Here is a 44,384-nt window from a genome sequence, read left to right as displayed (position 1 = left end):
GACCCGGACGTCGCAGACCTCGTGACGGACGTCCTGCGCGCGGCCGGCGAGATCACCGGCGGCTCGGCCGCCGTGTCGGGGCCCCGATGGGGGAGTCTCGAGCCGACGTTCCAGGACGCCCTCACAGCGGGCCTGGCCCGGCTGTCGACGCGGCTCAGCGCGCTCGAGCCGATCTACGTCTCCCGCAGCGATCAGCACCGCTACGACACCGCCCGCCGCCACCTCGACGCGGCCTGCCATACCGACTACATGCTCCGAGCCATGAACGACCTGTTCTCCGGCCGGGGAGCGACGGGCGATACGTCGGTTCGCGACCACTACATGGCCGCGTCCGTACAGTGGCACCTCGCACGAGCGGGCGCCGGCGCACGAGTGGTGCTGGTGGCCCATAACAACCACATCCAGAAGACCCCGGTCACCTTCGGCGGCTACCTGGCCGCCCTGCCGATGGGCCACTACCTGGCCAGAGGCCTCGGCCGGCAGTACCGCGCCGTGGCGCTGACCCACACGGCCGGCCAGGTGCCGGAGATGAGCGTCACCGCCGAGGGCTCGCCGGTGGGGTTCACGGTCGACCTCGTCACCCTGGACGCTCCGCCTCCCGGAAGCGTGGAAAGGGCCCTCGCCGAAGCCGGGCTCGGCGGGGTGGTCACCCTCACCGATCTCCGTTCGCGCACGTCGCTCGATCGCATCCGATCGCAGAGCGCCTTCGTGAACACGCCGCTGCATCAGGCGTTCGACGCGGTCATGAGCGCGCCCACCGCGACGGCCGACCCCACCGTGAACTTCTAGCGGAGAAGCAGATCATGGACATCACAAGTGCCGTCGTCACCGGCGCCGCCGGTGGGATCGGCAGAGCCCTCGCCGCCCGTCTCCGCTCGACCGGCGCGCGGGTCGTACTCGCCGACGTCGACACCGCGGCCCTCGACGGAGCCGCGGCCGAGCTGCAAGCCGACGCCGTCCGGACCGACGTCTCCGACGCCGCGCAGACGGAGGCACTCGCCGCCGCCGTTCCGGACGTCGACCTGGTGTGTTTGAACGCGGGCATCGTCGGCCGGGACCTGGGCGCGCCGTGGGAGGTGAGCCCCGAGGACTGGGACCGGGTGTTCGCGGTGAACGTCGGCGGCGTCGTCAACGGGCTGCGCGCGTTCGTCCCACGCCTCCTCGCGGCCGGCCGGCCCGCGCACATCCTGATCACCGCGTCCCTGGCGGGGCTCGTCACGTTCCCTGCCGGCGGCGCGTACGCGGCCTCCAAGCACGCCGTCGTCGCCCTCGCAGAACAGGCCGCCCTCGCGCTGGCGGACACGCCGGTCGGCGTGACGATGCTCTGCCCGGCCCTGGTCCGCACCGGCATGTCACCCGAAGGCGAGGACCCCGCGGACATCGCCGAACAGGCTCTCGCGGCCGTGCGGGCGGGGACCTTCGCCGTGGTGCCGGACGGCTGGGCCGCCGGGATCACGCGGCGCGGCCAATGGCTGGCGACCGGGGCGCAGCCGGAGCTGCCGACCGTGGATCTGTGACGGCTTGCTCGGTTCTCCTCGAGGTCATCTCAGGGAGAACCGGGTGTGGGTGCCCTGCAGCGGGGTTCAGCGCTTGCGTGCCAGCGTGACGCCGTCGCGGACGGGCAGCATCACGCACTCCAGCCGGTCATCACGGGCGATCGCCTCGTTCACGTGGCGCATCGCCCTTTGGCTCTCCTCCTGGAAGGCCGGGTCGAGCACCGTGCCGCCGAGGAACACGTTGTCGAGGACGAGCAGGCCGCCGGAGTTGAGCCGCGGGACGACCTCCTCGTAGTAGGCGGGGTAGCTGACCTTGTCGGCGTCGATGAAGGCGAAGTCGTAGGCGGGCTCCGCGGGCAGCGCGCGCAGCGTTTCGAGCGCCGGGCCGATCCTGAGGTCGATGCGCTCGGCCACGCCCGCGCGCTCCCAGAAGGGCCGGGCGATGGCCGTCCATTCGGTGCTCACGTCGCAGGCGATCAGCTGGCCGTCGGCGGGCAGCGCGCGGGCGATGCACAGGGAGGAGTAGCCGGTGAACACGCCGATCTCGATCGCGCGGCGCGCGCCGGACAGGCGTACCAGCATGCTCAGCAGGGCGCCCTCGTCGGCCGAGACCTGCATCCCGGCGGCGTGGCCGGTTGCCTCCCGTGTCGTGGCGGCCAGTTCCCGCAGCAGCTCGTCGGCTGGGGTGCAGTGCGCGCGCAGGTAGTCGTCGATGTTCGGGTCGACGATCCGGAGGGCGTCTCCCGCGATGGGCTCCGTCCAGTCGATCCTGAGCTCCTCCTGGGTGGCGAAGCGCAGGAGGTGGCGGGTGACGACGTCCTGGACCCCGGCCACGGCGTCGGTGTCCGCTGCGGCGGCGATCAGGATCAGTTCGTCTCCCGCGGAGAGGAGCGTGCAGGTGCCGTGGCTGAAGGCGATGGTGCCCCTGCCGTCGTCGGTGAGCTCCGCGGCGGCCTTGTGGCCCATGTGTGAGATCAGCTGCTTGACGTAACGCTCAGGGCGAGAGGTTGCTACGTGTGCCGTGGAAAGGGGCATGCGGGATCCTCCTCATCAGTTAAGCGTCGAGAATCCTCGACACTTATGCGCTGAGTCAGTTTGCGACCGCCGGCTGGGATTTGTCAAAGCGTCGAAGAATCTAGACACTTAAGCCATGGGAGACGATCAGGAACCTCTGGTGTTGCACACGTCCGCGCACTTCAAGGCGTTGGGGCATCCCCTGCGCCACCGCATGGTGAACGTGCTGCGCCAGCGTCCTGCCACGATGAGCGAGCTGACGGCGACGCTCGAGTCGACCAAGGGCACGATCGGTTACCACCTGCGGGTCCTGCGCGAGGCCGGTCTCGTCCGCCTGGCCGGCACCCGGCACGTGCGCGGCGGCACCGAGCAGCGCTTCGAGCTCGTCAGCAAGAGCTTCAGGTTTGACGAGCAGACCGGCGCGGGAGCCGAGTTCCTGATCGGCGCCGCCCTGGCGGAGATGCTGCCCGACCGCCCCGGCCACCCCGAGCACACCATGCTGTGGCACTTCTGGCTCAACCCTGACGAGGCGCGCGCACTGGCCGGCCGGCTCGACACGTTCGCCCCCGACAAGCACACAGCTAGTGGGCCCGAGGCCGACGCCGAGCCGTACGGGCTGCTTCTCAGCTTCTATCGGGCCGACATCCCCGCCTTGCCCCCTGAGTGAACAGTCGTCACATCGGCTCACAGAGAGCTGTCCATCACCAGTCCCTTGTGCCACTGCAGTACGTACACTCGTACACATCATAGGTACACTCGTACATATGGTGCCTGATAGGGATGACCGCTCCATGCGTGAGCGGATGCTCGCCGGTGACCTCTACCTCGCCGTCGACCCGGAGCTGGGCGAGCTCATGCTGCGCGCGGCGGACCTGATGGAGGCGTACAACGCGACCTCGGCCCGTGACCCGCTGGAGCGGCGCCGGCTGCTCGCCGAACTCCTCGGCGCGATCGGCGAGGGCACCGAGATCCGGCCGCCGCTGCGGATCGACTACGGCAGCAACCTCCACATCGGCGCCCGCTCCTTCGCCAACTTCGGCCTCGTCGCTCTCGACGTCGCGCCGATCACCATCGGCGACGACGTGCAGATCGGCACGAACGTGCAGCTGCTGACGCCGACCCATCCGATCGATCCGGAGCTGCGCCGGGCCAAGTGGGAAGCCGCCAGGCCGATCACCGTCGGCGACAACGTCTGGCTGGGCAGCGGGGCGATCGTCCTGGCCGGGGTCACCATCGGGGAGAACACCGTCGTCGGCGCCGGCGCGGTGGTCACGCGCGACCTGCCGCCGAACGTGGTCGCGGTGGGCAACCCCGCGCGGGTGATCCGCACCATCGAGCCGGGTACGACATGAGCGACCCCACCCCGCCACGGCTCTCCGCTCCGAGGCGCCCACGCCCGCACAACCCGGGCACACGGCATGAGTAACCCCACCCCGCCACGGTCCTCCGCCCCGAGGCGGCCACGCCGGCATGACCCGGGCCGGCGGGACCGGCTGATCGACGCCGCCCTGACCGTGATCGCCGAGCGCGGCGTGGCCGCCACGACGCACCGGGAGATCGCCCGCGTCGCCGACGTACCGCTGGGCTCGATGACCTACCACTTCACCTCGCTGGAAGAGGTGCTCGCCGAGGCGTTCACCCGGCACGCCGACTCCGTGGCCCGCGTCTTCGACGAACGCCTGAGCGCCGCCCGCGACCGGGAGGAGGCGACCGAGGCCGTCATCGCGCTGGTGGCCGACGACCTGCTCGGCTCCCAGCATGACCTCGTCCTGTCCGTGGAACTGTACGTGGCCGCCGCGCGCAACCCGGCCCTGCGGGCCGTCACCCAAGCCTGGATGGCGCGTAGCCGGCAAGCGCTGGAGCGCCACTTCGACGCCACCACCGCCCGCGAGCTGGACGCGCTCCTCGAAGGGCTCGTGCTGCACAGCGCCCTGTCGACCGACCCGATGACCCCCGAGCAGATCCGCCACGCCATCCACCGGTTCCTGCGCTGACCTTGCATCCCGCCGCTCATCCACCCCTTCGTCACCCTGATCGGGAGAGCCGATGGCCGCCGCCGCCCCGCTCACCATGCCCACCCGCCAGGCGCGCCTGGCCCGCGCCGCCGTCGCCGCGCTGTTCCTCACCAACGGCGCCGTGTTCTTCAACATCGTCCCGCGCTACCCGCAGATCAAGGCCGAGCTCGGCGTGAACAACGCCGTCTTCGGCACCGCGCTGGCGGGCTGCTCGATCGGTGCGCTGCTGGCCGGGCTGCTCGCCGGCGCCGCCATCCGCCGCTTCGGCTCCGCCCGCGTGGCGGCGTTCGGCATCGTCGTGACCACCGTCGTGACCCTGGCCATCCCCTTCGTGCCGAACTGGATCGCCTTCGGCGGCGCGCTGTTCGTCGTGGGCGCGCTCGACGCGGTCGTCGACGTCGCGCAGAACGCCCACGGCCTGCGCGTCCAACGGCTCTACCGGCGCTCGATCCTCAACTCGCTGCACGGCGTGTGGAGCATCGGCGCCGTCCTGGGCGGCCTGATGGGCTCGGCCGCCGCCGGTCTCCACCTGTCTCTCGCGGTCCATCTCGGCATCTCCGCGACGCTGTTCAGCATCGTCGCCGTCGTCGCCTACCGGTTCCTGCTGCCCGGCCAGGAAGATGCCGAGCGCCCTGCGGAAGCGCAGGATCTGGCTGCCGCCGACGGCCACCCGGCGGCTCCGGCGGCTCCGGCGGCTCCGGCGGCCGCGGCCGTCTCGCCGGCCCCGCCTGCGCCGCTTGCAACCCCGCCTGCGCCGCTTGCCCCGCCCGCGGGCCGGCGCTCGTTCACCGGCCCGGCCGTGCGGATGCTCGCCGCGCTCGGCGTGCTGGCCGCCTGCGGCGCGCTGGTCGAGGACGCCAGCGAGTCCTGGGGCGCCCTCTACCTCAGCGGCCTGCACGCCGATGCGGCCACCGCCGGCCTGGCCGTCGTGGTCTTCCAGACCGCCATGACCGTCGGCCGCCTCACCGGCGACCGCGTCGTGGACCGCTTCGGCCAGCGCACGGTGGCCCGGGCGGGAGGCGTCCTGGCTGCCGCCGGCATGGGCGCCGCACTGGCGACGCCCTCCGTCGCGACCGCACTGGCCGGCTTCGCCCTGGCCGGGCTCGGCTTCGCCACCCTGGTCCCGGCCGCCATGCACACTGCCGACGAACTGCCCGGCCTGCCCTCCGGCACCGGCCTGACCATCGTCAGCTGGCTGCTGCGCGGCGGATTCCTGCTGTCCCCGCTCCTGGTCGGGTTCGTCGCCGACCTCAGCAGCCTGCGGGTGGGTCTGCTGTCCGTGGTCCTGGCGGGCGCCGTCACCATTTTCCTCGCCCGCGCCCTGGTCAACCGCACCCAGGTCGCCGTTTAGTCGCTGGTTGCCGGCAGGACGACGGCTGTTAGCTCGCATCTCCGCTGACGATCAGCTTCCAGAGACCAAGTACGCGGATCCGCGCCATGCCACGACCAGTCTCCATGACCGTCGGCCGGCCATTGTCGTTCCACTTCGTCCGCCGCTATGCACTGCTCGTACTCGACGTCACCATGGGTGATGAATTCTTTGATCCTTGGTCGGGTCCCTCGCGAGCCGTAGGGGCTCCACTCAAGGCTGGTCGTGCCCGGCGTGGTCATAGCTCGACGGGAGTGTGTCGAAGAGGGTTGGGGTACTTTGTCGGCCCATCGATTCTGCCCAGACTGCGGGACCACCGCGGGAGCTTCTTGATCGCCACATCGAACGCGACTACCTCGCCCCAACCAGCGAGCCCCTCGATCAACCACGTCCAGGCGAACATGAGGTCGGTCGTGAGGATCGCTCCGGAGACCTCTTCAGGCGTGATCGGGTTGATGTGAGCCTGCACGAGATACACGTTCGTCGCGTTCTTCGGAATGAAGATCAACATGCCGTTGATCTCGACCGCCACCTCGTCCGGGGCGGGTAGCTGACGGCTGGTCAAGGCGTCCATGCCAGGAAGGTACGGACACCGGTTTTCGAGGGTCCACGGTGTTGCTTGATGTTTCTCGTGGACCCTCGCAACATTCCCTTTTGATCAGATCTGTCCAGCCCATTCCTGCCGTGCTGATGCGAAGAGGGCGCGCGCTTCGTCGCCGTAGACGGCCGACTCGGACAGCGCCTGGAACGCCTTCTCGTACAGCGCAACGTCGCCGGGAGCCTTGACCCGGACCTGTCCGGGGACCGTGTCCACGCGCACCTGTTCGGTGTCGTAGATCCAGAAGTTCTCCGGCGGCCAGATACCGGTGTCGGGTTGCCAGATGACCACGCCGAGGCTGACGTTGGCGCGTCGTGTCAGTTCGGTGAGCTTGTCCATCTGCTCGGCCATGTCGGCAGGAGCGCAGTACGGCGTGCGAAGCGCCTGCTCGCCGATCAGGAACGCGAACCGACGCGCGCCGGTCGCCATGACCTCCTGCTGTTTCATGCGCGCCTCGACAGCGGTGTCCACGTCATCCGGGATCCCCCGGAAGCCGACGACCTTCGACAGGTGTCCGCGCGCGTAGGCGGTCGTCTGGACGAGTCCGGGGATCGCGCTGTGCTGGAAGACCCGGAATTGATTGGTCCGCTCGTACAGCGGGAGGAAGGATCGTTGTACCTGCCCGATGCCGGTCTCTTCGAGTCGCCGCCACTGGGTGTAGAAGGCGTTCACATTCCGGACGCTGGCGACGAGATCCGTCGTCTGGGGCTCGGCATCGCAGATCCGGCACCACTCCCGGACGTCGGTCTCGGTCGGAAGTTGCTTGTTGTTCTCCAGCTTCGAGACCTTGCTGAAGTGCCATCCAGCCTGTTGTGCCAGGTCACGGCCGGTTATTCCGGCTGCGCTCCGGATCTCGCGCAAGCGGGCTGCGAGGATTCCTCGTGCTTCGTCCAGGCGTTGCTGGGGGCTGGACATGCTGCGACCTCCGAGTTTTCCGTGTGGTCCAGGTCTTCAGCCACCATAGCCGCGATGTTGCGTCTTGTTCCTTGCCTTAGGGGAATGACTGCGTGTCGGTCGACGGCCGGCGTAGATGACAGTGATCAGCGCGGGGCGGCGGTATGGCCAAAGCTCAGGTGACTGCACTTGCTTCACCTGGTTGCTCATAACTCTCCACACCGTGATCAAGGAGTGTGAAGTGGACCTGTGTCGCCAGTTGATGAAGGCCGTGCGCAGGTCCCGAGCGTCGGCTCCGTCGCCAAGGCGGTGCGGATACACCTGCCGTTCGTCGTGGCGGCCATGGTCGGCTGGCTGCGCAGCGCCCCCAACCCCCAGCGGCGCCGCCGGACGACCGCGCATCCGTTGGGAAATCCGCGACGACATCCACGAAGCCTTCCTCAGCCTCGCCTGCGGCACCATCTGCTGGCGCCGACTCGTCAACCTCCCAAATAGCGATTCAGGCAGCTTCTGCTGACTGCCCTCGGTCGCCGGTTTGATTAGTGGTGTGGAATGCTGTCCGGCCCAAGGGAAGGGCGGATCATCGTGCACGGGATGGGCGAAACGAGTACGGCGGAGCGGTACCGGAAGTTCGGGGAGATGGAGGCCCGGGGTCACTCGCCCAGCTACGAGCGGTTGTGCATGGGCGTCGGCGCCGACGCCGAACTGCTGGCCCTGGTCGATACGCTGCCCGCGGCCAAACGACAACCCAACCTCCTGTTCGGCGCGGTCCGGCTCCTCGGGGGGCCAGTGCATGACTATGGGGCGTTTCGCATCTGGGTGCTCCAGCATTGGGCGGAGGTCAGCTCCGAGATGCTGGCCCGCAGCACCCAAACCAATGAGCCGGGCCGGTGTGCGACGCTGCTGCCGCTTCTGGCGCGCCTGCCGCAGCCACTCGCATTGATCGAGGTCGGCGCCTCGGCCGGACTGTGCCTGTTCCCGGACCGTTACACCTACCGCTTCGATGACCGACCCGCCCTGGGGCCAGTCAGCCCAGTCATGCTGACCTGCCGGACCAGCGGGCCGGTACCGATCCCGCAGCAAGTGCCGTCGGTGATATGGCGGGCCGGGATCGACCTGGACCCCCTCGACGTTGCTGATGCCGATCATCTGCGCTGGCTGGAGGCGCTGGTCTGGCCCGAGCAGCAAGATCGGCTGGTACGGCTACGCGCCGCGGCGCAGATCGCGCGTGCCGAACCGCCCCACCTCGTTCAGGGTGATCTGAATGCCGCCATCGCCGACCTGGCTGGACAGGCCCCGACGGACGCCACGCTGGTCGTGTTCCATAGCGCGGTTCTGGCCTACCTGCCGCAGGACGAACGCGATCGGTTTGTCGAAACGATGCGTGGCTTGCCCGCCCGGTGGATCTCCAACGAGGCGCCCACCGTATTACCTAGCGTGGCCGCTCGGCTGGCCCGTAGCCCATCGACCGACCGCAGCGTGTTCGTCCTGGCCCTGGACGAAGAGCCGGTTGCTCTTACCGGACCACACGGGCAGTTCCTGGACTGGCTGCCAGAATGAAACCGATTTGCTTCGCCGAGCAACGCGCGACGCGGCACAGGCGATCGCGCAGGTCGGCTTCTGATGCCGCTGGCGCAGGGCCTAACCGGAACCGCCGGCAGCTGTGAGACGTGTCATTCTCCGCGATTCCACCGGAGTCGATTGGCTCGAAGCTGGTGCCTATGAGCACGAGCGTCTTCGACGGTGAAGCCGGGTCATCGACTGGCGCCTATTAGAGCCCGATGTGGGATTGGCTAAACGGTCGACACGCATTGCCCGATCCAGGCGGCAGGGTGGGTGTCGGCAGGCCCACCACCCAGATGGGCAACGGGTTGGGGAGCCAGGTCCGCCTACACGGTGGCGTGGCCGCGGACCAGGCGGCCGACCTCGGCGCGCAGGTGTACGAAGTCCGGGTGCTCGCGGGTCGTGATCTGGTCGCGCGGCGCGGGCAGGTCCACCTTGAGGTCCCCGACCACGTGGGCAGGGGCCTTGGAGAGGACGACCACGCGGTCGCCCACGTAGACGCTCTCGTCGATGTCGTGCGTGATGAGGACGATCGTCATCTGGTGGTGGCCCCGGACCTTGAGCACCAGGTCCTCGAGGTCCTCGCGGGTCTGGGCGTCCACCGAGCCGAACGGCTCGTCCATGAGCATCAGCGTCGGCCGGTACGCCAGCGCCCGCGCGATCGCCACCCGCTGCTGCATGCCCCCGGACAGCTGGAACGGGTATTTACGCGCGGCGTCCGCCAGCCCGACCGACTCCAGGGCCTCGTGGGCGGCCTCGCGGCGCTGGCGCTTGTCCATGTTCTTGCGGCGCAGCGGCAGCGCCACGTTGTCGGCCACCGACATCCACGGGAACAGCGAACGGCTGTAGTCCTGGAAGACCACGGCCAGGTTGTCCGGCGTCTGGCGGACCACGTTGCCCTCGACCTTGACCTGCCCGCCCGTCGGCGTGATCAGCCCGGCGATCGAACGCAGCAGCGTCGACTTGCCGCATCCGGAAGGCCCGACGATGCACAGCAACTCGCCCTCGGCGACGCTGAGGTTGAGGCCCTCGATGGCGCGGTGCTCGTTGGGGCTACCGCCGCCGTACACATGGGAGAGGTTGTCTATCTCGAGCAATGGAATTCCTCGGGGGGGCGAGACCATGGACAACGCGAAACACAAATCTAGGCGATCGTACTCTCATTCGCCGGTCAGTTGCTGGGCGGCGTGATGCCAGGCGAGAACGCGCCGCTCAACGACGAGGAACAGCTCGTTGAGCACATAGCCCAATACTCCGAGCAGGACGATCCCGCCCCACATGAGGGGCAGGTCGAACATCTGGTACGCGGACGTGAGCTGAAACCCGATGCCGTTGTCGGTGCCGGGCAGCAGTTCGGAGAAGACCATGACGATCAGCGAAAGGGAAAGGGCCAGCCGCAGCCCCGCGAACATCTTGGGCAGCGCCGACGGCAGGATCACCCGGTGGAGCCGTTCGGCCCTGGAAAGCCGGAACGCCTGGCTGGTCTGCAGGTGCAGCGGCTCGACCGAGCGGGCGCCGTCGGCGGTGTTGAGCAGCACCGGCCACACGATGCTGAACGTCATGAACGCCAGCTGCATCTTCAGCCCGAACCCGAACACCACCAGGAAGATCGTGATCAGCAGAGGCGGCGGGATGGCCCGCAGGAACTGCAGCACTCCGTCGAGATAGTCGTACGCCCTCGCGGACAGCCCCACGGCCAGCCCGAGCACGACCCCCGCCAGCGAGCCTCCCACGAACCCGGCGGCCATCCTGCCCAGGCTCGGCAGGATGTTCTCGAGTGCCGCGTCGGTCAGGAACAGCCTCCCCGGCGGCCCGGAGAACCACGCCGCGTGCATCCTGACCACGATCGTGCTGGGCGGCGGGAAGAACGTGTTGCCCGCGGCCCGCGTGGCCACCTCCCAGGCCGCGATCAGCACGACCAGCACCAGCGACCGGAACGTCGCGGTACGCATGCCCCTGGTCCTCATCCGGCATCCCCCAACCGCGCGTGGTGCCAGCGGAACGCCCGCCGCTCGGCGGCCACCAGCACCGCGTTCACCAGCACTCCGAACAGCCCCACCCACAGGGCCGTGGCCAGGATGTCGGTCATCCGCGCGGGCACGGCGATCGAGGCGAAGAAGGTGAACACGCCGATGCCCTCGCCCCGCCCGGCCAGGAGCTCGATGATGACGGTCAGGATGAGCGCCACCCCCGCGGCCAGCCGGAACCCGGTGGCGATGAAGGGCGCCGACGACGGCAGCGACACGCGCATGAGCACCGCCGGAGGCCCGAAGCCGTACGACCGCAGCGACTCCTTGGCCAGGGGATCGACGCCGCGCAGGCCGTACATCGTGTTGTAGAGGATCGGCCACAGCGAGGCGTAGACCACCAGCGTGACGCGTAGCTGCGGCCCTGTGCCGATCATGAGGGACACCAGCGGGATCAGCGCCACCGACGGGATCGGCCGCAGGAACTCGACGACCGTGCGGGTGGCCGCGTCGATGATCGGCACGCTGCCGAGCACCAGGCCGAGCGGGATCGCGATCACCGTCGCGAGGCCGAGGCCGGCGCCCCAGGAGAGCAGGGTGGTCAGGGCGTGCGCGCGGAAGGCCGGATCGGACATCAGCGCCACAGCCCGTCCGAGGATCTCCGTGGCGGGCGGCAGGTACTGCGGGTCCACCAGCTCCGTACGGCTGAGCAGCTCGATCAGGGCGGCGAAGGCGAGGGCCCCGGCCGCCCGGCGACGCCAGCGCGTGGCGGCGGTCGCCGGGCGGGCACGGGCCAGGGTCTGAGCGCTCACCCGGAGGTGGTGGGCGACATCAGTGACTTGACGTCGATCGCCTTGGAGAGCCATTTGGCCTCCAGCATCCAGTCGGCCACCCGCTGGAGCCTGACGGGGTTGTCGTTGCTGGAGAAGTACGGGAACGTGACGGTGGCGGCGGTGGCCGCGTCGATCTGCGTGAAGTTGGGCAGCACCTTGGCCACCACCTCGCGGTTGTTCTCCATGAGCTTGGCCGCGTTGTGGATGGCCCGCTGGAACGCCGCCGCGGTCTTGGGGTTCTTGTCGTACCACTCCTGCGTGCTGACGTAGCCGGAGATCGGGAACTCGGCGGCGGGACCGGACGCCGGGTCGAGGATCTTGCGGGCGCCCATCGAGGACGTGGCCGCCGTGACCATGGGCTCGCCGAGGTACGCGGCATCGATCTGGCCGCCCTTCCACGAGGGCATGATGTTCTGGAACGTCACCTGGACGTACTTGATCTTGGCGGGGTCGACGTTGTTGGCCTTGAGCACCTGCGTCAGCGCCAGCTCCTGGAAGTTGTGCAGGACGTTCACGTTGATCGTCTTGCCTTCGAGGTCCTTGGGCGTCTTGATGGGCGACGTCGGCAGGGCCATGATGCTGAGCGAGTCGGGGGCCGCGCGAGAGCCCTCGGCCAGGATGCGCAGCTTCAGAGCCTGCTTGTCGTGCGCCTGGAACATCGACACGTAGTTGCCGAACATGGCGTCGATCTCGCCCTTGACCAGCATGGGGATGGCCTCCGGCGCGGCCTGGACCACTTGCGGGGTGACCTCCAGCCCTTCCTTCTCGAAGAGCTTCTGGTCGATGGCGACGTAGATGGCGGCACTGTCGATGGCGGGCAGGGTGGCGACCTTGATCTTCGTCTTCTCCAGGCCGCCGGCGGACGCGGACGGTGGCGCGCTCGCGGTCGTGGAGCCGCTTGTGCTGCACGCAACGGCGCCGAGTGTCAAAGCTAACCCGATGACGGCGGCCCTGGCGGGACGGCCAAGCCTCATGTCAGGGACTCCCTTCAGATGTGGAGCCAGGGGGGGACCGGGTGGCTTCTGCTCCCGGGGGCTGTGTGCCTGACGCACGACAGGGATCGACCGTAACACCAAATCTGCTGTCATTATCGCGAAAATAGCTCTTGTAGTTGCAATGTCCGATTGCAGCTCTATCGTGAAAAATTGAAGTACGTATGAAGCTGATGTTTGTCCGGTTTGGTAAAGGAGGTGTCGGTCGGGACTTCAGTTACTGATGGGGCATGCTATTCGATCTTTTCCGCGAGTCAAGAGGCGGCTCGCAGAGGGGTTTTGTGCTGCCTCTTTCCCCAGATAGGGGGCTGTTGGACCGATTTCATCGAATTTTCTGGACAATCGGGGATAAACACCTCAAGGGGGCACTGACAGTGGTTGGCCCTGGGCAACCCCTGTGCTCAAATGGCGCATATCTCGACGTACATATTGCCCCACCTGCATTTACCTGCAGAGTCACCGAGATTTCCCTCCACGGGCGAGAGGTTGCGAAGGCAAGTGAGAACGCAGAGCGCTGAAGCTTCCGCTGACCGCGAGCCGCACGGGCACCAGAAGCGACGGTTGCCCAACCCTCCTTCCCGGAGGTTCGGGCTGGGCAACTGGCACGTGCGATCGCGCCTTGTCGCGCTGATCGTCGTACCCACGGCCGTGGCCGTGGGGCTGGGCGGGCTGAACGTCATCACCTCGCTCAGCGACGCCAGCACCTATCAGACCCTCAGGGAGGTCGCCGAGCTCAGTGAGCAGCTCGGGGCCGTCACCCACGAGCTGGGTTTCGAACGTGACGAGACCGCCCTCTACATCGCCCAGGGCCGGCCGGAGAACCGCGAGGCCCAGCTCCGCACCACGTACAGCGGCGTGAACGGCCTCATCGACGAGGCCAAGCGGCGGGCGCAGCTGCTCACGGACACCCACGCGGACGCCGTACGGCCGGTGCTGCGGCGCTTGGACGAGATCCAGACGCTGCGCGACACGGCGGTCAAGGGGAAGATCCAGCCCCTGCCGATGATCCAGAAGTACTCCCAGATCATCTCCGCCCTGCTGCAGTTCCACGACCAGGTGGGCCAGGTCGCGGTGGACGACGAGGTCTCGCACAGCGCCAGCTCGATGGCGGCCATCGCCCGGGCCAAGGAGGAGGCATCCAAGCAGCGCGGCGTCCTGGCCAGCGCCCTGGACAAGAAGGGTTTCGACAGCGGCGAGCTCGACGCGCTCACCGACGCCAAGTCGCGCGAGGAGAGCGAAGAGACGCTGTTCGCGACCCTGGCCAACCTGGACCAGCTCGAGCTCTACCGCAACACGGTCGTGGGCAGGGACGTCGACCAGACCGACCTGTTCAGGCTCCGGGCCATGGCGCAGTCCGCCGAGGGCAAGGAACTGAGCATCGGCGTGCGGCCGGACAGGGACGTGGGCACCTGGTTCGACGTCAGCACCGGCAAGATCGACGCGCTGCGCAGCGTGGAGAAGGAGCTCGCCTCCTCCGTCATCCTGCGCGCCCGCGCCCTGGAGGAGGGCGCCAACCGCTCGGCCCTGATCTCCGGCGGCCTCATCCTGCTCCTGCTGCTCGTGGTGGTCGCGATCATCTCGCTCATCGCCCGCTCGCTCATCAGGCCGCTGCGCAAGCTGCGCGGCGAGGCGCTCGACGTCGCGGGCCACCGCCTGCCGGAGACCGTGCGGCAGCTGCGTGAGAACGGCGAGGGCTCGATCGGGCCGGTCATCCCCATCGGCGTGGACACCCACGACGAGATCGGCGAGGTGGCGCGGGCGTTCGACGAGGTGCACCGCGAGGCGGTCCGTCTCGCCGGCGAGGAGTCGAGGCTGCGCAGCAACGTCAACGCGATGTTCGTGAACCTGTCGCGGCGCAGCCAGACGCTGGTCGAGCGGCAGATCACGCTGATCGACGGGTTGGAGCAGGGCGAGCAGGACGAGCAGCGGCTCGGCAACCTGTTCAAGCTGGACCACCTGGCGACGCGTATGCGGCGTAACAGCGAGAACCTGCTGGTCCTCGCGGGTCAGGATCCGCCGCGCCGCTGGAGCCAGCCGGTCAAGCTGGTGGACGTCGCGAGAGCCTCCCTGTCGGAGGTCGAGAACTACGAGCGGGTCGTGCTCCAGGTGCCCGACGGCGTCTCGGTGGCGGGCCAGGCCGTCAACGACGTCATCCACCTGCTCGCCGAGCTGGTCGAGAACGCGCTGTCGTTCTCGCCCCGCGAGACCAGGGTCACGGTCTCCGGCAGCAGGATCGACGGCGGCGGCGTGATGCTGTCGATCACCGACGCCGGGATCGGCATGACACAGGAGGAGCTGGTCCAGGCCAACGAGCGGCTGACGGACGCACCCACCGTGGACGTGTCGGTGTCGCGGCGGATGGGCCTGTTCGTGGTGGCCAGGCTGGCGCACCGGCACGGCATCCGGGTGCAGCTGCGCCCGCACAGCTCGGGCGGCCTGACCGCGATGGTGCTCATCCCCGAGAACATGCTCGGCTCCCAGGCCCCGACCTTCACCGGTACGCCGTCCTTCTCCGGCAACCAGCCCCCCGCCTTCGCGGGCGCGGTGGCCGGCGGGCCCAGGGACGAGCCGTACTCGGGGCCCCATCCCGCTCCACCGGCGACGGACTGGCCGCAGGCACCGCACGCCGCGCCTCCGGCCACCGACTGGCCGCAGGCTCCGTACCAGCTGGGACCGGGCCACCCGTCGTTCCCGTCGGGCCCGGACGGCAACTGGCCGGCGGCCACGCAGCAGTGGCAGCCGGAGCCCGGAGGGTGGCCGGCGGAGCCCCGCCTCGGCGGCTACGACAGCGCCGACGTGTGGACGCCGCCCCGCGGTCCCGCCTGGAACGGCGACCACGCCCTGCCCAGGCGGCCCGCGCCGCCCGAGCCGCCGCCGGGCGGCTGGGGGCGCGACACCATGCCGCCGCAACGGCCCGGATTCGAGCTCCAGGAGAGCGACTCCGGCGCCACCGGTCCCATGCCGGCCGTTCCGCCCGCCTCGGCGGGGGACGACTACCTGCCGATCTTCGCCGCGGTGGAGTCCGCCTGGTTCGGCCGTAACAACGGGGCGAACTGGGGCTCGAGCAAAGCGGATGAGGGATGGCGCGCCGCGGAGGCGGTCGTGGAGCCGGTACGTGACAGCCAGACGGCGGCCGGCCTGCCCAAGCGGGTGCCGAAGGCGAACCTGGTGCCCGGCTCCGCCGACTCCTCGGCGGCGCCGAAGGGCGTGACACCGATGCCGTCGGTGTCGCCCGATCGGATACGCAACCGGCTCTCCAGCTTCCAGCAGGGCTTCCGGGCGGCACGTGACGACATCAGCGAGGGCAGGGCGCTCCCCTCTGGCCCGATGAACAACGACAGGGAGGAGGGCGTATGAACGATCTGAGCCACGCGGCACGCGGGGTGGACTGGTTGATCACCGACTTCGTCAGCACGGTCCCAGGGGTCGCGCACGCGGTGGTCGTCTCGTCCGACGGGTTGCCGCTGGCGGCTTCGTCGGGTTTCCCGGCTGACCGGGCCGATCAGCTGGCCGCGATCGCGTCAGGGCTGGTGAGCCTGACGCAGGGGGCCGCCAGGGTGTTCGAGGGTGGTGCGGTCAATCAGACGATCGTGGAGATGCAGCGCGGGCTGATGCTGATCATGTCGATCAGTGACGGCTCGTGCCTGGCGGTGCTGGCGGCTCCTGACTGTGACATGGGGCTGGTGGCGTACCAGATGACGCTGATGGTCGATCGCGCCGGTCAGGTGCTGACTCCGGCTGTGCGGGCCGAACTGCGCGCCAGCCAGACCAGGTGATGTAGGTGACAGACCCCAGATGGAACAGCGGCGGTTGGGCGCCTCAGCCTGTGCCCCAGTCCCAGTCGCAGCTGAATCCTGACCCCGCCTCGCCCGTCCGCCCGTACGCCGTGACAGGCGGACGGACGGCGCCGCGGGTCAAGCTGGCGATGGAGGCCCTGGTGTCCTCGGCGACCGCCGAGCACCGGGAGTTCTCGCATATCACGCCGGAGTACCAGGCGATCAGCCAACTGTGCCGGCAGGTCCGGTCCGTGGCAGAGGTGTCGGCCCTGCTGCGGATCCCCCTCGGCGTGGTGCGCGTGCTGATCGCTGACATGGCTGCCGAAGGTCTGGTCCGCGTGCATCAGCCACAGCTGGACGAGGGCAGGCCCGACGTTAATCTGCTCGAAAGGGTGCTCAGTGGACTTCGCAGGCTCTAGCCCCGGCCTCACCTCGACGAAGATCGTGGTGGCTGGAGGTTTCGGGGTGGGCAAGACGACGTTCGTCGGCGCGGTGTCGGAGATCATGCCGTTGACGACGGAGGCCGTGATGACCGACGCCTCCGTGGGGATCGACGACCTGGGCATGACGCCGCTGAAGTCGACCACGACCGTCGCCATGGACTTCGGCCGGGTCTCACTCGACCGTGATCTGATCCTGTACCTGTTCGGCACGCCCGGACAGCACCGGTTCTGGTTCATGTGGGACGACCTGGTAAGGGGAGCGATCGGGGCCGTCGTGCTGGTGGACACGCGCCGTCTCGCCGACAGCTTCCCGGCGATCGACTACTTCGAGGAGGCCCAGCTGCCGTTCGTGGTGGGCGTCAACGGCTGGGACGGAGAGTATCCGCACAGCGACGCCGAGGTGCGCGACGCCCTGACGCTGGCCCCGCACATCCCGCTGGTGCGGCTGGACGCCAGGTCGAAGGACTCCGTCAAGGCCGCGCTGATCAATCTGGTCGAGCACGCGCTCTCGGTACGCATGGCCGTGCCGGGCTGGGGCGGGTGATTACCCGGTTCGCGAGCGCGTTGACAGCCGCGGCACTCTCCTGATCACAATGGCTCCCGCCGAGCATCGCAGGAGCATCATGTCCCGTGGCCGCACCACATGAACGTGAGAAACCCGCTCACCGGGCAGACCGACAGGGCGCTCGCCCCTGTCCCGCCCGACCGGCTCGCCGCCGTCGCGGCCGGCCTGCGCGAACGGGCTTCGGGCCGACCGGCCGGCGAGGCCCTGTCCAGGTTCGGCGCCGCGCTGGCCGATGACGACGACCTGCTCGCCGCGCTGGTGGCCGACACCGGCAGGGTGGGGGAGTCGGTGCTGGAGCGGCAGATCGTCGCAGGCCTCATCGACCGATGGGTACGCCAGGCGCCCGCTCTCCTCGAGCCACGGGCCGAGTTCCCCGCCTCCCTGCCCGGTGTCTTCGTGGGGGGCGACGCGGTGCCGTACGAGCTGGTGGGGGTGATCAGCCCCTGGAACTTCCCGCTGCTGCTCGGCCTGATCGACGCCGTGCCCGCGCTGGCCGCGGGATGCGCGGTGCTGGTCAAGCCCAGCGAGGTGACGCCCAGGTTCATCGAGCCGCTGATGCGGCTGGTCCCCGACGACCTGCCGCTCGAGGTCGTCGAGGGCGACGGCGAGACGGGCGCGGCACTGGTGGACCTGGTGGACGCCGTGGTGTTCACCGGCAGCGTGGAGACGGGGCGGCTCGTCGCCCGCTCGGCGGCGCGCGCGTTCGTGCCCGCGTTCCTGGAGCTGGGCGGCAAGGACCCGGCGATCGTGCTGGCCGGGGCAGACCTGGAGCGGGCGGCGTCGGCGATCCTCTGGGGCGGCACCGCCAACGCCGGGCAGTCGTGCCAGTCGATCGAGCGCGTCTACGTGGCCAGGGAGGTCCACGACGAGTTCCTGGGGCTGCTCGTGGAGAAGGCCGCAAAGGTCGGGCTGACCTGCGAGGGCGGCCCCATCGGGCCGATCATCGGCCCCGGCCAGGAGGACGTGATCGCCGCGCACCTGGCCGACGCCGTCGCCAGGGGCGCGACCGTGCACACGGGCGGCGCGATCGAGCGGCACGGCGGCGGTCACTGGTGCCGACCGACAGTGCTCTCCGGCGTGGACCACGGCATGCTGGTGATGACGGAGGAGACGTTCGGCCCGGTGCTGCCGGTCATGGCCGTGGCGGGCGCCGACGAGGCCGTCGCGCTGGCCGATGACTCGGTCTACGGGCTGTCGGCCGCGGTCTTCGCCGCCACGGAGGAGCAGGCCATGGCCGTGGCGGCCCGGCTGCGCGCGGGCGCGATCAGCGTCAACGACGCCTCCCTGACCGCGCTGGTGCACGAGGGCGAGAAGCACTCCTTCCGCCTGTCGGGCCTCGGCGGCTCCCGCATGGGTGCGGCCTCCATCCGCAGGTTCCTGCGCCGCCGGGCCTTCCTGGTCAACCGATCCGACGCCGCCGACCCGTGGTGGCACACGACGAAGGAGTAGCTCCGGATGGGACTTCGCGCGGACATGCCGCTGCTGGCCCGCCACGAGGGCGAGTGGGAGGGGGAGTACCTGCATCTCGACCGCGACGGCACCCTGATCGACCGGCACCGCGTCCGGATGACCTGCGCGATCCTGGACGACGCCGTCTACCACCAGACCAACCGCTACACCTGGGACGACGGGCGCACGGAGGTGCACGAGTTCCCGGGGACGTACCTGGGCGGCGGGCGGTGCGGGTTCGACACCGAGCGGATCAAGGGCGAGTTCTGGGAGCTGGACGCGACCACCGTCTACCTCAGCTGGCAGTACAAGGCCGAGGACGAGGACCTGCGGCTCCACGAGATGATCGTGCTGAGCGAGGACGGCACGTCACGCAGCCGCGTCTGGCAATGGATCAAGGACGGCGTGTGCGTGAAGCGGACCCTGATCGACGAGCGCCGCGTGAGCTGACTCAGCCTCGCGCTCCGCGGTGCCACGACAGCATGGCGCGCTCGAAGCCCAGGAACGCGCCGTTCAGCACGATGCCGAGCACCCCCAGCAGCACGATCCCCGCCCACATGGCCGGGATGTCGAACTGGCTCTGCGCCTCCAGCATGCGGTGCCCGATGCCCTCGCTGCTGCCGACCAGCTCCGAGATGATCATCATGATCAGGGCCAGCGAGACGCTCAGCCGCAGGCCGGCGAAGATCTTGGGGGAGGCGCCGGGCAGGATGATGCGGGTGAGCCGCTGCCACGGGCCGAGCCGGTAGACGGTGCCGGTCTCGATGTACTGCCGGTCCACCGTACGGGCGCCGTCCATGGAGTTGATCAGTACGGGCCAGACGACGCCGTACACGATGGAGGCCAGCTGCATCGGGGTGCCGATCTTGAACAGCACCAGGAACACCGGCACCAGTGTGGTGGGCGGCACCGAGCGGCCGAAGTGCAGCAGCGGCTCCACCAGGGCCGACAGCCAGCGGGAGCGGCCGAGCGCGACGCCGATCGCCACCCCGGCCGCGCACGCCGCCGCCCACCCCGCGAACAGCCTGCCCAGGCTGGGCAGCAGGTCGGCCACGGCCTCGTCGGTCAGGAACGCCCGCGTCACCGGCCCCGAGAACCAGAGCTCGTGCAGCCTGGCCACGATCCGCGACGGCGGCGGGAAGTACGCGGCCTGCGCCGAGCGCGCGGCCAGCTCCCAGCACGCCACCGCCACCGGCAGCAGCCAGTACCACACCAGCCGCCCGCCGAGTTTCCGACGGCGGAGCGGGCGCCCGTGAGCGGATGATCGATCATCGGCGCTCATGCGGCGCCCTCCGTACGCGCACGGTGCCAGCGGAACACGCGCCGCTCGGCTACCGTGAACAGCAGGTTGGCGGCCAGCCCGATGAGCCCGGCCCACAGGGGCGCGGCCAGCATGCGGTCGAGCCGGTTCGCGCTGCCCGCCAGCGACTGGAACGCGCCGATCCCGCCGTCGCCGGGCGCCAGCAGCTCCACGCTCACCGCGACGATCAGGGTGACCGACACGGCGATCCGGATGCCGGTCGCGATGAACGGCGCCGCGCTCGGCAGGCTCACCCGCAGCGCCACGGCGACCGGCCCGAAGCCGAAGCTCCGCAGCGTCTCCTTGGCCAGCGGGTCGACGTCGCTCAGGCCGTACAGCGTGTTGATCAGCACCGGCCACGTGCAGGTGTAGACGACCAGCGCGGTCTTGGCGTCCTGGCTCTGAGCGAACAGGAACATCGCGACGGGGATCAGCGACACCGACGGGATCGGCCGCAGGAACTCCACCAGCGGCCGCACCGACCGCTCCACGAACGGCACCGTCCCGAGCAGCAGCCCCGCGGGCACGGCGACCGCCACCGCGATCGCCAGCCCGCTCGCGCACGCCGCCAGCGTGGCCAGCACGTCGGCCCTGAACTGCGCCTCCAGCGGCAGCTCGGCCGCCGCGGCGAGCACGGCCGACATGTGCGGCACGACGTCGGGGACGAGCCCGATCCGCCCGGCCAGCTCGGCGAGTGCGACGAAGGCGGCGATCCCGAGCGCCCCGAGCGCCGCCCGCCCGAGCCGGTGTTCGATCATCCGCTCACAGACGCGAACAGCTGCGCCGCATCCACCTTGGACTTGAGGTAGCCGTAGCCCTGCAGCAGATCGGCCAGCTTCTGGACGCTCGCCTTGTCGGCCTCCATCGAGAACTTGCCGAGCGTCATCGCCGCCGCCGCGTCCGCCGGGATCTGCGTGTACATCGGCACCACCTCGTCGATCGCCTTCCTGTCGGAGCTGGCGATCTGCTGGGCCTTGGCCAGGGCGCGGTGGAAGGCGGCGGCCGTCTTCGGGTTCTTGGCCAGCCAGTCCTCGGTGACGCCCCACCCGTCGATCGGCACGCCGGCCGTCACGCCGCTGGTCGTGTCGATGATCTGCGTCGCGCCGCCCTTCTTCGCCGCGGTCAGGAACGGCTCCACCAGCCAGGCCGCGTCCACCTTGCCCGAGGACAGCGCGGTGAGCTGGTCGGCGAAGGCCACCGGCACGTACTTGACGTCCTCCGGCTTGAGCCCGGCCTCCTGCAGGTGGGCGTTGGTCAGCGTCTGGCCGAGCGCCTTCAGCACGTTGACCGCGATCGTCTTGCCCTTGAGGTCGGCGGGCGCCTTGATCGGCGAGCCCTTGGCCACGACGACGCCGGCGACGCCGGGGGCGGCCTCCTGGCTGTGCTGGAAGAGCTTGAGCTTGGCCGCGCCGGAGTCGTTGATCGCCATCAGCGACACGTAGCTCGTCATGAACGCGTCCATGCTGCCGTTGAGGATCTTCGGCATGACCGCCTGCGGAGCCTGGATGATCTCCGTCTTGACGGTCAGGCCCTCCGCCTTGAAGAAGCCGCGCTTCTCCGCGATGAACAGGGGCGCGGACGACGGGACCGGCACCACGCCGACCAGGAGCTGGGTCTTCTCCAGCCCGCCGGAGGACGCGGCGCCGCCCGTGCCCGTCTGGCCGCCTCCTCCTCCGCACGCGCTGAGTGTCAGCGCGATCGCCATACCCGCGACTACGAACCTGGCCAGTTTCATGCAACCGCCTTTCTTGGTCTTGTCATCAGGTGGGAGACCGGAGGAAGAGGGTCAGCGCGGCCTGGCCTCGATGAGGCTCGCGCCGGAGCCCAGCTCGACGACGTCGGTCAGCGCCAGATCGGCCTGGGAGAGCAGGGCCGCGAACTCGTCGCGGCTGCGCTCGGTGCCGCCGTTGAAAATCGCCAGCATGCGCATGTCGATGTCCTTACCCAGGTGCGGCCTCTCGTCATCAGGAAGCACCGTCTCCAGGATCAGGACGCGGCCATCGGGGTTCATGGCCTTGCGGACGTTGCGCAGGATCTTGACGCAGTCCTCGTCGTCCCAGTTGTGCAGGACGCTGGCCAGCAGATAGACGTCGCTGCCGGCCGGGACCTCGGCGAAGAAGTCGCCGGCGACGACCTCGGACCGCTCGGCCAGGCCCTCCGCCGCCAGTGTCCGCCTGGCGTGCTCGACGACGTGCTCCAGGTCGAACAGGATGCCGCGCATCTGCGGGTTGGCGTGCAGCACCGTGGCCAGGATGTGGCCCTTTCCGCCGGCCACGTCCACCATGGTCGCCGTCGGGGGGAAGTCGTACCGCTTGGCCAGGCCCTCGGTCAACGCTGCGGCCCTGGCGGTCATGTAGTCGTTGAACAACCGACTCGAAGCCGGATTTTTCGCGAGATGGTCGTATACGTGGCCGTACCGCTTGACGAAGGCCGAGCTGCCGTCGCGGACCGTGGCGGGCAGCATGCCGATGGCGTACCAGAAGCTCTCCTCGCCGAGCATGCGGATCGAGGAGCGCACGGAGTCGGGGGCGTCCGAGCGGAGCGCGGTGCCCTTCTCCGTCAGGTCGTACGCGTCCGGTCCTGCGGTGCGGACCAGGCCGATGCTCGCCAGCTCGCGCAGGACCCGGCGCAGCGCGGGGGCGTTGGCGCCGGCGCGCACGGCCAGCTCGGAGGTGTCGAGCGGACCGTGCGCCAGGTGGTCGGCCAGGCCCAGCTCCGCCATGGTGAGCAGGGCCGCGAAACGGGAGATGTCGCCTAAGGCTCCCCAAAGGAGTTCATCGGAATGCGGCATAGGTCCTTCCAGGGTCAGGGATTGCGGGTGGCCTGCCGGTGCCAGACGAGGACGCGGCGTTCGGCCAGCACGAACAGGGAGTTCACGACGTAACCGAGGATGCCGAGCAGGGCGATGGTCGCCCACACCGCGGCGCCGTCGAAGCTGCGCTGGGCTGTCAGCAACTGGTAGCCGATGCCGTCGGTGCCGCCGATGAACTCGGTGAGCACCATGAGGATCAAGGCCAGTGAGAGGCTGAGCCGCAGCCCGGCGAAGATCTTGGGCGAGGCGGCGGGGAGCTCGACCACGAACAGGCGCTGCAGCTTCGACAGGTTGAACACCGCGGCCGTCTCGGTGTAGGTGCGGTCCACCGCCCTGGCGCCCTCGATCGAGTTGAGCAGCGTCGGCCAGATCACGCCGAACACGATCGTGGCCAGCTGCGTGGCCAGCGCGGCGTTGAACGCTTGACCAGAGGAAGGAACGCTCGCAAGAGTGGCGAACAGCGGGAGGAACACCGGCAGCAGCAGCGGGGGAGGCACGGCCCGGCCGAACTCGATCAGCGGGTCCACGTAGTCGGTCGCCGAGCGCGAGCGCCCGAGCAGTATGCCCGCCACCACGCCGATCAGCGCGGCCAGGACCCAGCCGCCGAACATGCGGCCGAGGCTCGGCAGGATGTTGCCGATCGCGTCGTCGGTGAGGAAGACGCGAGTGGCCGGGCCGGAGAACCACAGCTCGTACATGCGGACGACGATGGTCGTGGGCGGCGGGAAGTCGGTATCGCCGATGGCGCGCCCGAGGAGCTCCCAGACGACCAGCACCGCGGGGACCACCCAGAGCCTGGTGAGGGCTTTCACGCCTCGGCCACCCCCGTCCGTACGCGGTGCCAGTGGAAGAGGCGTCGCTCGCCGGCCAGCAGGACCACGTTGGCGATCACGCCGATGATGCCGGCCCAGAACGTCGCCGCCAGCATGAGGTCCATCCGGTTGCCGCTGCCCGCGACGCTTACGTAGACGCCGATGCCGGCGACGCCGCCGGCGATCAGCTCGGCGCTGACGGCCAGGACGAGCGCGACCCCGGCGGCGATCCTGACCCCCGTCGCGACGAACGGGGCCGCGCTGGGCAGGCTCACCCTGGCGAGCACGGCCAGGTCGCCGAATCCGAAGCTGCGCAGGGACTCCTTGGCCTGCGGGTCCACGTCGTGCATGCCGTACAGGGTGTTGATCAGGATCGGCCAGATGGAGGCGTACACGATGACCGAGATCTTCATCAGCTCGTCCGCCGGGATCAGCAGGATCGCGAGCGGGATGATGGCCACCGAGGGGATCGGGCGCATGAACTCCAGCACCGGCCTGATGGCCCGTTCCAGCGGCGCCAGCGCCCCGAGCAGCACGCCCAGGGGCACGGCCACCGCGGTGGCGATCAGCAGGCCGAGCGCCCAGTTGGTGAGCGTGGCGCCGACCCCCGCGAGGAAGTCGGGGTCGGCGAGCATGCGCGCGGCCTCGTACAGGATGACCGAAGGAGGGGGAGTGCCCAGGCCTTGCAGCCCGAAGCGGATGACCACCTCCCCGAGAACAAGGAACCCCGCGGCGCCGACGGCGCCGCGGAGCAGTCGGGCACCGGCCATCAGCTCGACGACGGCGCCGCGATGACGGACTTCACGTCGATGGCGCTCTTGAGGTACCCGTACTCGAGCATGAGGTCGGCCACCTTCTGCAGGCGGTCCGCGTTCAGCTCACTCGGGTACGTGCCCAGCGTGATCACCGACGCCGTCTTGGCGTCGATCTTCGTGTACGTCGGCAGCATGGTCTCGATCTGCTTGCGGTCGCTCGAGGCGAGCTGCTGCGCCTTGGAGATGGCGCGCTGGAACGCGGCCAGCGTCTTCGGGTACTTCGCGGACCAGTCCTCGGTGGCCATCCAGCCCGCGATGGGGAAGTTCTCCATCTGACCGGTCATGGTGTCGGCGAGCTTGCGGAAGCCGCTGGCGCTCTGGGTGGCCGTGATGAACGGCTCGGTGAGAAGGCCCGCGTCGCCCTGGCCGCTCTTGATCGCGGCGCCCATCTCGGGGAGCGGCTTCTCGGCGAACTTGACGTCCGTCTCCTTGAGACCGGCCACCTTGAGCTGCGTCGCCACCGCCAGTGTGGAGATGTTGTGCAGGTTGTTGACCAGGACGGTCTTGCCCTTCAGGTCCGCCACCGTCTTGAGCGGGGAGTCCCCTGGGACCATGATGTTGAACGTGTTCGGACCGGCCTGATAGCAGTCCGCGATCAGCTTGATCTTCTTGCCCGTGCTGACGGCCAGGAAGGTCGAGACGTAGTTGGTCATCGAGATGTCCAGCGCGCCGCTCTCGATCTGCGGCAGGGCGGCGGCGCCACCGGTGATGATGACCGGGTTCACCGTCAGTCCCTCTTCCTTGAAGAAGCCCTTCGCGTTGGCGAGGTAGAGGGATACGGCGTCCGGAACAGGGAGAGCGCCGACCTTGATGGTGGTCTTCTCCAAGCCCTTGCTGTCGGCCGAGGAGTCCGCAGGCTTGTCGGACCCACTGCAGCCGGTCAGGGCGAGAGCGACTGCGACGCCGAGAGCAATGGCGTTACAGCGCAGTTTGCGTGTCATCGGGGGGGTTCTCCTACCAGGGGAAGCTTTTGGAGATCGGCACGGGATGCCGGGCGTGAAGCGTACCGGAGGGGAGAAGGCGGCGGCAGATCCATGCCGCGAATATGAAGTTATCTGCTAAAGATGACTGTAAGACGCTATAGGTGTAAATATTGGCATATAGCGCCTTTTGTTCCCGTATGTCCGGATTGATGCGGCGGTTGCGCTCCGTAAACGGGAGCTTGCGACGTGAACAATGTGTGACTTGGAACGGTTGAAACCCTACGAGACGTTGGCTGAAGTATGAGGTTTGTGCTCAAATTGGGCCTCGAACTTGCCTGCGATCACTCGTCCATGTGACGAAGCCGCTGAGACCCCCCTAGAAGCAGGCCAATGGCGAGAGGTTGCCATCAGTGACGACAACAACGACCGGCCCCGGTCGTGGCAGGGCTCCGGACCTGCCTGAAGATTCTGTGGGCGGCGAGGCACCAGAGGTGCGGCAGCCCAGGTCGGGTAGCCCGTTCGCGCTGCGCAACTGGCGGGTGCGTACCCGTCTCATCGCCCTCATCGCCGTTCCCACGCTTGTGGGCGTGATCCTGGGCGGGCTGCGCGTCACCACCTCCATCAACAGCGCCCAGCAGTACCAGCAGATCAGCCAGGTGGGCGCGCTGGTCACGCAGCTCGGCGAGCTGTCCCGGGACTTCGGTCTCGAACGCGACCTGGCCGGCCGTTTCGTGGCCTCCAACCGGAGCGCGGCCGACCGGGACCGGCTGAAGAGCCAGCAGGAGATCGTGGACGCCAGCGTCGGCCGCACCCTGGAGGTCGCGAAGACCGCCGAGTCGTCACTGTCCGACACCGGCCGCAGGACCCTGGACCGCATCCGCACCCGCCTCGGCCAGCTCGCCTCGCTGCGCGCCACCGTCGCCGGCTCGCAGCTGCCGCCGCTGCCGACGGTGGAGAAGTACTCCGAGACGATCGCCGACATGCTGCAGCTCTACGAGGAGCTCGGCCAGGGAGCGACCGACGAGGAGCTCATCTCCACGAGCTCCGCGCTCCGTTCCGTCGCCCGTGCGGAGGAGCAGGCCTCCAAGCAGCGCGCCCTTCTGGCGATCGCGCTGACCAGGGGCACGTTCGAGGAGCCGGAGTTCAACGCCTTCCTCGACGCCCGCTCCCGGCGCGAGAGCGAGCGGGCCGCGTTCCTCGCCGTGGCCACGCAGCCGCAGCGGCAGATGTTCGACAACACGGTCGCCAGCGTGAAGATCGGCCGCGCCGAGTTCTACATCGCCCGAGCCGTGCTGCTGACGAACAACCACCAGTCCCTGCGCAGACTGGACAGCTCCACCACGAACGACGTCGACCGCTGGTTCCAGTCCATCAGCGAGACCGTCGACCGGCTCCACCAGGTGCAGAAGTCGCTCGGCGAGCAGGTGGCCACCCGGAGCGCCGACGTCGCGAGCAGCGACAGGCAGCTGGCCGCGATCAACATCGGCATCGTCGCCGTGCTGCTCGTCCTGGTCCTCGCGATCACCGCCCTGATGGCCAGCTCGCTCGTACGCCCGCTCAGGCGCCTGCGCGGTGACGCGCTGAAGATCGCCGGCCAGACGCTGCCCGACCTCGTCCGCCAGCTCCGCCAGAGCGACGTGCGCCCCGAACAGCTAACGGTGCCACCCATCGAGATCAACACCAAGGACGAGATCGGTGAAGTCGCCCGGGCCTTCGACGAGGTCCACCGCGAGGCGGTCCGTCTCGCCGGCGAGGAGTCGAGGCTCCGTAGCAACGTCAACGCGATGTTCGTGAACCTGTCGCGGCGCAGCCAGACGCTGGTCGAGCGGCAGATCACGCTGATCGACGGGTTGGAGCAGGGCGAGCAGGACGAGCAGCGGCTCGGCAACCTGTTCAAGCTGGACCACCTGGCGACGCGTATGCGGCGTAACAGCGAGAACCTGCTGGTCCTCGCGGGTCAGGATCCGCCGCGCCGCTGGAGCCAGCCGGTCAAGCTGGTGGACGTCGCGAGAGCCTCGCTGTCGGAGGTCGAGAACTACGAGCGGGTCGTCCTGGAGGTCCCCGAGGGTGTCTCCATCGCCGGCCAGGCCGTCAACGACGTCATCCACCTGCTCGCCGAGCTGATCGAGAACGCCTTGTCGTTCTCGCCCCGCGAGACCCGCGTGCCGGTCTCCGGCAGCAGGATCGACGGCGGCGGCATCATGCTCTCCATCAGTGACTCCGGCATCGGCATGACCCAGGAGGAGCTCGCCGAGGCCAACCAGCGGCTGATGGAGGCGCCCAGCGTGGACGTCTCCGTCTCCCGCCGCATGGGCCTGTTCGTGGTGGCCAGGCTGGCGCACCGGCACGGCATCAGGGTGCAGCTGCGCCCGCACGGCACGGGCGGCCTGACCGCGATGGTGCTCATCCCCGAGTCGCTGCTGGGGGCCGCGGCCCCGTCGTACGCCGGCTCCACGCCCGCGAACCAGCCGGCCCAGGAGGCGTTCCCCACGCCGCAGCCGGCCTCGGCCAGCCCATGGCCGGCCGGGGGCTACCAGATGGGGCCTGGGCACCCGTCCTATCCCAGTGGCGCACACCCCTCGTATCCGTCGTACCCGTCCGAGCCGGTGCCGAGCGGCGCCTGGCCGTCGGCCCCGCAGTGGCCGGCCGAGCAGCCGAACTGGATGGCCTCCAACGAGGCCGCCTCGGACGTCTGGGTCTCCTCGCGCGCGCCGATGACCGGGGAGACCGCGCTGCCCAAGCGCGGCGCCCTGCCCGACGACCCACGCCCCTGGTCGCGCGCCGCCGAGAAGGGGCTGCCCCCGCAGCAGCGCTACGACTTCCCCGAGACCGAAGCCGCCGCGACGGGCCCGATCCCCGCGGTGAAGCCGGCCTCGGCCGGGGACGAGTACCTGCCGATCTTCGCCTCGGTCGAATCGGCCTGGTTCGACCACGGCGTCGAGAGCGGCGCGACCTGGGGCTCCGCCAAGGCCGACGCGGGCTGGAGCGCCGCCGAGGCCGTGGTCGAGCCGGTTCGTGACGGCTCGACGGCGGCCGGCCTGCCCAAGCGGGTGCCGAAGGCGAACCTGGTGCCCGGCTCGGCCGACACCGTGTCGGCCCCGAAGGGGGTCGCGCCCACGCCGTCGGTCTCCCCGGAACGGGTACGCAGCCGGCTCTCCAGCTTCCAGCAGGGCTTCCGCGCCGCGCGCGATGACATCAGCGAGGGCAGGACGTACGGGTCCGGCTCCAGGAGTGACAGTAGGGAGGAGGGCGCGTGAACGACCTTAGCCACGCGGCACGCGGGGTGGACTGGTTGATCACCGACTTCGTCAGTACCGTTCCGGGAGTCGCGCACGCCGTGGTCGTCTCGTCCGACGGGTTGCCGCTGGCGGCTTCGTCGGGTTTCCCGGCTGACCGGGCCGACCAGCTGGCCGCGATCGCGTCAGGCCTGGTGAGCCTGACGCACGGCGCTGCCAGGGTGTTCGAGGGCGGCGCGGTCAACCAGACGATCGTGGAGATGCAGCACGGGCTGATGCTCACCATGTCGATCAGTGACGGCTCGTGCCTGGCGGTGCTGGCGGCCCCTGACTGTGACATGGGGCTGGTGGCGTACCAGATGACGCTGATGGTCGATCGCGCCGGTCAGGTGCTGACTCCGGCTGTGCGCGCGGAGCTTCGCGCCAGCCAGACCAGGTGATGTAAGTGACAGACCCCAGATGGAACAGCGGCGGCTGGGATTCCCATAACAGCGGTGCCTGGGACTCCCAGAACAGTGGGAGCTGGCAGCCACCACCGCCGAGCTGGCAGCCTCCTCCCACGCCGCCTCCCAGCGCCGACCCCGCCTCGCCGGTACGGCCCTACGCCGTCACGGGCGGACGTACCGCGCCCAAGGTCAAGCTGGCCATGGAGGCGCTGGTGTCCTCGGCGACCGCCGAGCACCGGGAGTTCTCGCACATCACCCCCGAGTACAAGGCGATCAGTCAGCTGTGCCTGCAGGTCAGGTCGGTGGCCGAGGTCTCGGCGCTGTTGCGGATCCCGCTCGGTGTGGTGCGTGTTCTGATCGCGGATATGGCGGCGGAAGGCCTGGTTCGGGTGCATCAGCCGCAGCTGGATGCGGGTAGGCCGGACGTCAACCTGCTGGAAAGGGTGCTCAGTGGACTTCGCAGGCTCTAGCCCCGGTTTGACCTCGACGAAGATCGTGGTCGCCGGCGGATTCGGGGTGGGCAAGACGACGTTCGTCGGCGCGGTGTCGGAGATCATGCCGTTGACGACGGAGGCCGTCATGACCGACGCCTCCAAGGGCATCGACGACCTGGGCATGACACCGCTGAAGTCGACCACCACCGTCGCCATGGACTTCGGCCGCGTGTCGCTCGACCGCGACCTGATCCTCTACCTGTTCGGCACGCCCGGACAGCACCGGTTCTGGTTCATGTGGGACGACCTGGTACGCGGTGCGATCGGCGCGGTCGTGCTCGTGGACACCCGGCGTCTGGCGGACAGCTTCCCGGCGATCGACTACTTCGAGGAGGCCCAGCTGCCGTTCATCGTGGGGGTGAACGGATGGGACGGCGTCTACGGGCACAGCGACGCCGAGGTGCGCGACGCGCTCACCCTGGCGCCGCACATCCCGATGGTGCGCCTCGACGCCCGCTCCAAGGATTCGGTCAAGAGCGCGCTGATCAACCTGGTCGAGCACGCTCTCACAGTCCGCATGGCCGTGCCAGGCTGGAGCGGCTAGCGGAGCGGATAGGCTGGAGTCTTAGACGTTCATTCGCTTCGAGGACTGGCCAACCACGTGTTCGAGACGCTTTCCGACCGGTTGACATCGGTCTTCTCCTCCCTCAGGTCCAAAGGCCGGCTGTCCGATGCCGACATCGACGCCACCACCCGCGAGATCCGCATCGCCCTGCTGGAGGCCGATGTCGCACTCCCGGTGGTCAAGGCGTTCGTCGCCCAGGTCAAGGAGCGCGCCCGCGGCGTCGAGGTCTCCCAGGCGCTCAACCCGGCGCAGCAGGTCGTCAAGATCGTCAATGACGAGCTGATCGCGATCCTCGGCGGCGAGACCCGCAGGCTCCGCCTGGCGAAGACGCCGCCGACCGTCATCATGCTCGCGGGTCTGCAGGGCTCGGGTAAGACGACCCTGGCGGGCAAGCTCGCCAAGTGGCTGCGCGAGCAGGGTCACGTGCCCCTGCTCGTCGCCGCCGACCTGCAGCGCCCCAACGCCGTCCAGCAGCTCCAGGTCGTGGGCGAGCGCGCCCAGGTCGCGGTCTACGCCCCCGAGCCGGGCAACGGCGTGGGCGACCCGATCGAGGTCGCGCGCAGGTCGGTCGACGAGGCCAAGCGCCTGCAGCACGACATCGTCATCATCGACACCGCCGGCCGCCTGGGCATCGACCAGGAGATGATGAAGCAGGCCGCCGACATCCGCGACGCGGTCTCGCCCGACGAGGTCCTGTTCGTGGTCGACGCCATGATCGGTCAGGACGCCGTCACGACGGCGCAGGCGTTCATGGACGGCGTCGGCTTCGACGGGGTCGTGCTGACCAAGCTCGACGGCGACGCCCGGGGTGGCGCGGCCCTCTCGGTCCGGCACATCACGGGCCGGCCGATCATGTTCGCCTCCATGGGCGAGAAGCTGGAAGACTTCGACGCCTTCCACCCCGACCGGATGGCCTCCCGCATTCTCGACATGGGTGACATCCTCACCCTGATCGAGCAGGCTCAGAAGACGTTCGACGAGGAGCAGGCCGCCAAGATGGCGGGCAAGCTCACCTCGGGCGAGAACTTCACGCTCGAGGACTTCCTCGAGCAGATGATGATGGTCCAGAAGATGGGGCCCATCAAAAACCTGCTGGGCATGATGCCCGGCATGGGGCAGATGCGCGACCAGCTCAACTCCATCGACGACCGCGACCTCGACCGCATCGCCGCCATCATCCGCTCGATGACGCCCGGCGAGCGCCAGGACCCCAAGATCATCAATGGCTCGCGCCGGGCCCGCATCGCGGCCGGCTCCGGCGTCTCGGTCACCGCCGTGAGCAACCTCGTCACCCGCTTCTTCGAGGCACAGAAGATGATGAAGCGGATGGCGGGCGGCATGGGCATCCCCGGCATGCCGGGCGGTCGTGGCAAGGCGGCCAAGGCGCAGAAGAAGGCCAAGAAGGGGCGGCGCGTCAGCGGCGACCCGCGCAAGGCCGCGCTCGGCAAGGCCCCCGCCGACGCTTCCGCCGACGAGCCCAAGAAGGGTGGCGTGCTCGGCAACCTCGGTGGCAAGCTGCCGCCGGGCATGGAGCTGCCGCCGGGCTTCGACCCGTCCAAGCTCCGGCTGCCCGGCCAGAAGTAACCGCCGCCTAGACCTGGCGGCCGCCCTTCCGGCTGCTTCGCCTCCCGGGGGGCGTTCCGCTCCCGCGCGAGCCTGCCTTGTGGTGGCGGGCCCGTACCGCGCGGCGCGCCGTACGGGACGTCGATGGCAGTGCCGTCGATCTGGCACAATGGCATGTTGGAACACCGTGACCAGGCGGGTGCCCTCTCACCTCCCGCCGGACACGCCTGTCCCTGGAGCGTCGTCCCGTCGTGCCCCACTCGGCGAGATGCCGTTCACCCACGCTCAAATGCAGGAGAGACCACACCAGTGGCAGTCAAGATCAAGCTCAAGCGGCTCGGAATGATCCGCAACGCTCAATACCGCATCGTCATCGCCGACAGCCGCACCAAGCGTGACGGCCGGGCGATCGAGGAGATCGGCCTGTACCACCCGAAGGAGAACCCTTCGCGCATCGAGGTCAACGCTGAGCGTGCGGCCTACTGGCTGGGTGTCGGCGCGCAGCCGACCGAGCCCGTGCTCAAGCTGCTCAAGCTCACCGGTGACTGGCAGAAGTTCAAGGGCGAGGCCGCCCCGGCGCCCATGAAGGTCGCCGAGCCCGCGCCCGACCGTCACGCCCTCTACGAGGCCGCGGCCAAGGAGGCGCTGTCCGGTGGCGACACCGGCACGGCCGCCACCACGCCGAAGAAGGCCAAGAAGAAGGAAGAGGCCGAGGCCCCCGCCGAGACCCAGGCCGAGGGCGAGGCCTGACGTGCTCGAGGAGGCTCTCGAGCACCTCGTCAAGGGCATCGTCGAACATCCAGACGATGTCCGGGTCCGCGCACGCCGCATTCGCAGCGGGCGCGTCCTGGAGGTCCGGGTGCACCCCGAGGACCTGGGCAAGGTCATCGGACGCGGCGGGCGCACCGCCAAGGCGCTGCGCACCGTTGTGAACGCCCTGGCCGACGGGAAGTACGTGCGGGTCGATCTGCTCGACCTGCACGAAACAGTCCGTTAGCGTCAGGTTTCCGCGCCCTCATCGGCTCTGACGGCCGATGGGGGCGCTTGCGTTAGGAGTTCATGTTGCAGCTGGTCGTCGGCCGGATCGGCCGTCCACATGGGGTACGCGGTGATGTGACCGTCGAGGTGCTCACCGACGATCCCGAGCTGCGCTTCGCCGTGGGCGCGTCGATCACGACGGACCCCGGCGACAGGGGGCCGCTCGTCGTCGAGGGCCGCCGCTGGCACAAGGACATCCTGCTGGTGGCGTTCGAGGGCGTCCACGACCGTGACGCGGCGGAGGAGCTGCGGGGCACCATGCTCGTCATCGACTCGGCCGACGTGGCGTCGTCCGACGACCCCGACGAGTTCCACGATCACGAGCTCATCGGGCTGGCGGTGGAGACCACGTCGGGCGAGCCCGTGGGCGAGGTCACCGACGTCCTGCACCACGGCCAGGACCTCCTGGTGGTGCGGCGGAGCGGGGCGGACGAGGCGCTCATCCCGTTCGTCAAGGCCCTGGTGCCCGAGGTCGACCTGGCGGCGGGCCGGCTGGTCGTCGATCCGCCAGAGGGCCTGCTGTGATGCGGCTCGACATCATCACGATCTTCCCCGAGTACTTCGCGCCGCTCGACGTCTCGCTGATCGGCAAGGCCCGCGAGCGCGGCACGCTCGACGTACGCGTGCACCAGCTCCGGGACTGGGCCCACGACGTGCACAAGACCGTGGACGACACCCCCTACGGCGGGGGGCCCGGCATGGTCATGAAACCCGAGATATGGGGCGAGGCCGTCGACGACGTGATCGGCGACGGCGCGCCGCGGCTGATCGTGCCGACGCCGAGCGGGCGGCCGTTCACGCAGGAGCTGGCGCAGGAGCTGGCGGGGGAGCCGTGGCTGCTGTTCGCGTGCGGCCGGTACGAGGGCATCGACTCGCGGGTCATGGCCGAGTACGGCTCGCGGCTGCGCGTGGACGAGGTCAGCATCGGCGACTATGTGCTGGCCGGGGGTGAGGTGGCGGTGCTGGTCATGGTCGAGGCCGTCGGCAGGCTGCTCCCCGGTGTGCTCGGCAACGCCCAGTCGGTCGTGGACGACTCCTTCGCGCCCGGTTCCATGAGGAACCTGGTCGAAGGTCCCGTCTACACCAAGCCGCCCGTCTGGCGGGGGCATGAGGTGCCCGATGTGCTGCTGTCCGGGCATCACGGAAAAATCGCCAGATGGCGGCGGGATCAGGCGCTGCGCCGTACCGTGCTGAACAGGCCGGAGCTGGCGGCGGCGCTCGACCCCGAGACGCTCGACAAGCACGACAGGAAGCTCCTGGAGGAGCTCTCGTTTCGCGTCGGGCACGAAGATATGGCAAACTGAATCGCTACCAACCTCATGTGGTTGGTTCGTCATGCCCGGGAAACGTCCCGGGCACACCAGATCAGCAAGCGCGTCCGCCGCGAGCCACGGCCGGGTGGACCTCCGCGTGCTCACGAGGACTTGAGGACAGCTCTCATGCACACGAAGATCCAGGAGCTCGAGAAGGCGACCCTGCGCAGCGACGTGCCGGATTTCCGCCCCGGTGACACGCTCGAGGTCCACGTACGAGTCGTCGAAGGAAACCGCTCCCGTATCCAGGTCTTCAAGGGCTTCGTGCTGCGCAGGCAGGGCAGCGGCGCCCGCGAGACCTTCACGGTCCGCAAGGTCAGCTACGGCGTCGGCGTCGAGCGCACCTTCCCCGTGCACAGCCCGGTCATCGAGAAGATCGCGCTCGTGACCCGCGGCGACGTGCGTCGCGCCAAGCTCTACTACATGCGTGACCTGCGCGGCAAGGCCGCCCGCATCCGCGAGAAGCGCGAGACCACGCCCGCGAAGTAACCTGGTCTTTTCTCGATGGCCCGCGCCTTCGCGCGGGCCATTCGGCTTTGCGGGCCGTTTCCTTTATGCGGAGCGACTCGTGCATGGGTGTAACGTCGGTCCGGGCTTGTCGAGCCGACGCATCATCTAGGCTCGTCAGCGATGACTAGCGAGAGCCAGGAGCACGGCGCTGCGCGCCGCCCTGTCGAGGACGAGGTGGACGTGGTCGCCGAAGAGACTCAGAAGCCGGCAAAAGATGGGAAAAATGAGAAGAAGGGGTCGTTCTGGAAAGAACTCCCCGTTCTTGTCGTTGTCGCACTGGTGCTGGCCCTGATCATCAAGACGTTTGTGGTCCAGGCCTTCTACATTCCGTCGGAGTCGATGGAGAACACCCTGCTCAAAAATGACAGGGTCCTGGTCAACAAGCTCGTCTACCACACCCGTGACATCGAGCGCGGCGACGTGGTGGTGTTCTCGGGTGTCGACTCCTGGGACGGCGAGTTCCAGATGGAGGAGCCGTCCAACCCGGTCGCGGGGTTCTTCCGGTGGGTCGGCACGGCGTTCGGCCTCGTGCCCGGCGAGAAGGACTACATCAAGCGGGTCATCGGCGTCGGGGGCGACCACGTCAAGTGCTGCGACTCCAAGGGACGCATCACGGTCAACGGCACGCCCATCGACGAGGAGAGCTATCTCTATCCGGGCAATGTGCCGTCCGACAGGTTCTTCGACATCAAGGTGCCGGACGGGCGGCTGTGGGTGATGGGCGACCACCGGTCGGTCTCGCTCGACTCCCGCTCTCACACCGGTGACGCCGGTGGCGGCTCCATCCCCGTGAGTCAGGTCGTCGGGCGCGCCTTCGTGATCGTCTGGCCGTTCAACCGGGCGACCTCGATCGACATTCCCGACACGTTCGCGCAACCCGCGCTTCAGGCGCTCGGCGACTCTGCGAGCGACTCGGTGCCGATGCTCGCCGGGTTCGCGTTCGCCGTACCCTTGTTCCTGGTTCGTCGCCGTCGGCTGGGCAGGAGGCGTTGATGGCCGTCACCAAGAAGGCGGAGGGCGTGGGGAAAGAGAAGAAGAAGGGCGGTTTCCGCGAAACCGTCCTGCTGCTGGTCCTCGGCGTGGGCATCGCGCTGCTGCTGCAGGCGTTCGTGGTCGGCTCTTTCTACATTCCGTCGGAGTCGATGGAGAACACTCTGCTGATCAACGACCGGGTCTTCGTCAACAAGCTCTCGGGCAAGCCCGAGCGCGGCGACATCGTGGTGTTCAAGGGCTGGACCACCGGCGAGGACACCATCAAGCGGGTCATCGGCATCGGCGGCGACAAGGTGGTGTGCTGCGACTCCAAGAAGCGCATCACCGTCAACGGCACCCCGCTGGACGAGCAGTCCTACCTCTTCCCCAATGATTACGCTTCCGGCGATAAGTTCAACGTCACGGTGCCTGCGGGCAAGCTCTGGCTCATGGGTGACCACCGCAGCGCCTCGGCCGACTCGCGGGCCCACATGGACGAGCCCGGAGGCGGGTTCATCTCGGAGAACGACGTGATCGGCAAGGCCGTGGTGCGTTACTGGCCGCTGTCGCGGGGCTATCTCTTCTCCCGTCCTGACACCTTCGACAAGGTCAAGTAGCGGTCGCTTCCGGTCGCGGTTCGCGGCGTATGGGGCGTACGCTGCCTCTGTCATGACAGTTGCGTTCCGCCCTCGGCCGAGTGTCGTCCGGCGCGATTCCGGGCTCTACGCCTATGAGCGGGCACTCGCCCGCCGCGGCCTCACCCCCATCGCGGGCGTCGACGAGGCCGGCCGCGGCGCCTGCGCGGGGCCGCTCGTCGTCGCGGCCGTGATCCTGCGCAGGCAGATCGACGGCCTCGGCGACTCCAAGCTGCTGAGCCCGGCGGTGCGCGAACGCCTCTACGACCAGATTCTGCGCGTCTCCCACATCGGCATCGTGATCATCCCACCGGAGGAGATCGACGCTAAAGGTCTGCACAAATGCAACGTTTCAGGAATGCGGCGCGCTGTAGCACAGTTGCCCTGTGATCCGGAGTACATCTTGACGGACGGCTTCCCGGTGCCCGGGCTGCCGGCGCCATCGCTGGCCGTGTGGAAGGGGGATCAGGTGGCCGCGTGCGTGGCGGCCGCGTCGATCGTGGCCAAGGTGACCCGAGATCGCCTCATGGTCACGCTCGACGAGCGTTACCCGCAGTACGGCTTCGCGGAGCACAAGGGGTATGTCACACCAGGACACCGGCTGGCGCTGGAAACGCACGGTCCGTGTCCTGATCACCGTTACTCCTTCGTCACGGTGGCGAGGGGGATGGGTGAAAATGAAATGGGGGCCGGGGTTGCCTGACCAGGCAAACCGGGGGACCGGTACGACAGGAGGACCGCGATGAGCGCAGAGGATCTCGAAAAGTACGAAACCGAGATGGAGCTGCAGCTTTACCGCGAATACCGGGATGTCGTCGGTTTGTTCACATACGTGGTGGAGACTGAGCGGCGGTTCTACCTGACCAACTCGGTCGATCTCGACGTCCGTACCGCGGAGAACGGCGATGTCTTCTTCGACGTGAAGATGCAGGACGCCTGGGTGTGGGACATGTATCGACCGGCGCGATTCGTCAAGAACGTGCGGGTGGTCACGTTCAAGGACGTGAACGTGGAGGAATTGGCCAAGGCGGACCTGGAGATGCCCAAGGAGGGCTTCTCGGGCTGACCGCTCCGGCTTCTCGGAACTTCCGCCCTGGGGGACGCCTCTGCGCTGTCCCCGTCAGTGCCGGCCTTTGCGTGCTGCCTGCCATGGTCACTTTCCGTGTAGGGCATGTCACCGATGGTGTGGCGTCGCCACGTACGCAGCTGGGCTACGGCGCGGCGCTAGACTTGAATTATTCAATCTCTTGTATCATTCGCGTTTATGAAGTCAGGTACGGCGTCATGACCGCGCCCAGCTCTCCGAACATCGCCGAGGAGCTGCGCGGAGCGGGCCTGCGGGTGACGGCCGCCCGCGTCGCGCTGCTCGAGACCGTCCGGGACGGTGACCACCTCGATGTCGAGGCGATCGCCTCCGGGGTGCGCGAACGCGTAGGCCATGTCTCACTTCAAGCCGTCTACGAGGCCCTTCACGCGCTCACCGCGGCGGGGCTCGTACGCCGCATCGAACCGTCCGGCAGCCCGGCCCGGTTCGAGGGACGCGTCGGGGACAACCACCATCACGTCGTGTGCCGGTCGTGCGGCGTCGTCGCTGACGTCGACTGCGCGGTCGGCCATGCGCCCTGCCTGACCGCGTCCGACGACCACGGCTTCACGATCGACGAGGCCGAGGTCATCTACTGGGGCCTGTGCCCCGAATGTTCCGCTGCCCTCAGTTCCTGAGCATCCGTGTCCGCATAGCCCGGAGGAATTTTCATGTCCGAAAACCATGACGCAATCGTCACAGACGCGAAGACAGAGGGCGGAGACGGTTGCCCGGTCGCGCACGTGCGCGCCCCGCACCCGACTCAGGGCGGTGGAAACCGCCAGTGGTGGCCGGAGCGGCTCAACCTGAAGATCCTCGCCAAGAACCCCGCCGTGGCCAACCCCCTCGGTGAGGAGTTCGACTACGCGGAGGCGTTCAAGAGCCTTGACCTGCCGGCCGTGAAGCGGGACATCGCGGAGGTGCTGACGACCTCGCAGGACTGGTGGCCGGCCGACTTCGGACACTACGGCCCGTTCATCATCCGGATGGCGTGGCACAGTGCGGGCACGTACCGGATCAGCGACGGCCGTGGCGGCGCCGGGGCCGGCCAGCAGCGCTTCGCGCCCCTCAACAGCTGGCCGGACAACGGCAACCTCGACAAGGCCCGCCGGCTGCTCTGGCCGGTCAAGAAGAAGTACGGCCAGAAGCTCTCGTGGGCCGACCTCATGATCCTGGCCGGCAACGTCGCCCTGGAGTCGATGGGCTTCAAGACGTTCGGCTTCGCCGGCGGCCGTGCGGACGTCTGGGAGCCCGACGAGGACGTCTACTGGGGCCCCGAGACCACCTGGCTCGGTGACGAGCGCTACACCGGTGACAGGGAGCTGGAGAACCCCCTGGGCGCGGTCCAGATGGGCCTCATCTACGTCAACCCGGAGGGCCCGAACGGCAACCCGGACCCGCTGGCCGCGGCCCGTGACATCCGTGAGACGTTCCGCCGGATGGCGATGAACGACGAGGAGACGGTCGCCCTGATCGCGGGCGGTCACACGTTCGGCAAGACCCACGGTGCGGGCCCGGCCGACCACGTCGGCCCCGACCCCGAGGCCGCCTCGATCGAGGAGCAGGGCTTCGGCTGGCGGAACTCGTTCGGCACCGGCAAGGGCGGCGACACGATCACCAGCGGTCTCGAGGGCATCTGGACGAACACCCCGATCACCTGGGACAACAGCTTCTTCGAGATCCTGTTCGGCTACGAGTGGGAGCTGTTCAAGAGCCCCGCGGGCGCGCACCAGTGGCGGCCGAAGGACGGAGCCGGGGCCGGCACCGTCCCCGACGCGCACGACCCGTCGAAGAGCCACGCTCCGACGATGCTGACGACCGACCTCTCGCTCCGGTTCGACCCGGTCTACGAGCAGATCTCGCGGCGCTTCCTCGACAACCCCGACGAGTTCGCGGACGCCTTCGCCCGCGCGTGGTTCAAGCTGACCCACCGCGACATGGGCCCGGTCGCGCGCTACCTCGGCCCGGAGGTCCCGGCCGAGACGCTGCTGTGGCAGGACCCCCTCCCCGCGGTGACGCACGAGCTCGTCGACGCCGAGGACATCGCCTCGCTCAAGAGCCAGATCCTCGCCTCGGGCCTGTCGGTGTCCGAGCTCGTGTCCACCGCGTGGGCGTCGGCCTCGTCCTTCCGCGGCAGCGACAAGCGCGGCGGCGCCAACGGTGCCCGCATCCGCCTCCAGCCGCAGAGCGCGTGGGAGGTCAACGACCCCGACCGGCTGGCGACCGTGCTGGGGACCCTGGAGGGGATCCAGAAGGCCTTCAACGGCGCCCAGGCAGGTGGCAGGCAGATCTCGCTCGCCGACGTGATCGTCCTCGCCGGCGGCGCGGCCGTCGAGAAGGCCGCCAAGGACGCCGGCTTCGACGTCCAGGTGCCCTTCACGCCGGGCCGCGTGGACGCCTCGCAGGAGGAGACCGACGTGGAGTCGTTCGCCGCGCTCGAGCCGGCCGCCGACGGGTTCCGCAACTACCTCGGCAAGGGCAACCGCCTGCCGGCCGAGTACCTGCTGCTCGACCGGGCGAACCTGCTGACCCTGAGCGCCCCTGAGATGACGGCCCTCGTCGGTGGCCTCCGCGTCCTGGGCGCGAACTATCAGCAGTCGCCGGTCGGCGTCTTCACCACGACGCCCGGGTCCCTGACCAACGACTTCTTCGTCAACCTGCTCGACCTGGGCACGACGTGGAAGTCGACGTCCGAGGACGCGAACACGTTCGAGGGCCGCGACGCCGCCACGGGCGAGGTCAAGTGGACCGGCAGCCGGGTCGACCTGGTCTTCGGGTCGAACTCCGAGCTGCGCGCGCTCGCGGAGGTCTACGCGAGCGACGACGCGAAGGAGAAGTTCGTGAACGACTTCGTCGCGGCGTGGGTCAAGGTCATGAACCTGGACCGGTTCGACCTCGTGTGATCATGACGTCCAGGCCGGCCCGCACCGGCCGGCCTGGACGTCCTGTCCTGTCCCGGCAGGGCATGTCCACAACCGAGTGGTAACCCGACCCCTTCATCCCCAGAACGCCGTTCGGCCCCTTCTCCGCCACCCCTCATCCGCGAAGGTCAGTGCCTGACCAGGAGCGGACCCGACGGAGGTGGCACATGGCCGCGAAGCAGGACCTCGGCAAACAGGGCGAACAGGTAGCCGTGACCTACCTGGAGGCCGAGGGGTTGAAGATAATCGGCCGTAACTGGCGCTGCCGCCACGGCGAGATCGACATCATCGCCGAAGACGGCCCCGACCTGGTCGTCGTCGAGGTCAAAACCCGATCAGGCAGATCACACGGCACGGCCCTGGAGTCCGTGAGCCCGGCCAAGCTGGCCCGGCTGCGGATGCTCGCCGCCACCTGGCTGGCCACGCAGCCGCGCACGTTCGGCGCCGTACGGGTGGATGTGATCGCCCTCGAGCGCTTCGCCGGTGACTTCGCCCTCAAGCACGTACGGGGGGCGATCTAGATGGCCGTGGCCCGCACCCGCAGCGTGGCCGTCGTCGGAGTCACGGGCCGCATCGTCGAGGTCGAGGCCGACGTGGGCAACGGCCTGGCAGGCATCCACCTCATCGGCCTGCCCGACACGGCGCTCAGCGAGGCCCGCGACCGGGTCAGATCCGCCACGGTCAACAGCAGCTACCCCTGGCCCGACGCCCGCATCATCGTCAGCCTCTTCCCGGCCAGCCTGCCCAAGCGAGGCTCGCAGTTCGATCTGGCCGTGGCCGTGGCCATCCTGAGCGCCGCCGGAGTGATTCCCGCCGACCGCATCGCGGAGCCGTTCTTCCTGGGCGAGCTCGGCCTCGACGGACGCATACGGCCCGTACGCGGCGTGCTGCCCTCCATCCTCGGCGCGGCCAAGCACGGGGACGTCACGGTCGTCGTCCCCTCCGGAAACTCAGCCGAGGCCGGCCTGGTGCCCAACGTCAAGGTGGTCCCGGTGTCCCATCTGCGTCAGCTCGTGGAGTGGCTGCGCAAGGGAGAGGAATCCGGGGCCCCGGAGCCTCGAGCCGAGGAGTGCGCGGAGCCGCTCAGGCCCGCCACCGACCCGGCGGTGGACCTGGCGGACGTGGTCGGGCAGCCGGTCGCCCGCCGGGCCCTTGAGGTGTGCGCGGCAGGCGGCCACAACCTGTGGATGCTCGGCCCGCCGGGCACCGGCAAGACCATGCTGGCCGAGCGCCTGCCCACCCTCCTGCCGGACCTGGAGCTCGACCATGCCCTGGAGGTCACGGCCATCCACTCGGTCGCGGGCGTCCTGCCGCCCAACGCCCCCATGATGAGCAGGCCACCGTTCGTCGCCCCGCACCACACAGCGACGTCGGCCGCGATCGTCGGCGGCGGCAGCGCGACCGTGCGCCCTGGGGCGGTCTCCCTCGCCCACAGGGGCGTGCTCTTCCTGGACGAGGCCCCGGAGTTCCCCCGCCACGTGCTCGACGCGCTGCGGCAGCCGCTGGAGTCCGGCCGCGTGACGGTCTCCAGGTCGGCGGGCTCGGTCACGTTCCCGGCCAGGTTCATGCTGGTGCTGGCGGCCAATCCCTGCCCCTGCGCCCAGTCGGAAGACCAGGGCGAGAGCTGCAAGTGCACGCCCACGATCAGGCGCCGCTACCTGGGCAGGCTCTCCGGCCCGCTGCTCGACCGCATCGACATGAAGGTCACCGTGGCCCGCTCGTCCAGACGCGAGCTCCTGGCAGACCGCCAGTTCGTGGAGACGAGCAAGACGGTGGCCGAACGCGTGTTCGTGGCCCGCGAACGAGCCGCCGAACGCCTGGCCGGCACCCCCTGGCGGACGAACGCCGAGATCCCCTCGGCCCTCCTCCATTCCGACTACCGCCCGTCCAGCGAGGCCATGAAGCCCATGACGTCCTGCCTGGACTCAGGCGCCCTCACCGCCCGCGGTCTCGACCGGGTCGTACGCGTGGCCTGGACGCTCTCCGACCTGGCCGGCAAGGACGCCCCGGAGCAGGACGAGACCAACGCCGCACTCGGCTTCTGGCTCGGGGTGCAGTCGTGACGCCGGCACCCACTTCCTCCCCCAACCATCTGACGCGCCGCTCATCGCCCTGTTCAGCTCGCGTCGCGGCCCACACGGCCTCTGGTCCTGCACCCCTTTAGGAGCTTTCATGTCCATCCGAGCCGGGAGCAGCACCAGCACCGCCGCCGGCACTGCGACCTCCAGCGACGCGTCCACCGCGACCGCCGCAGGCGCTGAGACCGCCACCAGCGCAGGCGCCGCCACCAGCGTGGGCACCGCCACCGCAACTGATGCGGGCACCGCCACCAGCGCAGGCACCGCCACCACAACTGATGCGGGCGCCGCCGCCAGCGCAGGCGCCGCCACCGGTGCGGGCAGCGCCACAGGCACCACGCCCACCGTAAACACAGCGCCCGGCACCGCCACAGGCAATGGTGCAGCCGATGGCGTAGATGGTACGACTCAGGCCAAGAGCCGGCCCCGGAGTCGGCCTCAGACCGAGACTGAGGCGAGAGCCGCTCTCATGAGGGCCGCCGACGTCGGAGACCCCGTCATGGGCCGCCTGGTGATGCAGTACGGCGCCCCGGCGGCAGTGGAGGCGATCCGCGCACGCGCCCTGCCGCCCGAGTTCGCCGCCCAAGAGGCCCAGCGAGCCCATGACGCCAAGCAGGACCGCACACCCGATCTGACCGCCCGCCTGAACGCCTGGCAGGCCCGCTTGGCGGCCGCCAACCCGGCAGCAGATCTCGAAGCCGGAGTGAAGTCGGGTGCCAGATTGATCATTCCCGGCAGCCCCGAATGGCCCACCCAACTGGACCAACTAGGCCCCGGCCGCCCCCTGGGGCTGTGGCTCCACGGCACCGCCGACCTCCGCTTCTCCTGCCTCAAATCCGTCGCGGTGGTGGGGGCCAGAGCCGCGACGGCGTACGGCGCCCACATCGCTGCCGAGTTCGGCGTCGGTCTCAGCGAATCAGGCTGGACCGTGGTGTCGGGAGGCGCTTTCGGCGTGGACGGCGCGGTCCACCGAGGCGCCCTGGCAGGTGGCTCCCCGACGGTGGTCGTCCTGGCCTGCGGGGTGGACGTCTGCTACCCGGCGGATCACGACACGTTGTTCGCCGCCGTCAGAGACCAGGGCGTCGTGATCAGCGAGTGCCCACCCGGCGTCCACCCCACCCGAGCCCGTTTCCTGATCAGAAACCGCCTGATAGCCGCCCTGTCGCGAGGCACGGTGGTGGTGGAAGCGGCCCTGCGCAGCGGCGCCCTCAACACAGCCGCCCACGCCCTGTCCCTCAACAGACACCTGGGCGCGGTCCCCGGGCCGATCACGTCAGGCATGTCAGCCGGCTGCCACAAACTCCTCCGCGAGCGCAAAGCCGTATGCGTCACCTCGCCAGAGGAGATGATCGACCTCGTAGGCGTCATAGGCGACGACCTGGCCACTCAATCCCGACCCCCGGCGGTCCCCAGAGACAAACTCAACGAGACCACCCGCAAGGTCCTGGACGCGATCCCCGCCCGCGGCGGCGCAGGCCCGGCATCCATCGCAGTCGCCGCAGGCGTAAGCCTGGACGCCGCCTTGAGCGCCCTGGGCGGCCTGGCGGCAGCAGGCTACATAGAACGGACCACGAATGGCTGGCGCCTGCGCAAACAAACGGCCTCCTATCGCAAGGCCCCAGATTCCGCCGTCCTGGAACCGCCGCCCGCCCCGGAGCCCGACCCGACTGACGAACCCCCGTTCCCGGACGACGACTTCCGTGCCTAGAGACGGCGGTCTTACCGGGGGAGTGCTGTTGGGTTCAGGCAAGGTGCCGAGGAGGAGGATGTCTGGCTGACTCGGTCGTAGGCACTCGGGCTAGAGCCAACGCCGTTCAGTTAAGAGTTAGGGCTGTTCGTCAAAGCCGGTGAACAAAGCAGCGGAGCCGCTGTAGAAGAGGTGTGTCACTCCAA

Annotated in this window: 46 protein-coding genes; 32 read left to right on the top strand and 14 right to left on the bottom strand. The window is 69.0% G+C overall.

Annotation, left to right across the window (positions count from 1 at the left end; all coding sequences use genetic code 11):
* On the top strand, window positions 1-789 hold a 789-nt coding region (locus AB0J64_RS45270; protein WP_364042033.1), incomplete at its 5' end, for an erythromycin esterase family protein.
* Window positions 790-803: 14 nt separating this feature from the next.
* A complete protein-coding gene (locus AB0J64_RS45265; RefSeq protein WP_364042031.1) occupies window positions 804-1,517 on the top strand; it encodes an SDR family NAD(P)-dependent oxidoreductase in 714 nt (237 codons plus the stop codon).
* A 66-nt stretch (window positions 1,518-1,583) separates the two neighbouring features.
* Here AB0J64_RS45265 and AB0J64_RS45260 read toward each other — a convergent pair whose 3' ends face one another.
* On the bottom strand, window positions 1,584-2,531 hold the full coding sequence (locus tag AB0J64_RS45260; RefSeq protein WP_364042029.1) for a DUF2218 domain-containing protein: 948 nt from the start codon (window positions 2,529-2,531) through the stop codon (window positions 1,584-1,586).
* 115 nt (window positions 2,532-2,646) lie between these two features.
* Between AB0J64_RS45260 and AB0J64_RS45255 the strand changes: the two genes are divergently transcribed.
* The 4 genes from AB0J64_RS45255 (at window position 2,647) to AB0J64_RS45240 (ending at window position 5,876) form a co-directional block, all read left to right on the top strand.
* On the top strand, window positions 2,647-3,177 hold the full coding sequence (locus tag AB0J64_RS45255; protein WP_364042027.1) for a metalloregulator ArsR/SmtB family transcription factor: 531 nt from the start codon (window positions 2,647-2,649) through the stop codon (window positions 3,175-3,177).
* 97 nt (window positions 3,178-3,274) lie between these two features.
* A complete protein-coding gene (locus AB0J64_RS45250) occupies window positions 3,275-3,862 on the top strand; it encodes a sugar O-acetyltransferase (protein WP_364042025.1) in 588 nt (195 codons plus the stop codon).
* A 66-nt stretch (window positions 3,863-3,928) separates the two neighbouring features.
* Window positions 3,929-4,504, top strand: coding sequence for a TetR family transcriptional regulator (locus tag AB0J64_RS45245; protein ID WP_364042023.1), 576 nt, complete (start codon window positions 3,929-3,931; stop codon window positions 4,502-4,504).
* Between the two features lie 52 nt (window positions 4,505-4,556).
* Entirely contained in the window at window positions 4,557-5,876 is a 1,320-nt protein-coding gene (locus AB0J64_RS45240; protein ID WP_364042021.1) for an MFS transporter, read from the top strand.
* A gap of 256 nt (window positions 5,877-6,132) precedes the next feature.
* On the opposite strand, the gene AB0J64_RS45235 is transcribed toward AB0J64_RS45240, so the two are convergent.
* Complete coding sequence (locus AB0J64_RS45235) at window positions 6,133-6,468, bottom strand: hypothetical protein (RefSeq protein ID WP_364042019.1); 336 nt, start codon at window positions 6,466-6,468, stop codon at window positions 6,133-6,135.
* Between the two features lie 84 nt (window positions 6,469-6,552).
* Window positions 6,553-7,407, bottom strand: a complete 855-nt coding sequence (locus tag AB0J64_RS45230; protein WP_364042017.1) for a helix-turn-helix transcriptional regulator — start codon at window positions 7,405-7,407, stop codon at window positions 6,553-6,555.
* Window positions 7,408-7,980: 573 nt separating this feature from the next.
* Here AB0J64_RS45230 and AB0J64_RS45225 point away from each other — a divergent pair.
* Entirely contained in the window at window positions 7,981-8,946 is a 966-nt protein-coding gene (locus AB0J64_RS45225; RefSeq protein WP_364042015.1) for a DUF2332 domain-containing protein, read from the top strand.
* A 329-nt stretch (window positions 8,947-9,275) separates the two neighbouring features.
* Here AB0J64_RS45225 and AB0J64_RS45220 read toward each other — a convergent pair whose 3' ends face one another.
* From AB0J64_RS45220 to AB0J64_RS45205, 4 genes are all read right to left on the bottom strand, one after another.
* Window positions 9,276-10,046: an ABC transporter ATP-binding protein gene (locus AB0J64_RS45220; protein WP_364042013.1), complete on the bottom strand. Its 771-nt coding sequence runs from the start codon at window positions 10,044-10,046 to the stop codon at window positions 9,276-9,278.
* A 63-nt stretch (window positions 10,047-10,109) separates the two neighbouring features.
* Window positions 10,110-10,901 carry an ABC transporter permease gene (locus AB0J64_RS45215; RefSeq protein ID WP_364042011.1) on the bottom strand — a complete coding sequence of 264 codons (792 nt, stop codon included), beginning with the start codon at window positions 10,899-10,901 and terminating at the stop codon, window positions 10,110-10,112.
* A gap of 11 nt (window positions 10,902-10,912) precedes the next feature.
* Window positions 10,913-11,728 (bottom strand): ABC transporter permease subunit, encoded by an 816-nt coding sequence (locus AB0J64_RS45210; protein ID WP_364042009.1) that lies wholly within the window; start codon window positions 11,726-11,728, stop codon window positions 10,913-10,915.
* Entirely contained in the window at window positions 11,725-12,723 is a 999-nt protein-coding gene (locus AB0J64_RS45205) for an ABC transporter substrate-binding protein (RefSeq protein ID WP_364042007.1), read from the bottom strand. Before AB0J64_RS45205 ends, AB0J64_RS45210 begins: the two co-directional genes overlap by 4 nt.
* A 579-nt stretch (window positions 12,724-13,302) precedes the next feature.
* Between AB0J64_RS45205 and AB0J64_RS45200 the strand changes: the two genes are divergently transcribed.
* The 6 genes from AB0J64_RS45200 to AB0J64_RS45175 all read left to right on the top strand — a co-directional run bounded on the left by AB0J64_RS45200 (window position 13,303) and on the right by AB0J64_RS45175 (window position 19,424).
* Entirely contained in the window at window positions 13,303-16,098 is a 2,796-nt protein-coding gene (locus AB0J64_RS45200) for a nitrate- and nitrite sensing domain-containing protein (RefSeq protein WP_364042005.1), read from the top strand.
* Window positions 16,095-16,517 carry a roadblock/LC7 domain-containing protein gene (locus tag AB0J64_RS45195; protein ID WP_020546542.1) on the top strand — a complete coding sequence of 141 codons (423 nt, stop codon included), beginning with the start codon at window positions 16,095-16,097 and terminating at the stop codon, window positions 16,515-16,517. Before AB0J64_RS45200 ends, AB0J64_RS45195 begins: the two co-directional genes overlap by 4 nt.
* 50 nt (window positions 16,518-16,567) lie before the next feature.
* Window positions 16,568-16,936: a DUF742 domain-containing protein gene (locus AB0J64_RS45190; protein ID WP_185078676.1), complete on the top strand. Its 369-nt coding sequence runs from the start codon at window positions 16,568-16,570 to the stop codon at window positions 16,934-16,936.
* Window positions 16,917-17,504: an ATP/GTP-binding protein gene (locus AB0J64_RS45185; RefSeq protein WP_364042003.1), complete on the top strand. Its 588-nt coding sequence runs from the start codon at window positions 16,917-16,919 to the stop codon at window positions 17,502-17,504. The genes AB0J64_RS45190 and AB0J64_RS45185 overlap by 20 nt, the downstream gene beginning before the upstream one ends.
* Window positions 17,505-17,609: 105 nt before the next feature.
* Complete coding sequence (locus AB0J64_RS45180) at window positions 17,610-18,974, top strand: aldehyde dehydrogenase family protein (RefSeq protein WP_364042001.1); 1,365 nt, start codon at window positions 17,610-17,612, stop codon at window positions 18,972-18,974.
* Between the two features lie 6 nt (window positions 18,975-18,980).
* Window positions 18,981-19,424 carry a hypothetical protein gene (locus AB0J64_RS45175; RefSeq protein WP_364041999.1) on the top strand — a complete coding sequence of 148 codons (444 nt, stop codon included), beginning with the start codon at window positions 18,981-18,983 and terminating at the stop codon, window positions 19,422-19,424.
* Window position 19,425: 1 nt separating this feature from the next.
* On the opposite strand, the gene AB0J64_RS45170 is transcribed toward AB0J64_RS45175, so the two are convergent.
* From AB0J64_RS45170 to AB0J64_RS45140, 7 genes are read right to left on the bottom strand one after another with little or no spacing between them, the layout of a single operon-like run.
* Window positions 19,426-20,256, bottom strand: coding sequence for an ABC transporter permease (locus AB0J64_RS45170; RefSeq protein WP_364041997.1), 831 nt, complete (start codon window positions 20,254-20,256; stop codon window positions 19,426-19,428).
* Complete coding sequence (locus AB0J64_RS45165; protein ID WP_364041995.1) at window positions 20,253-21,032, bottom strand: ABC transporter permease subunit; 780 nt, start codon at window positions 21,030-21,032, stop codon at window positions 20,253-20,255. Before AB0J64_RS45165 ends, AB0J64_RS45170 begins: the two co-directional genes overlap by 4 nt.
* Window positions 21,029-22,009, bottom strand: a complete 981-nt coding sequence (locus AB0J64_RS45160; protein ID WP_364041993.1) for an ABC transporter substrate-binding protein — start codon at window positions 22,007-22,009, stop codon at window positions 21,029-21,031. Before AB0J64_RS45160 ends, AB0J64_RS45165 begins: the two co-directional genes overlap by 4 nt.
* A 51-nt stretch (window positions 22,010-22,060) precedes the next feature.
* Window positions 22,061-23,065 (bottom strand): methyltransferase, encoded by a 1,005-nt coding sequence (locus AB0J64_RS45155; protein WP_364041991.1) that lies wholly within the window; start codon window positions 23,063-23,065, stop codon window positions 22,061-22,063.
* A gap of 14 nt (window positions 23,066-23,079) precedes the next feature.
* Window positions 23,080-23,898 (bottom strand): ABC transporter permease, encoded by an 819-nt coding sequence (locus AB0J64_RS45150; protein ID WP_364041989.1) that lies wholly within the window; start codon window positions 23,896-23,898, stop codon window positions 23,080-23,082.
* On the bottom strand, window positions 23,895-24,668 hold the full coding sequence (locus AB0J64_RS45145) for an ABC transporter permease (protein ID WP_364041987.1): 774 nt from the start codon (window positions 24,666-24,668) through the stop codon (window positions 23,895-23,897). Before AB0J64_RS45145 ends, AB0J64_RS45150 begins: the two co-directional genes overlap by 4 nt.
* On the bottom strand, window positions 24,668-25,654 hold the full coding sequence (locus AB0J64_RS45140) for an ABC transporter substrate-binding protein (protein WP_364041986.1): 987 nt from the start codon (window positions 25,652-25,654) through the stop codon (window positions 24,668-24,670). The genes AB0J64_RS45145 and AB0J64_RS45140 overlap by 1 nt, the downstream gene beginning before the upstream one ends.
* Window positions 25,655-26,046: 392 nt before the next feature.
* Between AB0J64_RS45140 and AB0J64_RS45135 the strand changes: the two genes are divergently transcribed.
* From AB0J64_RS45135 to dprA, 19 genes are all read left to right on the top strand, one after another.
* Window positions 26,047-28,893, top strand: coding sequence for a nitrate- and nitrite sensing domain-containing protein (locus AB0J64_RS45135; protein WP_364041984.1), 2,847 nt, complete (start codon window positions 26,047-26,049; stop codon window positions 28,891-28,893).
* Window positions 28,890-29,312 (top strand): roadblock/LC7 domain-containing protein, encoded by a 423-nt coding sequence (locus tag AB0J64_RS45130; protein ID WP_364041982.1) that lies wholly within the window; start codon window positions 28,890-28,892, stop codon window positions 29,310-29,312. Before AB0J64_RS45135 ends, AB0J64_RS45130 begins: the two co-directional genes overlap by 4 nt.
* Before the next feature lie 5 nt (window positions 29,313-29,317).
* On the top strand, window positions 29,318-29,788 hold the full coding sequence (locus AB0J64_RS45125) for a DUF742 domain-containing protein (RefSeq protein ID WP_344986842.1): 471 nt from the start codon (window positions 29,318-29,320) through the stop codon (window positions 29,786-29,788).
* A 7-nt stretch (window positions 29,789-29,795) separates the two neighbouring features.
* Window positions 29,796-30,356 carry an ATP/GTP-binding protein gene (locus AB0J64_RS45120; protein WP_344986840.1) on the top strand — a complete coding sequence of 187 codons (561 nt, stop codon included), beginning with the start codon at window positions 29,796-29,798 and terminating at the stop codon, window positions 30,354-30,356.
* Between the two features lie 57 nt (window positions 30,357-30,413).
* The gene (gene ffh / locus AB0J64_RS45115; RefSeq protein WP_364041980.1) at window positions 30,414-31,961 is read left to right on the top strand and encodes a signal recognition particle protein; all 1,548 of its coding nucleotides are present in this window, start codon (window positions 30,414-30,416) and stop codon (window positions 31,959-31,961) included.
* A gap of 288 nt (window positions 31,962-32,249) precedes the next feature.
* Window positions 32,250-32,690: a 30S ribosomal protein S16 gene (gene rpsP / locus AB0J64_RS45110; RefSeq protein ID WP_364041978.1), complete on the top strand. Its 441-nt coding sequence runs from the start codon at window positions 32,250-32,252 to the stop codon at window positions 32,688-32,690.
* A gap of 1 nt (window position 32,691) precedes the next feature.
* Complete coding sequence (locus AB0J64_RS45105; protein WP_113699978.1) at window positions 32,692-32,937, top strand: RNA-binding protein; 246 nt, start codon at window positions 32,692-32,694, stop codon at window positions 32,935-32,937.
* A 65-nt stretch (window positions 32,938-33,002) separates the two neighbouring features.
* Complete coding sequence (rimM, locus tag AB0J64_RS45100) at window positions 33,003-33,503, top strand: ribosome maturation factor RimM (protein ID WP_364042035.1); 501 nt, start codon at window positions 33,003-33,005, stop codon at window positions 33,501-33,503.
* Window positions 33,503-34,282 (top strand): tRNA (guanosine(37)-N1)-methyltransferase TrmD, encoded by a 780-nt coding sequence (gene trmD / locus AB0J64_RS45095; RefSeq protein WP_364041976.1) that lies wholly within the window; start codon window positions 33,503-33,505, stop codon window positions 34,280-34,282. The genes rimM and trmD overlap by 1 nt, the downstream gene beginning before the upstream one ends.
* A 135-nt stretch (window positions 34,283-34,417) precedes the next feature.
* Window positions 34,418-34,780, top strand: coding sequence for a 50S ribosomal protein L19 (gene rplS / locus AB0J64_RS45090; RefSeq protein ID WP_344986836.1), 363 nt, complete (start codon window positions 34,418-34,420; stop codon window positions 34,778-34,780).
* Between the two features lie 141 nt (window positions 34,781-34,921).
* A complete protein-coding gene (lepB, locus tag AB0J64_RS45085) occupies window positions 34,922-35,794 on the top strand; it encodes a signal peptidase I (protein WP_364041974.1) in 873 nt (290 codons plus the stop codon).
* On the top strand, window positions 35,794-36,390 hold the full coding sequence (gene lepB / locus AB0J64_RS45080) for a signal peptidase I (protein WP_344986834.1): 597 nt from the start codon (window positions 35,794-35,796) through the stop codon (window positions 36,388-36,390). Before lepB (AB0J64_RS45085) ends, lepB (AB0J64_RS45080) begins: the two co-directional genes overlap by 1 nt.
* Before the next feature lie 52 nt (window positions 36,391-36,442).
* Window positions 36,443-37,111 carry a ribonuclease HII gene (locus AB0J64_RS45075; protein ID WP_364041971.1) on the top strand — a complete coding sequence of 223 codons (669 nt, stop codon included), beginning with the start codon at window positions 36,443-36,445 and terminating at the stop codon, window positions 37,109-37,111.
* A 39-nt stretch (window positions 37,112-37,150) separates the two neighbouring features.
* Entirely contained in the window at window positions 37,151-37,474 is a 324-nt protein-coding gene (locus tag AB0J64_RS45070; protein WP_026215037.1) for a DUF2469 domain-containing protein, read from the top strand.
* A gap of 218 nt (window positions 37,475-37,692) precedes the next feature.
* Window positions 37,693-38,130, top strand: a complete 438-nt coding sequence (locus tag AB0J64_RS45065; RefSeq protein ID WP_364041969.1) for a Fur family transcriptional regulator — start codon at window positions 37,693-37,695, stop codon at window positions 38,128-38,130.
* Window positions 38,131-38,163: 33 nt separating this feature from the next.
* The gene (katG, locus tag AB0J64_RS45060; RefSeq protein ID WP_364041967.1) at window positions 38,164-40,395 is read left to right on the top strand and encodes a catalase/peroxidase HPI; all 2,232 of its coding nucleotides are present in this window, start codon (window positions 38,164-38,166) and stop codon (window positions 40,393-40,395) included.
* A 185-nt stretch (window positions 40,396-40,580) separates the two neighbouring features.
* Window positions 40,581-40,934: a YraN family protein gene (locus AB0J64_RS45055; protein WP_364041965.1), complete on the top strand. Its 354-nt coding sequence runs from the start codon at window positions 40,581-40,583 to the stop codon at window positions 40,932-40,934.
* The gene (locus AB0J64_RS45050; protein WP_364041963.1) at window positions 40,935-42,476 is read left to right on the top strand and encodes a YifB family Mg chelatase-like AAA ATPase; all 1,542 of its coding nucleotides are present in this window, start codon (window positions 40,935-40,937) and stop codon (window positions 42,474-42,476) included. It begins immediately after the preceding gene.
* A 484-nt stretch (window positions 42,477-42,960) separates the two neighbouring features.
* Window positions 42,961-44,199, top strand: a complete 1,239-nt coding sequence (dprA, locus tag AB0J64_RS45045; protein ID WP_364041961.1) for a DNA-processing protein DprA — start codon at window positions 42,961-42,963, stop codon at window positions 44,197-44,199.
* Window positions 44,200-44,384: the final 185 nt, after the last annotated feature.

Source organism: Nonomuraea sp. NPDC049695 (genome assembly GCF_040674955.1).
Taxonomy (GTDB): domain Bacteria; phylum Actinomycetota; class Actinomycetes; order Streptosporangiales; family Streptosporangiaceae; genus Nonomuraea; species Nonomuraea helvata.
This window is presented reverse-complemented; position numbering and strand designations above follow the sequence as displayed.

What these genes read in the sequence shown, in the direction of transcription:
- trmD (WP_364041976.1), top strand. Translation starts at nt 33,503, where the DNA reads ATGCGGCTCGACATCATCACGATCTTCCCCGAGTACTTCGCGCCGCTC.
- AB0J64_RS45075 (WP_364041971.1), top strand. Translation starts at nt 36,443, where the DNA reads ATGACAGTTGCGTTCCGCCCTCGGCCGAGTGTCGTCCGGCGCGATTCC.
- AB0J64_RS45265 (WP_364042031.1), top strand. Translation starts at nt 804, where the DNA reads ATGGACATCACAAGTGCCGTCGTCACCGGCGCCGCCGGTGGGATCGGC.
- AB0J64_RS45255 (WP_364042027.1), top strand. Translation starts at nt 2,647, where the DNA reads ATGGGAGACGATCAGGAACCTCTGGTGTTGCACACGTCCGCGCACTTC.
- AB0J64_RS45155 (WP_364041991.1), bottom strand. Translation starts at nt 23,065, where the DNA reads ATGCCGCATTCCGATGAACTCCTTTGGGGAGCCTTAGGCGACATCTCC.
- AB0J64_RS45215 (WP_364042011.1), bottom strand. Translation starts at nt 10,901, where the DNA reads ATGCGTACCGCGACGTTCCGGTCGCTGGTGCTGGTCGTGCTGATCGCG.
- AB0J64_RS45145 (WP_364041987.1), bottom strand. Translation starts at nt 24,668, where the DNA reads ATGGCCGGTGCCCGACTGCTCCGCGGCGCCGTCGGCGCCGCGGGGTTC.
- AB0J64_RS45055 (WP_364041965.1), top strand. Translation starts at nt 40,581, where the DNA reads ATGGCCGCGAAGCAGGACCTCGGCAAACAGGGCGAACAGGTAGCCGTG.
- AB0J64_RS45250 (WP_364042025.1), top strand. Translation starts at nt 3,275, where the DNA reads ATGGTGCCTGATAGGGATGACCGCTCCATGCGTGAGCGGATGCTCGCC.
- AB0J64_RS45065 (WP_364041969.1), top strand. Translation starts at nt 37,693, where the DNA reads ATGACCGCGCCCAGCTCTCCGAACATCGCCGAGGAGCTGCGCGGAGCG.
- AB0J64_RS45240 (WP_364042021.1), top strand. Translation starts at nt 4,557, where the DNA reads ATGGCCGCCGCCGCCCCGCTCACCATGCCCACCCGCCAGGCGCGCCTG.
- lepB (WP_364041974.1), top strand. Translation starts at nt 34,922, where the DNA reads ATGACTAGCGAGAGCCAGGAGCACGGCGCTGCGCGCCGCCCTGTCGAG.
- AB0J64_RS45170 (WP_364041997.1), bottom strand. Translation starts at nt 20,256, where the DNA reads ATGAGCGCCGATGATCGATCATCCGCTCACGGGCGCCCGCTCCGCCGT.
- AB0J64_RS45050 (WP_364041963.1), top strand. Translation starts at nt 40,935, where the DNA reads ATGGCCGTGGCCCGCACCCGCAGCGTGGCCGTCGTCGGAGTCACGGGC.
- AB0J64_RS45260 (WP_364042029.1), bottom strand. Translation starts at nt 2,531, where the DNA reads ATGCCCCTTTCCACGGCACACGTAGCAACCTCTCGCCCTGAGCGTTAC.
- AB0J64_RS45230 (WP_364042017.1), bottom strand. Translation starts at nt 7,407, where the DNA reads ATGTCCAGCCCCCAGCAACGCCTGGACGAAGCACGAGGAATCCTCGCA.
- AB0J64_RS45140 (WP_364041986.1), bottom strand. Translation starts at nt 25,654, where the DNA reads ATGACACGCAAACTGCGCTGTAACGCCATTGCTCTCGGCGTCGCAGTC.
- AB0J64_RS45070 (WP_026215037.1), top strand. Translation starts at nt 37,151, where the DNA reads ATGAGCGCAGAGGATCTCGAAAAGTACGAAACCGAGATGGAGCTGCAG.
- lepB (WP_344986834.1), top strand. Translation starts at nt 35,794, where the DNA reads ATGGCCGTCACCAAGAAGGCGGAGGGCGTGGGGAAAGAGAAGAAGAAG.
- katG (WP_364041967.1), top strand. Translation starts at nt 38,164, where the DNA reads ATGTCCGAAAACCATGACGCAATCGTCACAGACGCGAAGACAGAGGGC.
- AB0J64_RS45195 (WP_020546542.1), top strand. Translation starts at nt 16,095, where the DNA reads ATGAACGATCTGAGCCACGCGGCACGCGGGGTGGACTGGTTGATCACC.
- AB0J64_RS45235 (WP_364042019.1), bottom strand. Translation starts at nt 6,468, where the DNA reads ATGGACGCCTTGACCAGCCGTCAGCTACCCGCCCCGGACGAGGTGGCG.
- AB0J64_RS45245 (WP_364042023.1), top strand. Translation starts at nt 3,929, where the DNA reads ATGAGTAACCCCACCCCGCCACGGTCCTCCGCCCCGAGGCGGCCACGC.
- AB0J64_RS45225 (WP_364042015.1), top strand. Translation starts at nt 7,981, where the DNA reads ATGGGCGAAACGAGTACGGCGGAGCGGTACCGGAAGTTCGGGGAGATG.
- rplS (WP_344986836.1), top strand. Translation starts at nt 34,418, where the DNA reads ATGCACACGAAGATCCAGGAGCTCGAGAAGGCGACCCTGCGCAGCGAC.
- AB0J64_RS45160 (WP_364041993.1), bottom strand. Translation starts at nt 22,009, where the DNA reads ATGAAACTGGCCAGGTTCGTAGTCGCGGGTATGGCGATCGCGCTGACA.
- AB0J64_RS45175 (WP_364041999.1), top strand. Translation starts at nt 18,981, where the DNA reads ATGGGACTTCGCGCGGACATGCCGCTGCTGGCCCGCCACGAGGGCGAG.
- AB0J64_RS45165 (WP_364041995.1), bottom strand. Translation starts at nt 21,032, where the DNA reads ATGATCGAACACCGGCTCGGGCGGGCGGCGCTCGGGGCGCTCGGGATC.
- AB0J64_RS45205 (WP_364042007.1), bottom strand. Translation starts at nt 12,723, where the DNA reads ATGAGGCTTGGCCGTCCCGCCAGGGCCGCCGTCATCGGGTTAGCTTTG.
- dprA (WP_364041961.1), top strand. Translation starts at nt 42,961, where the DNA reads ATGAGGGCCGCCGACGTCGGAGACCCCGTCATGGGCCGCCTGGTGATG.